Origin of the sequence: Vibrio sp. ZOR0018 (assembly GCF_963865925.1) — a bacterium.
GTDB classification, from domain to species: Bacteria; Pseudomonadota; Gammaproteobacteria; order Enterobacterales; family Vibrionaceae; genus Vibrio; species Vibrio anguillarum.
In genome coordinates, this window is record NZ_CAWMCN010000103.1 from 1 (window position 1) to 57,671 (window position 57,671).

Annotated in this window: 56 protein-coding genes and 1 pseudogene (1 of these 57 running past the window's edge); 23 read left to right on the top strand and 34 right to left on the bottom strand. The window is 44.1% G+C overall.

From position 1 onward, the window contains the following. Positions 1-141 precede the first annotated feature (141 nt). Positions 142-1,248 (bottom strand): M20/M25/M40 family metallo-hydrolase, encoded by a 1,107-nt coding sequence (locus tag AACR75_RS07225; protein ID WP_026027995.1) that lies wholly within the window; start codon positions 1,246-1,248, stop codon positions 142-144. A 558-nt stretch (positions 1,249-1,806) separates the two neighbouring features. Here AACR75_RS07225 and hppD point away from each other — a divergent pair. Genes hppD through maiA form a run of 4 tightly spaced genes read left to right on the top strand, consistent with a single transcriptional unit; the run spans position 1,807 to position 5,687 of the window. After that, positions 1,807-2,880 (top strand): 4-hydroxyphenylpyruvate dioxygenase, encoded by a 1,074-nt coding sequence (hppD, locus tag AACR75_RS07230; RefSeq protein ID WP_013856844.1) that lies wholly within the window; start codon positions 1,807-1,809, stop codon positions 2,878-2,880. After that, complete coding sequence (locus AACR75_RS07235) at positions 2,873-4,003, top strand: homogentisate 1,2-dioxygenase (RefSeq protein ID WP_017042493.1); 1,131 nt, start codon at positions 2,873-2,875, stop codon at positions 4,001-4,003. Before hppD ends, AACR75_RS07235 begins: the two co-directional genes overlap by 8 nt. Before the next feature lie 23 nt (positions 4,004-4,026). Continuing rightward, positions 4,027-5,040 (top strand): fumarylacetoacetate hydrolase family protein, encoded by a 1,014-nt coding sequence (locus tag AACR75_RS07240; RefSeq protein ID WP_047689410.1) that lies wholly within the window; start codon positions 4,027-4,029, stop codon positions 5,038-5,040. Then, positions 5,037-5,687 carry a maleylacetoacetate isomerase gene (maiA, locus tag AACR75_RS07245; protein WP_047689412.1) on the top strand — a complete coding sequence of 217 codons (651 nt, stop codon included), beginning with the start codon at positions 5,037-5,039 and terminating at the stop codon, positions 5,685-5,687. The genes AACR75_RS07240 and maiA overlap by 4 nt, the downstream gene beginning before the upstream one ends. Before the next feature lie 40 nt (positions 5,688-5,727). Here maiA and AACR75_RS07250 read toward each other — a convergent pair whose 3' ends face one another. The 3 genes from AACR75_RS07250 to AACR75_RS07260 form a co-directional block, all read right to left on the bottom strand. Continuing rightward, positions 5,728-7,239: a M28 family metallopeptidase gene (locus AACR75_RS07250; RefSeq protein WP_047689415.1), complete on the bottom strand. Its 1,512-nt coding sequence runs from the start codon at positions 7,237-7,239 to the stop codon at positions 5,728-5,730. A gap of 189 nt (positions 7,240-7,428) precedes the next feature. Next, positions 7,429-8,262 (bottom strand): CPBP family intramembrane glutamic endopeptidase, encoded by an 834-nt coding sequence (locus AACR75_RS07255; protein ID WP_047689417.1) that lies wholly within the window; start codon positions 8,260-8,262, stop codon positions 7,429-7,431. A gap of 118 nt (positions 8,263-8,380) precedes the next feature. Continuing rightward, entirely contained in the window at positions 8,381-9,088 is a 708-nt protein-coding gene (locus AACR75_RS07260) for a glycerophosphoryl diester phosphodiesterase (protein ID WP_013856850.1), read from the bottom strand. Between the two features lie 165 nt (positions 9,089-9,253). On the opposite strand from AACR75_RS07260, the gene AACR75_RS07265 reads away from it, so the two are divergent. The 9 genes from AACR75_RS07265 (at position 9,254) to AACR75_RS07305 (ending at position 17,096) form a co-directional block, all read left to right on the top strand. After that, complete coding sequence (locus AACR75_RS07265) at positions 9,254-10,030, top strand: MBL fold metallo-hydrolase (RefSeq protein WP_047689420.1); 777 nt, start codon at positions 9,254-9,256, stop codon at positions 10,028-10,030. A 155-nt stretch (positions 10,031-10,185) separates the two neighbouring features. Then, positions 10,186-10,959, top strand: coding sequence for a DUF3450 domain-containing protein (locus tag AACR75_RS07270; RefSeq protein WP_047689422.1), 774 nt, complete (start codon positions 10,186-10,188; stop codon positions 10,957-10,959). Continuing rightward, positions 10,956-12,296: a MotA/TolQ/ExbB proton channel family protein gene (locus tag AACR75_RS07275; RefSeq protein WP_047689424.1), complete on the top strand. Its 1,341-nt coding sequence runs from the start codon at positions 10,956-10,958 to the stop codon at positions 12,294-12,296. The genes AACR75_RS07270 and AACR75_RS07275 overlap by 4 nt, the downstream gene beginning before the upstream one ends. Beyond that, positions 12,296-12,844 carry a MotA/TolQ/ExbB proton channel family protein gene (locus AACR75_RS07280; RefSeq protein ID WP_013856854.1) on the top strand — a complete coding sequence of 183 codons (549 nt, stop codon included), beginning with the start codon at positions 12,296-12,298 and terminating at the stop codon, positions 12,842-12,844. The genes AACR75_RS07275 and AACR75_RS07280 overlap by 1 nt, the downstream gene beginning before the upstream one ends. After that, entirely contained in the window at positions 12,841-13,245 is a 405-nt protein-coding gene (locus AACR75_RS07285; protein ID WP_013856855.1) for an ExbD/TolR family protein, read from the top strand. The genes AACR75_RS07280 and AACR75_RS07285 overlap by 4 nt, the downstream gene beginning before the upstream one ends. Continuing rightward, positions 13,245-13,865 (top strand): energy transducer TonB, encoded by a 621-nt coding sequence (locus tag AACR75_RS07290; RefSeq protein WP_047689427.1) that lies wholly within the window; start codon positions 13,245-13,247, stop codon positions 13,863-13,865. The genes AACR75_RS07285 and AACR75_RS07290 overlap by 1 nt, the downstream gene beginning before the upstream one ends. Then, positions 13,862-15,046 (top strand): tetratricopeptide repeat protein, encoded by a 1,185-nt coding sequence (locus AACR75_RS07295; RefSeq protein WP_047689429.1) that lies wholly within the window; start codon positions 13,862-13,864, stop codon positions 15,044-15,046. Before AACR75_RS07290 ends, AACR75_RS07295 begins: the two co-directional genes overlap by 4 nt. A gap of 157 nt (positions 15,047-15,203) precedes the next feature. Next, a complete protein-coding gene (locus AACR75_RS07300; protein WP_047689431.1) occupies positions 15,204-16,067 on the top strand; it encodes a patatin family protein in 864 nt (287 codons plus the stop codon). A gap of 180 nt (positions 16,068-16,247) precedes the next feature. Beyond that, a complete protein-coding gene (locus AACR75_RS07305; protein ID WP_047689512.1) occupies positions 16,248-17,096 on the top strand; it encodes a DNA ligase in 849 nt (282 codons plus the stop codon). A 78-nt stretch (positions 17,097-17,174) separates the two neighbouring features. On the opposite strand, the gene AACR75_RS07310 is transcribed toward AACR75_RS07305, so the two are convergent. The 3 genes from AACR75_RS07310 to AACR75_RS07320 all read right to left on the bottom strand — a co-directional run bounded on the left by AACR75_RS07310 (position 17,175) and on the right by AACR75_RS07320 (position 20,026). Beyond that, positions 17,175-18,545 (bottom strand): MATE family efflux transporter, encoded by a 1,371-nt coding sequence (locus tag AACR75_RS07310; RefSeq protein ID WP_026027236.1) that lies wholly within the window; start codon positions 18,543-18,545, stop codon positions 17,175-17,177. A 253-nt stretch (positions 18,546-18,798) separates the two neighbouring features. Further along, positions 18,799-19,002, bottom strand: a complete 204-nt coding sequence (locus tag AACR75_RS07315; protein WP_010320526.1) for a CPXCG motif-containing cysteine-rich protein — start codon at positions 19,000-19,002, stop codon at positions 18,799-18,801. A gap of 157 nt (positions 19,003-19,159) precedes the next feature. After that, positions 19,160-20,026, bottom strand: a complete 867-nt coding sequence (locus AACR75_RS07320) for a fructosamine kinase family protein (protein ID WP_017042505.1) — start codon at positions 20,024-20,026, stop codon at positions 19,160-19,162. A 404-nt stretch (positions 20,027-20,430) separates the two neighbouring features. Between AACR75_RS07320 and AACR75_RS07325 the strand changes: the two genes are divergently transcribed. Continuing rightward, positions 20,431-20,772: a DUF3802 family protein gene (locus AACR75_RS07325; protein WP_026027237.1), complete on the top strand. Its 342-nt coding sequence runs from the start codon at positions 20,431-20,433 to the stop codon at positions 20,770-20,772. Positions 20,773-20,783: 11 nt separating this feature from the next. On the opposite strand, the gene AACR75_RS07330 is transcribed toward AACR75_RS07325, so the two are convergent. Next, positions 20,784-21,296, bottom strand: a complete 513-nt coding sequence (locus AACR75_RS07330) for a C40 family peptidase (RefSeq protein WP_017042506.1) — start codon at positions 21,294-21,296, stop codon at positions 20,784-20,786. 58 nt (positions 21,297-21,354) lie between these two features. Between AACR75_RS07330 and AACR75_RS07335 the strand changes: the two genes are divergently transcribed. After that, positions 21,355-23,430: a methyl-accepting chemotaxis protein gene (locus AACR75_RS07335; RefSeq protein ID WP_047689433.1), complete on the top strand. Its 2,076-nt coding sequence runs from the start codon at positions 21,355-21,357 to the stop codon at positions 23,428-23,430. Between the two features lie 37 nt (positions 23,431-23,467). Here the strand turns inward: AACR75_RS07335 and AACR75_RS07340 are convergent, their stop codons facing one another. Then, positions 23,468-24,259, bottom strand: coding sequence for a sterol desaturase family protein (locus AACR75_RS07340; protein WP_047689436.1), 792 nt, complete (start codon positions 24,257-24,259; stop codon positions 23,468-23,470). Between the two features lie 92 nt (positions 24,260-24,351). On the opposite strand from AACR75_RS07340, the gene AACR75_RS07345 reads away from it, so the two are divergent. Continuing rightward, positions 24,352-25,083 carry a tRNA-uridine aminocarboxypropyltransferase gene (locus AACR75_RS07345; protein ID WP_017042509.1) on the top strand — a complete coding sequence of 244 codons (732 nt, stop codon included), beginning with the start codon at positions 24,352-24,354 and terminating at the stop codon, positions 25,081-25,083. Positions 25,084-25,239: 156 nt separating this feature from the next. Next, on the top strand, positions 25,240-26,151 hold the full coding sequence (gene nagK / locus AACR75_RS07350; protein WP_047689439.1) for an N-acetylglucosamine kinase: 912 nt from the start codon (positions 25,240-25,242) through the stop codon (positions 26,149-26,151). 79 nt (positions 26,152-26,230) lie between these two features. Here nagK and AACR75_RS07355 read toward each other — a convergent pair whose 3' ends face one another. From AACR75_RS07355 to AACR75_RS07395, 9 genes and pseudogenes are all read right to left on the bottom strand, one after another. Continuing rightward, the gene (locus AACR75_RS07355) at positions 26,231-26,506 is read right to left on the bottom strand and encodes a DUF2960 domain-containing protein (RefSeq protein ID WP_026027239.1); all 276 of its coding nucleotides are present in this window, start codon (positions 26,504-26,506) and stop codon (positions 26,231-26,233) included. Between the two features lie 198 nt (positions 26,507-26,704). Further along, a pseudogene (gene mobB / locus AACR75_RS07360) lies at positions 26,705-27,217 on the bottom strand (molybdopterin-guanine dinucleotide biosynthesis protein B); the annotation flags it as partial. Next, complete coding sequence (gene mobA / locus AACR75_RS07365) at positions 27,214-27,801, bottom strand: molybdenum cofactor guanylyltransferase MobA (RefSeq protein WP_047689442.1); 588 nt, start codon at positions 27,799-27,801, stop codon at positions 27,214-27,216. The pseudogene mobB and the gene mobA, both read right to left, overlap by 4 nt. A 268-nt stretch (positions 27,802-28,069) precedes the next feature. After that, positions 28,070-29,125: a ferric ABC transporter ATP-binding protein gene (fbpC, locus tag AACR75_RS07370; RefSeq protein ID WP_013856872.1), complete on the bottom strand. Its 1,056-nt coding sequence runs from the start codon at positions 29,123-29,125 to the stop codon at positions 28,070-28,072. A gap of 17 nt (positions 29,126-29,142) precedes the next feature. After that, positions 29,143-31,239, bottom strand: coding sequence for an ABC transporter permease (locus tag AACR75_RS07375; RefSeq protein ID WP_029189838.1), 2,097 nt, complete (start codon positions 31,237-31,239; stop codon positions 29,143-29,145). Positions 31,240-31,348: 109 nt separating this feature from the next. After that, on the bottom strand, positions 31,349-32,383 hold the full coding sequence (locus tag AACR75_RS07380) for an ABC transporter substrate-binding protein (RefSeq protein WP_047689444.1): 1,035 nt from the start codon (positions 32,381-32,383) through the stop codon (positions 31,349-31,351). A 126-nt stretch (positions 32,384-32,509) separates the two neighbouring features. After that, entirely contained in the window at positions 32,510-33,841 is a 1,332-nt protein-coding gene (gene uhpC / locus AACR75_RS07385) for an MFS transporter family glucose-6-phosphate receptor UhpC (RefSeq protein WP_013856875.1), read from the bottom strand. 87 nt (positions 33,842-33,928) lie between these two features. Further along, positions 33,929-35,548 carry an MASE1 domain-containing sensor histidine kinase gene (locus AACR75_RS07390; RefSeq protein WP_017050507.1) on the bottom strand — a complete coding sequence of 540 codons (1,620 nt, stop codon included), beginning with the start codon at positions 35,546-35,548 and terminating at the stop codon, positions 33,929-33,931. A gap of 8 nt (positions 35,549-35,556) precedes the next feature. Beyond that, positions 35,557-36,192, bottom strand: coding sequence for a response regulator (locus tag AACR75_RS07395; RefSeq protein WP_013856877.1), 636 nt, complete (start codon positions 36,190-36,192; stop codon positions 35,557-35,559). Positions 36,193-36,428: 236 nt separating this feature from the next. On the opposite strand from AACR75_RS07395, the gene AACR75_RS07400 reads away from it, so the two are divergent. The 3 genes from AACR75_RS07400 to cobB all read left to right on the top strand — a co-directional run bounded on the left by AACR75_RS07400 (position 36,429) and on the right by cobB (position 40,479). Continuing rightward, on the top strand, positions 36,429-38,018 hold the full coding sequence (locus AACR75_RS07400) for an ABC-F family ATPase (RefSeq protein ID WP_017042874.1): 1,590 nt from the start codon (positions 36,429-36,431) through the stop codon (positions 38,016-38,018). Positions 38,019-38,351: 333 nt separating this feature from the next. Then, on the top strand, positions 38,352-39,572 hold the full coding sequence (locus tag AACR75_RS07405) for an ammonium transporter (protein ID WP_047689447.1): 1,221 nt from the start codon (positions 38,352-38,354) through the stop codon (positions 39,570-39,572). Positions 39,573-39,741: 169 nt separating this feature from the next. After that, positions 39,742-40,479, top strand: coding sequence for a Sir2 family NAD+-dependent deacetylase (cobB, locus tag AACR75_RS07410; RefSeq protein WP_013856880.1), 738 nt, complete (start codon positions 39,742-39,744; stop codon positions 40,477-40,479). Between the two features lie 31 nt (positions 40,480-40,510). On the opposite strand, the gene AACR75_RS07415 is transcribed toward cobB, so the two are convergent. From AACR75_RS07415 to potA, 5 genes are all read right to left on the bottom strand, one after another. Next, on the bottom strand, positions 40,511-41,548 hold the full coding sequence (locus AACR75_RS07415) for an extracellular solute-binding protein (RefSeq protein ID WP_047689449.1): 1,038 nt from the start codon (positions 41,546-41,548) through the stop codon (positions 40,511-40,513). A 125-nt stretch (positions 41,549-41,673) separates the two neighbouring features. Then, entirely contained in the window at positions 41,674-42,708 is a 1,035-nt protein-coding gene (locus tag AACR75_RS07420) for an extracellular solute-binding protein (RefSeq protein WP_026027330.1), read from the bottom strand. A gap of 106 nt (positions 42,709-42,814) precedes the next feature. Next, positions 42,815-43,585 (bottom strand): spermidine/putrescine ABC transporter permease PotC, encoded by a 771-nt coding sequence (potC, locus tag AACR75_RS07425; RefSeq protein WP_013856883.1) that lies wholly within the window; start codon positions 43,583-43,585, stop codon positions 42,815-42,817. Then, the gene (gene potB, locus AACR75_RS07430; RefSeq protein WP_026027331.1) at positions 43,585-44,442 is read right to left on the bottom strand and encodes a spermidine/putrescine ABC transporter permease PotB; all 858 of its coding nucleotides are present in this window, start codon (positions 44,440-44,442) and stop codon (positions 43,585-43,587) included. The genes potC and potB overlap by 1 nt, the downstream gene beginning before the upstream one ends. Next, positions 44,426-45,562, bottom strand: coding sequence for a spermidine/putrescine ABC transporter ATP-binding protein PotA (gene potA, locus AACR75_RS07435; RefSeq protein ID WP_010320264.1), 1,137 nt, complete (start codon positions 45,560-45,562; stop codon positions 44,426-44,428). The genes potB and potA overlap by 17 nt, the downstream gene beginning before the upstream one ends. A gap of 319 nt (positions 45,563-45,881) precedes the next feature. Here potA and AACR75_RS07440 point away from each other — a divergent pair, with 319 nt between their 5' ends. Genes AACR75_RS07440 through AACR75_RS07450 form a run of 3 tightly spaced genes read left to right on the top strand, consistent with a single transcriptional unit; the run spans position 45,882 to position 48,137 of the window. Further along, positions 45,882-46,673 (top strand): membrane protein, encoded by a 792-nt coding sequence (locus tag AACR75_RS07440; protein WP_026028002.1) that lies wholly within the window; start codon positions 45,882-45,884, stop codon positions 46,671-46,673. Next, positions 46,666-47,472, top strand: a complete 807-nt coding sequence (locus AACR75_RS07445) for a glucosaminidase domain-containing protein (protein WP_013856887.1) — start codon at positions 46,666-46,668, stop codon at positions 47,470-47,472. Before AACR75_RS07440 ends, AACR75_RS07445 begins: the two co-directional genes overlap by 8 nt. A 2-nt stretch (positions 47,473-47,474) precedes the next feature. Then, positions 47,475-48,137 carry a DUF2987 domain-containing protein gene (locus AACR75_RS07450; RefSeq protein WP_047689451.1) on the top strand — a complete coding sequence of 221 codons (663 nt, stop codon included), beginning with the start codon at positions 47,475-47,477 and terminating at the stop codon, positions 48,135-48,137. Between the two features lie 66 nt (positions 48,138-48,203). Here AACR75_RS07450 and ttcA read toward each other — a convergent pair whose 3' ends face one another. The 11 genes from ttcA to ccoN form a co-directional block, all read right to left on the bottom strand. Further along, positions 48,204-49,136 (bottom strand): tRNA 2-thiocytidine(32) synthetase TtcA, encoded by a 933-nt coding sequence (ttcA, locus tag AACR75_RS07455; RefSeq protein WP_047689453.1) that lies wholly within the window; start codon positions 49,134-49,136, stop codon positions 48,204-48,206. A 142-nt stretch (positions 49,137-49,278) separates the two neighbouring features. Beyond that, on the bottom strand, positions 49,279-50,226 hold the full coding sequence (gene uspE / locus AACR75_RS07460) for a universal stress protein UspE (protein WP_047689455.1): 948 nt from the start codon (positions 50,224-50,226) through the stop codon (positions 49,279-49,281). A 127-nt stretch (positions 50,227-50,353) separates the two neighbouring features. Further along, positions 50,354-51,106, bottom strand: coding sequence for an FNR family transcription factor (locus AACR75_RS07465; protein WP_010320258.1), 753 nt, complete (start codon positions 51,104-51,106; stop codon positions 50,354-50,356). Positions 51,107-51,194: 88 nt separating this feature from the next. After that, positions 51,195-51,875, bottom strand: coding sequence for a sulfite exporter TauE/SafE family protein (locus AACR75_RS07470; protein WP_047689458.1), 681 nt, complete (start codon positions 51,873-51,875; stop codon positions 51,195-51,197). After that, positions 51,872-52,042: a cbb3-type cytochrome oxidase assembly protein CcoS gene (gene ccoS, locus AACR75_RS07475; protein WP_013856892.1), complete on the bottom strand. Its 171-nt coding sequence runs from the start codon at positions 52,040-52,042 to the stop codon at positions 51,872-51,874. The genes AACR75_RS07470 and ccoS overlap by 4 nt, the downstream gene beginning before the upstream one ends. Beyond that, positions 52,043-54,415, bottom strand: coding sequence for a heavy metal translocating P-type ATPase (locus tag AACR75_RS07480; protein WP_017047644.1), 2,373 nt, complete (start codon positions 54,413-54,415; stop codon positions 52,043-52,045). It lies immediately after the preceding gene. 3 nt (positions 54,416-54,418) lie between these two features. After that, positions 54,419-54,898 carry a FixH family protein gene (locus AACR75_RS07485; protein ID WP_047689460.1) on the bottom strand — a complete coding sequence of 160 codons (480 nt, stop codon included), beginning with the start codon at positions 54,896-54,898 and terminating at the stop codon, positions 54,419-54,421. Between the two features lie 85 nt (positions 54,899-54,983). Beyond that, positions 54,984-55,961 carry a cytochrome-c oxidase, cbb3-type subunit III gene (gene ccoP, locus AACR75_RS07490; protein WP_013856895.1) on the bottom strand — a complete coding sequence of 326 codons (978 nt, stop codon included), beginning with the start codon at positions 55,959-55,961 and terminating at the stop codon, positions 54,984-54,986. After that, the gene (locus tag AACR75_RS07495) at positions 55,958-56,134 is read right to left on the bottom strand and encodes a CcoQ/FixQ family Cbb3-type cytochrome c oxidase assembly chaperone (RefSeq protein WP_010320252.1); all 177 of its coding nucleotides are present in this window, start codon (positions 56,132-56,134) and stop codon (positions 55,958-55,960) included. Before AACR75_RS07495 ends, ccoP begins: the two co-directional genes overlap by 4 nt. Before the next feature lie 9 nt (positions 56,135-56,143). After that, entirely contained in the window at positions 56,144-56,758 is a 615-nt protein-coding gene (gene ccoO / locus AACR75_RS07500; protein ID WP_013856896.1) for a cytochrome-c oxidase, cbb3-type subunit II, read from the bottom strand. Between the two features lie 12 nt (positions 56,759-56,770). Then, a protein-coding gene (ccoN, locus tag AACR75_RS07505; RefSeq protein ID WP_026028003.1) for a cytochrome-c oxidase, cbb3-type subunit I crosses the window boundary here: on the bottom strand, positions 56,771-57,671 show its 3' portion. Its footprint extends 527 nt past the window's final position; 901 of the gene's 1,428 nt are visible here — the last part of the coding sequence; its start codon lies off the right edge, out of view — the gene reads right to left on this strand; its stop codon occupies positions 56,771-56,773.

A 57,671-nucleotide genomic window follows, 5' to 3' on the forward strand; every position in this document is an offset into this window, starting at 1 on the left:
AGTGCTTTCTTATCCATATTGTCCATCCTTAGCCTTTAAGGCTTAAGTTTAGACAGTTACACAGAATTCAGGACACTCTCCAATCCCACCAATGTTTCTTTAACAGGCCTCGCGAAAATGAGGCCTGTTTTATCGTAAGGCTTATTCGGTCAAATACGTTGTTAGGAATTCTGCAATCTTCACCATATCACTGATCGCAATATACTCTTCGGTGGTGTGAACTTTCGCCATGCCCGTTGACAAATTGACGGTCACTAATCCTTTTTCGTTAAAGTTGTTTGCATCACTGCCTCCACCAGTACGTTTGGTTTTTGGTGCAATCCCAACCGATTCAAAGCTCTTTTTGATCGCAACGATATGCGGATGCTCTTCATCCAATACAAAGGCGTTGTAAGCACGAGTAGATTCAATCTTAACCTGCGCGCCATGCTTGTGCGCCGCGGCCTGAAATGTTGACACCATATGTTCAACTTGTAGGCTCAACTTATCATCATTCAATGAGCGGGCTTCAGCGACAATTCTAAGATCAGGCATGACGATATTCGTTGCGCCACCTCCATGAACAAGGCCGATATTCGCCGTGGTTTCCTCATCAATACGCAGCAATTTCATTTGGGTAATCGCATCGGCTGCGACGGCGATAGCGCTAATACCTTCTTCAGGAGCAAGGCCTGCGTGTGCGGGTTTGCCTTTGATATTAACGATGATTTTTTGCTGCCCTGGGGCGGCTTTAACGATGGTTCCTATTGGACCACCAGTGTCGAGTACAATCGCCTTAGCCGATTGAATATGAGACATATCAAAGTGTTTGGAGCCTTGTAGCCCGCCTTCTTCATGGACGGTGAATGCAATTTCAATGGTTTTATGAGGTTGTTTTTGCGCTTTAATCGTTCGGATCGCCTCCATAATGGCCGCAATACCCGATTTGTCATCGCCGCCTAAAATTGTTTCACCGTTAGAGCGAATGACGCCATTTTCAATGACGGGTGTGATACCAATCCCCGGTTTGACGGTATCCATGTGACAGCTCAGTACGACACTGTCATCGAGTTGTCCTGCTAGGCGAGCATAAAGGTTAAAGCCATTGGAAACATGTTCAGGTACGGGCAGTTTTTGGACTGAAAAACCAAGCTCACCCAATTGTTCAGACAGCGTTTCTGCAATCTGTTTTTCGTTACCCGATTCGCTGTCAATTTGAATTAGTTGTAGAAAGTGCTCAACCAAGCGCTGTTCATTTATCATGGTCATTTTGTTATCTCGTAGGAAACAGAAGCCATACCATATCGCGTGTGGATGACGCGATGTTCTGCGATAAATCAAAGAAGCACGACAAAACAACCGAATTTTTCGCTTACATATAGCCAATGACTATTGTTTTTAACTTAATGATTCACCTGTGTTGGTCTAATGTTTTGTCCGTGTAGCTCGGCATATAAAAATCATGTGCGCCTAACACCTCGTCGATTGTGTGTTTTTTGCCGGAGGCAGTGTCGGCTTTTAATAAATGTAGCTAAAATGTTACGCCGTGCTATTCGCTTTACTGAGCAACTGGTTATGATTGACTTGTGATTAACGTGGCCAATTAAGGAAAAGTGCTTAGTATTCAGTCAAATAAAAACAAATCATCTCTGTGAAATTCGCTAATTTACTATCCTACTGCTCATTAATAGATTTGTGTAACATTTTAATTACATTGACACTATTTGTTCTCCGCTAAACCGTTTTTCGTTATAGGGTTCATTTTTGCTGAAAATTACGCCATGTTCGCAATACTCAACACAAGCGTTAACAAAAAAGGAGCGCGAGATGACCTCAACATTTAACCCATTGGGAACAGACGGTTTTGAATTTGTGGAGTACACCGCGGCTGATCCCGCTGGAATCGCGCAGTTAAAAGAGCTGTTTACTTCTCTTGGCTTTGCTGAGATAGCCAAGCACCGCTCAAAAGAGGCGTGGTTATATCGTCAAGGGGATATCAATTTTATCGTTAACTCTCAACCCCATAGCCAAGCTGCAGCGTTTGCCAAAGTGCATGGACCTTCAGTGTGTGGGATGGCGTTTCGCGTTCATGATGCATCTGTCGCCATGCAGCATGTGCAGGCAAATGGCGGGCGAGAATACAAAACACAAATTGGCCCAATGGAACTGAGCATTCCTGCGATTTATGGAATTGGCGATAGCTTGCTTTATTTTGTCGATCGTTATGGTAGCCAGAGCATTTATGATGTGGATTTCAAGTTCTATGCCGATGCTAATCAACGAATGACCGACGCCAATGTTGGCTTGTTCGAAATTGACCACTTAACGCATAACGTCAAACAAGGCCACATGGACATTTGGTCTGGCTTTTATGAGCGGATTGGTAACTTCCGTGAAATTCGCTATTTTGATATTGAAGGGAAGCTAACTGGGTTAGTTAGCCGCGCAATGACAGCGCCTTGCGGCAAAATTCGCATCCCAATCAATGAATCGTCTGACGATAAATCACAAATAGAAGAGTTTATTCGTGAATACAATGGTGAGGGGATCCAACACATCGCTTTATCCACTGATGATATCTACCAGACGGTACGTACTCTGCGCGAACGAGGGATGGATTTCATGCCAACACCGGATACTTACTACGAAAAAGTCAGTGATCGAGTTGAAGGGCATCAAGAAGATGTTGATCAGTTAAAAGCGCTGCGGATCCTGATTGATGGTGCACCGATGAAAGATGGAATTTTGCTGCAAATATTTACTCAAACCGTCATTGGCCCAGTCTTTTTTGAGATCATTCAACGCAAAGGCAATGAAGGGTTCGGGGAAGGTAATTTCAAAGCGTTATTTGAGTCGATTGAAGAAGATCAAATTCGACGAGGAGTACTCAGCGATGCATAAATGGATCACATTTCCTCATCGAGAAGGGGTATGTTCAAACCAAGCTCATGCCGACTTCCCGCAAGAGGCCATCTATGAAAGAGAAGCAGGACGCAGTGGCTTTTTTGGCCCTGCGGCCCATTTCCATCACCAACATGCACCGACAGGGTGGAGTGAATGGCAAGGTGAGTTAAGGCCGAGAGCCTTTAATTTTAATTTGATCGAGCAAGCCAAACAAAGTTCACCGTGGAGCGTGCCGCACCTATTGCATAATGCACAATGTAAAGTACGAGTATGGAAGCTGGCTCAAGCGATGGATCATTTAGTGCGTAACGCCGATGGTGATGAGTTACTTTTTATTCATCAAGGAAGCGCTGATTTTTATTGCGATTACGGACACTTGAGCGTTTCACAAGGGGATTATGTGTTGATCCCGCGCTCAACCAATTGGCGGCTGGAGCCAAGTGAGCCGATGTTCATTCTAATGATAGAGAATACGGATGCGGCGTATGCTTTGCCAGAAAAAGGGCTAGTAGGGAACCACGCCATATTCGATCCTGCGGTTTTGCAAGTCCCGTCGATTAATCCAGAGTTTAAAGCGCAGTATTCAGAAAAGACCACCCAAGTTCATTTAAAACGTCATGAGAAAATCAGCGTCATTACTTATCCATTTAACCCATTGGATGCAGTAGGTTGGCACGGTGATCTTTCTGTGGTGAAACTCAACTGGCGAGACATTCGGCCGTTGATGTCGCATCGCTATCATTTGCCGCCCTCCGCTCACACAACCTTTGTTGGCCAAGGTTTTGTGGTCTGCACCTTTGTGCCTCGGCCGATTGAGAGTGACCCCGGCGCTTTAAAGGTTCCGTTTTATCATAACAATGATGATTACGATGAAGTGCTCTTCTACCATGCGGGTGATTTCTTTAGCCGCGATAATATTGAAGCTGGCATGGTCACTTTTCATCCTGCCGGGTTTACCCATGGCCCACATCCGAAAGCGTTCCAAGCTGGGCAAGAGCATAAGAAAAAATTTACCGATGAAGTGGCAGTGATGATTGATACGCGGCATGCATTACACTTTAGTGAGGCGGCGCAGCAGGTTGAAAATCAACAGTACGTCTACAGTTGGAAGAGCGAATAAACGAATAAGAATAAGGAAGTGACATGAAGTTAGCTACGCTAAAAAACGGCACAAGAGATGGTTTATTGGTAGTGGTCAGCCATGACTTATCAAAATGCGTTGCTGTGCCTGAGATTGCCGAGCATTTACAGCAAGCCTTAGACCGTTGGCAGGAAACCGCACCGATGCTCAGCGAAATTTACACGGCGCTTAATGAAGGAGAATTGCTGCAAGAGATGCAGTTTGATCAAACCTTGTGTCATTCGCCGCTGCCTAGAGCGTATCAATGGGCCGACGGTTCTGCTTACGTCAACCATGTCGAGTTAGTACGAAAAGCACGAGGTGCGGAGATCCCTGAAAGCTTCTGGAGTGATCCGTTAATGTATCAAGGTGGTTCGGATGCTTTTCTTGGACCGCGTGATGATATTCAAATGCAAGATGAAGCATGGGGAATTGATTTTGAAGCCGAAGTGGCCGTGATCACCGATGATGTCAGAATGGGTGCAACCCCAAGTGAAGCGGCGCAAGCGATTCGATTGGTGATGTTGGTTAACGATGTGTCGCTGCGTGGTTTGATCCCTCAAGAGCTTGCTAAAGGATTTGGGTTTTTTCAATCCAAACCGTCTTCAGCATTCTCTCCTGTCGCTGTGACACTCGATGAACTAGGCTGCCATTGGGACGGTGGAAAACTCAACCTGCCATTGCTATCAACCTATAACAATAAACCATTTGGTTGCCCCAATGCTGGCGTGGACATGACGTTTGAATTCCCACAGTTAATTGCTCACGCAGCAAAAACGCGGCCCTTGTGCGCGGGCACTATTATTGGTTCTGGTACAGTTTCCAATAAACAGGGAACCGATTTTGGCAGTGCGATTGCTGAAGGGGGAGTCGGTTATTCATGTATTGCAGAAGTGCGGATGATTGAAACCATTCGGGACGGTAAACCAAGTACCGAATTTATGAAATTTGGTGACAGGATAATGTTAGAAATGCGTGATGATAAAGGGAACAGCTTGTTTGGTTTAATCGATCAACGCGTGGTGAAAGGGTCATGAGTGGCCTCAAGTTATATGGGTATTGGCGCTCTTCAGCCGCTTACCGAGTACGCATCGCACTTCACCTCAAGGCGCTCGATTACCAGTCGATTGCTATCCATTTAGTTAAGGAGGGCGGAGTGCAACATTCAGCCGAGTTTAGCGCTCTCAACCCGAGTGAGTTAATTCCGGTACTAGAAGATAACGGGCATTGCATTACTCAGTCGTTAACCATCATCGAATATTTGGATGACCAGTATCCCCAAGTCCGTTTGGTTCCGTTATCAGGTAAAGAGAAATATCAGGTTAAAGCACTGGCGCAAGACATTGCTATTGATATTCATCCACTGAACAATCTACGAGTTTTACAATATTTAACGCGTGAACTGGACGTAGATGAAAGTCAAAAAGGAGACTGGTATCGGCATTGGATAGCCACGGGGTTTTATGCCTTGGAAAAGAAATTGGCGACAGTATCAGGGGAGTACTGTGTTGGTGATCAACTGAGCTTAGTGGATGTTTGTTTAGTACCACAAGTGTATAACGCGGAGCGCTTTAATCTTGATATGGCGCAGTTTCCGATCATTAAACGAATCACTGCTGAGCTTCGTGCTCATCCGGCGTTTATTGCCGCTGCACCAGAAAACCAGCCCGATGCTGAGAGTTAATCGAAAAGCCAGCCTTGCGGCTGGCTTTTCTTTGCGCTGTTTATTGAGCATTCGCCACTAAACTTGCATTGCTGTAATTGTTGTATCCATGCAGCAAAATAGAATAGCGGCCCGGTTGAGCATTGGAGAACTGACACGTTTCATTATTGCCACTGCGATAAGGACGGCAGTCGTATTGCTGTAGATCGGCATCAGTTTGATACTTAACGTATAAATCGGCATCGCCGCTTCCCCCTGACAATACAATACTCAAGTTGCCCGCTTCCTGCAGTTCGAATTGATACCAGGTTTTGCTATTTCTGCTGGCCGATAAACCGTTCACAGGTACGCCATTTTTCAGTTGATTGCTCGGTGTAGGCGGTGTTGAGGCGTTACCCATTTCAACCACATAAGCCAATCCAAGTTTAGTAAATTTCACCGCATGAAATCCTGTTGGGTCGGAATTTTGCAGAGTGTCTTGCGGGCTATGAATATTAGGGTTGTAATCATTAAATTTGGATTCAAAAGGCATTGCAGCTGGGTAACCAACCGCATGCCAAGAGGCATGATCAGAGCAGGCATAGCCACAGGTATCAAATCCATAGGTTAGTGACGGTAAATATTCATCCAATAGTTGTGTCAAATACTGGGTAAAATTACTGTCGGTGTAATCGGTTATGAAGACAATATCTTCGCGTGAACCTTGGTAGTTAGTCATGTCTAACTGCATCACAGACATTACTTTTTTACCTTCGGCTTTAAAACGATTGGCTAAGTCTTGTGAACCTCGAAGGCCCACTTCTTCGGCGGCGTAAGCCATAAAAGCGATGCTGCGTTTAGGACGAAAATTTTGCTCAGACAACAAACGAATGATTTCTGTCACGCCCGCGATGCCTGATGCATCGTCATCCGCACCCGGCGCAATACTGCTTTCGTTGGTTCGAGAGCCAAGTGTCGAGTCTAAATGCCCGCCAATCACCACCCATTCGTCAGGTTTTTCAGAGCCCGTGATTGTAAGCATCACCGATTTCTGGTTGTAGCCTGAATGTGTGATTTGTTCCACTTTGCTTGCGGGCAGTGACGCAGAGAGTGAGCGCCAATGAGCAGCAATCCAATTCGATGCTTGAGCACCAGTCGAGGTAGTATAAAAGCGATTTTTAAACTGAGTTAAGGTGGTGATGGTACTGGTGATTTGTTGCGCTGATACTGATGGCAACCAAGCATTAACGGTGGTTTGCTGAGTTATTTCTGGTGCACTGAAAGCGTTTAGATTCAGCGGCATTGCGCTGACACTCATCGCACTTTGTGCAGAAGGGTGGACCATATAACCACCACATCGCTGATGATTTTCGTGCATTTCATGTGAAAGCGTCGCTAACTCGCTTACTGGTACTTGCCCAACCCATACTGATGTTTGATTGATAAGATTTTCAGGTAATAGGCTTTGGGCTCCAGAGCGAAGCGCCGTTTGCGTCGCGTCACCACCAATGGAAATCCACACCTTTTCTTCTGCATAAGCGGTACTGAAACAGCCTGCTAGCGCAATCGCCAATAACGTTTGTTTCTGGTTCATTCTCTCCTCCCTGGAGTATTATTATCAACATGACGTTGACCATAAACCCTAGGCCAAAAATAGGAATAATGAGAACAATTCGTTTTATACTCAGTTGTTCATAACGGTTGTCACTAAACTATCAATAAGGTATTTCATCGACTGATAAAAAGAAAAAAGCCAGCGAAAACTTCAGCTGGCTTAGAGGTTTTAACGCTGTACCCATACTGGATAAGTGAAGAAAATAAGGTGGGAAAAATTAAAGAGAAAGTGGAAGAGTACAGCCGTCCATAAACGCCCGCTTAGATGATAGATCGCGCCGTAGCCAATACCAGCTAATGTGGCAAATAGCACCAAAGTCACGCCGCCAGAAAAATGCGCAAGACCAAATAGGGTACTAGCGAGCGCAATACCGAGCCATAGACCGAATTTTTCACTAACGGCTTTTTGTAAATAGCCCCGGAAAAATGCTTCTTCCACCACACAGGTTAAAAGCAAATTATTGAGAGCAAAGAGCCACCACCAAGTCGGTAAAGATAACTCGGGCTTAATCGCGCCAAGCGCCCATGCGACAAAAAGCAAAGCAAAAAGAGGAATCGACACTTTACCGATCGCGGCCCAACGAATGGTTTGATGGTTGCCAAGGAGTGGCGGCCAAGCGAGTAGCAAAGCAAAAAATACCATAGGTTTATCTAGGTTCAAGTAGAGACGAAAGGGGGCACTATTTGCACCAGCAAGCACATTATCCAGCACTTTAGGATTATTAAAACCAGGAATAGCATGCAGCAGCAGTGCAATTGCCCATAATAGCAACGCACCATGAGCAAACCATTTCCAGCGGCCTTTCAGTTGTGGAATGTAATAAGCACCACATAATCCAATGGTGACATACAGCAGGGCCATTAACGATAATCGGTCTGTGAACCATCCGCCCACTAACGACAGTGCTAGCAAGGCGAATGCTGGACGTAACTGCTTTTGAAAACTGAAGATAATGGCAAAAAGCAGCGGGATCCAAATCCATAACGATGAGTCAAGTATCATAGAGAGTACCTTAGGAAATCATCCATATTATTTAGTGATGACAGAGTGGAAGAGTGGCGCATTATGAAGAATCATTCTCAATAAAGAGATTCTACCAGTCAGCTAAACGTTTGCAGGCTTACAAAAAGCACTGTGGATCGTCACTAAAAATGGCGTCAACCGAGTTGAGATGTTTGAACTTTTTTGGATTATTCACCGTGTAGCACCAAATTTGGTAACCCGCTTGATGTAACTCGGCAATGTGTTTTGCACTGATCCATTGATAATTAAGGTTACAGCCAAAGGCGTCAATTTCGGCTAACACTTGCTTATCTTTACGCGTTAATCGCTCGCTCAACACCGCCAATTTATAACCCGGACAATGCTGATAAAGCTCGCGCATGATAGCGTGGCTAAAACTGGAGAGAACAATCTGTTCATTCGGTAATCCACATTGATCCAGTTGCGCTTTAAGTTGAGCAGCGACTTGAGCAACATCGTGTTTATCCACTTTGACTTCAATGTTTAAACCAAGGCTGTGCTGCTTTGCGAGTGTCAGCAACGTCTCTAATGTCATGATGGGTTCGCCTGCAAATTGAGGATCAAACCAAGCGCCAAAATCGAACTGTTGTAATTGCTCAAGCGTATAAGAATCAATGCGCCCTTTACCATTACTGCAACGATCAATGGTGTGATCGTGGCAAACAACCAATATGTGATCTTGAGTCGGTTGCACATCCACTTCAACCCACTTTAGGCCTAAATCAATAGCGGCTTGCACACTCACTTGCGTATTTTCAGGGTAATGGCCGGCCACTCCGCGGTGGCCAATAATCATAGGCTTCATAGCGTTATCTCTACACAATTAAAACCGGCTCAGCATAGCGCGCGCCTTCTATTTTGTCTTCAAATTGATGGAAATGAGAGACGACGCGCTTTGGACATCACTTTCGCTAATGCTATGCTTATCCAACATCAGGCAGGAGGTCTGATCTGTCAAGTAGGGATAACGGTGAAGCTACATACGATCAAAGGCTATATTCAGAATATGTATCTGGCTGAATATCCAGAACGATTATTACTGCTAGACGGTGCAAGTCGAGCAGACATTCCTACGTTGCAGCACTTCATTGAGAATGAACTGAACCGTCCTTTTTCTCATCTGCATACCGTTGTGGTAACTCACATGCATCCAGATCACGCTGGGGCAGCTCATCAATTGCGTGCATTAACGGGTTGTAAAATTGTCTCTGCCAATAAAGATCATGATTGGTATCGTGGTTTGGACGGATTTTGTATGCATCTAGCCGATCTTGCGCTTGCGCGTTGGATGGCGAATCGCCTAGGCCGCCCGCGGCAGAATTTATGGTATCCACGTGTCTTAAAGCCTGACATTAAGCTCAACGATGGCGACACTATTCCTCATTTTAACGAATGGCAAATCTTAGAAACTCCAGGGCATACCGACCGAGATTTGTCTGTCTACCATGCACAGCAAGGCATTGTGTATGTTGCCGATTTAATGGTTGAAGTGAAAAAGCAGTTGATTGCCCCTTTTCCTATTTTCCATCCCAATCAATATCGCCAGTCACTTGAACGGATCTTCAAGCTCAACCCAGAAACACTGCTTCTTGCACACGGCAAAGAGGGGCGTTTGAGCGAAAAAACCTACCAACACCTGCTAAATACCGCACCTATACGGCCCATCACACATTGGCGAGTGGTCAAAATAAAAGTCAAAAGTTTAATGAAGTCTGTTTGGCAATTTGGGGTCAGTAAAGGTAAATAAAGGGTAGGTGGCTTTAAAACTCATCAACAAAGAGTGTTCGCCGCATACTGTGGTTGTTTGCACCGGAAAAAATCGTTAGAATGCGATCCTTGATGATAATGAGAGCTTTTATCAACAAGATGATAACACTTCGTTGAAGGTAATGAATAACGTCTATGAATCTTTTAAAAATCAGCTTGTCCTTGGTGGCGACTACCAGTTTGTTCGCAGTAAATGCTTCTACACTCAGTGACGCGAATGCCATCCAAAATAAAACCAATTCGGCTTCAGTCGCCAGCCAACAGAACATCAATCACAGTTCTCAATCAGCGTTGCTGATGCAAGCTGATATCGATCAGTTAAAAGAAGAAGTGAAAAATATCACTATTTATCGTAATCACTTGGCATCGCTGGTGGAAAACCAGAATCAGGAAGCGCAAAGTCTATCGTCACAAATTGATGAGATAAAACTGACTCGCCAAGGCATCGTTCCTTTGATGTATCAGATGATCGACGGGCTACGTACCCTAATCGAAAACGACAAACCATTAAAGCGCGAAACGCGTTTAGAGCGTTTAGAAAAGCTGGAATCGATGATGGTGCGATCGGATGTCAGCGATGCTGAAAAATACCGCCGTATTCTTGAAGCGTACCAAATCGAAATTGATTACGGGACTAAACTGGGTGTTTATCAAGGCGCAGTGGTGCTCAATGAAAACAAAACCATTGAAGCTGACATTTTATACGTTGGCCGTTTATCGCTGGTGGCTCGTAGCTTAAATGGCAAACAGTATTGGAGCTGGAGCCAAAACTCGCACCAATGGACCGATGTCGATAGTGGGCTATATGCCGATTTAGATACCGCTTTCAAAATGGCCAACAATTTAATCACACCAAACTTAATGACGATACCTGTTTCACTTGAGTTAGTAGAGGAGCAAAACAAATGAAGATGGTTTTCTCTCTCTCATCACTCTGTTTAACACTATTGGCTTTCAACAGCTTTGCTTCTACGGAATTAGTCAGCAACGCCAAAGTGGAAAACAAACAGCAGCAGCAGCACAATATCGAACGCGAAGCGGGTTTTAAACAAACCGAACAGCAGCTACGCCGCGCCAAAGCAGAGCTAGAAGCTCAGCGCCAAGATTTACAAGCGCAAGCGGATAAGCTAAGCACGCAATTCAGTAATAATGAAAACCGACTAGCACGTTTAGAAGAGCAGCTTCGCTTAGAAACAGGAAGCCTTGGAGAGCTGTTTGGTGTGGTACGCCAAAATGCCAAAGCATTAAGCAGTGAATTGGAATCTTCCATCACTGCGGTTGATCGCCATCAGTATACATCGCGGGTACAAGAAATTGTCGCCGCAAAATCTCTACCCTCGATGCCGCAGCTGACGGGGTTATGGCACAGCTATGTTGAACAGATCATCGCCAGTGGTGAGCTAAGCCGCGTTCAGATCGCATTTATCAATGGTGACGGTGTCACGCAAAATGTGGCCGCCTATCGTATTGGAACCTTTGGTTTGGTGACAGAGCAAGGTTATGTCAAATGGAACGGGGATAAACAAGCCGCCACCGCTTATTTGAAACAACCGGACAATGGACCGATTTTCTCTGGCCTAAATACGGGGGAAATCGAAAGCTTAGTGGTCGATCCTTCGCGTGGCATCATGCTTGAACAGCTAGCCCTTACACCAACATTAGCCGAACGGCTACAAATGGGTGGTGCGGTTGGTAACATCATTTTGGTACTGCTTGGTATTGGTTTAATCATCGCTTTCTATCGCGGCTTCGCATTGGTGATGACTCACCACAAGATCAAAGCGCAGCTTAAAGATGTACAGAAAATTGGTAATAACCCATTGGGGCGTGTACTCAGCGTCTATAACAAAGAGCAAAATCGCAGCGTAGAAGCGTTGGAGCTGCGCTTGCTGGAAGCGGTGGTCGATGAACAAGCGCATTTGGAAAAAGGCTTATCGATGCTGAAGTTATTAGCTGCGATTGCGCCGATGCTTGGGCTATTGGGTACGGTGACCGGCATGATTGAAACCTTCCAAGTGATCACACAATTTGGTAACGGTGATCCAAAAGTAATGGCGGGCGGCATTTCAATGGCCTTGGTGACTACCGTTCTGGGTTTAGTCTCTGCGATTCCACTATTATTAGCTCATAATATCTTAAGCTCTCAAGCCGAAAATATTCGCTCTATTTTAGAAAAACAGGGGATTGGCCTCGTTGCTGCGCAAGCAGAGCAAGAATGCCAAGCTTCAATGAGGAATGCGGCGTAATGAACAGCGTATTGCCAAGCGCACTGCTCAGCAATGACTGGCTAACAACCTTGCAGCAGTTTATGCAGCAAGGGGGGATCGTCTTATGGTGGCTAGCTGGGGTGGTGGCGCTTTATTGGTTGTTGATCATCGAACGCGTACTGTTTGTGGTATTGAGCTTTCCTAAATATCGAAAAGGGTGGTTAGAGCAATGGCATCAACGCGCGGAACACCATTCATGGTATGCCCATGCCATTCGCGAGGGTTGGCTTGGTGAAGCACAGCAGATGCTGCGCCACAACCTTAACATGATAAAACTGCTCGTCACACTTTGCCCAATGTTAGGGCTGCTCGGCACAGTCACCGGAATGATCTCTGTGTTTGATGTGATGGCAAATCAAGGCAGTAGCGATCCTAAATTGATGGCATCTGGCATTTCATTGGCCACATTACCGACAATGGCCGGAATGGTCGCGGCCCTTGCGGGCATGTTTGTGCATGCTCGTCTTGCAAAAAAGTGTCATCTACTTGAATTAAAATTAGAAAAATCGTTAAGGAGTTTGCGATGAGATTAGGCAGACGCCAACCAAGAAATGATGAGGCGCAGATAGACTTAACATCGATGCTCGACATCGTCTTTATCATGCTGATTTTTTTCATTGTCACCAGCTCATTTGTTCGTGAATCAGGTGTTGAGGTTAACCGTCCTCAAGCTTCTCACGCGGTGAGTCAGAAAGATGCGGGTATTTTTGTCGCTATCAATGCATCCAATGATATTTACATCGACAAACGCTTGATTGATGTTGAACGTGTAGAGGCCACCCTAGAACATCTGTTGCTCGAACAACCAGATGCGGCGTTAGTGATTCAAGCGGATGAACATGCTTATAACGGTACGGTTGTTAAAGTGATGGATGCGGCCAAAGGAGCCGGAGTGAAAAATATCGCATTGGCGGCGGAGAAACGTTAATGGGACGTTTACTGCTTGCTTTGCCAATTGCAGGAGTGATTTCGCTGGCGCTGTTCAGTTTTATGGCGTGGATGGTGGATAACGGTAACCAACGCGCTGTAAAACCAACTCAAGCACTGCGATTTAATATGGTGATGATGGAACAAGAACACGATTTACAGCGTCGCCAACGTAGCGTTCCAGAACCTTTAAAGTTGCCTGAGCCGCCACCGCAAGTACAAGTGACACAGTCACAAACTACCGCTACGGCCGCTACATCACTCACTAGTTTACCTGCTTTGGGTTTGGATACCGCGCTTAATGGGGTGGCGATTAGCGCACCAACTTTTGGTGATTTCGGTTCAAACCAGCAAGCAATGCCGTTATATCGTGTCGAGCCTGTTTATCCAAGCCGAGCTCTAAAGCGAGGTGTAGAAGGTTTCGTTACATTAAGCTTTACCATTGATACAACAGGAAAAGCCGTCGACATCAATGTCGTCGATGCCAATCCCAAACGTATGTTTGAGCGTGAAGCGATGCAAGCGCTGAAAAAATGGAAGTATCAACCTCAGATTGTCGACGGTAAAGCCATTGAGCAGCCGGGACAAACCGTGACTGTGGAGTTTAAAATTGCCAAATGATGAAACGTATATTGATTGGCTTATCACTTGTTATCGGCTCGCTCTCTTTAAATGCGAGCGAATTAAGTGCGACAACAGTCCTGAAAGTGCAAAAAGCACAACAATTTGCATTAGAAGAGAACCTCACTCAAGCCATTGAGGTACTGAGCAGTGTTGAAACGTCACGTCTTTACGATAAAGCATTTGTTGCCCGGATGCTTGGTGTGTTTTATTGGCAAAGTGGTCAGCCCAAAGCGGCTATCAAACAGATCAAGTACGCTGTAGAGAGTGGAGAGCTGCAAGATGAGCAGGCATGGACCACCGAACGTATGTTGGCTGATCTGTATGTCAATGAACAACAATTTGAAAAGGCGTTACCGCACTACTACCAATTATTGAAATCCGTTCCGCCTTCACAGAAAGTAGACGATCTGTGGTTGCGTATCGCACAAACCCACTACCAAATTGCACAATGGAAAAAAGTGCTGCATGCGTTGGATAAATACCAAACCGTGACACCACTTAATACTAAAAACCCACTGTCACTTAAATTAGGTGCGCAGCTTCAGCTAGAACAATGGAAAGCGGCCATTCCAACTTTAGAAAAACTGATCATGCTGGAGCCTGACCAAGCCAGTTGGTGGCGACAGTTAGTCGGTTTACATCTGCGTTTAGATCAGCGTCGTCAAGCATTAAACAGTTTAGCGTTAGCCAAATTACAAGGTGTGGAATTAACCGATAAGGATAAACACTTGCTCGCGCAGTTGTATGCGCAAAACGGCATTCCAGAACGTGCGGCGCAAGTTCTGCAAACATTATCTGATGCTGATCAAGACTTAACTTTACTGAAAGAGCAAGCCACTTACTGGCAGCAAGCCAAAGAATGGCAATCAGCGATCAGAACGTGGACAAAAGCAGCTGAACAGGATGAGCAATATTATTGGCAAGTGGCGCTGCTGTACAACCAGCAAGGGCAATTTAAAGAAGCGTTACAGGCGTTGGATAAAGTCACCACGCGCGAGAAAAAAGCCGATGTCGCGTTAGCGCGAGTTCATGCGCTGTACAAACTCAATCAACTCGATAATGCTCTATACCAAGCCAAGCAAGCTGAAAACCTAAACCCATCAAGCCATGCCAAAGGATGGATCAAATTCCTTTCTCGTTTACAAAAAGTTCAGCAAGCGCAAACTGCTAATATCTGATCATAGCGCCTCATCTGCCCGATGATGAGGCGTCTGACCTTTTACGATTTTTGAATCGTCATTATCAAGACTGACATTGGTTCGGTTTTGCCTATCTTAGTGATAAAGAGAACCTATTATTGTCTTTCTGATTTTTTCCGTACCATAACGTTTAATGATGAAGTACAGAGAGAGAATCATGATGAAAGCGTTAGTGGTTGAAGGTGGTGCGATGCGCGGCATTTTTGCCAGTGGAGTCTTGGATAGTTTTTTACAACATCAGCACAACCCATTTGATTTTGTATTAGGTGTTTCAGCTGGAGCTTCAAACTTAATCGGCTACCTTGCGAAGCAACCGAGACGCAGTTATCACGTTGTAACTCAGCTTGCCACCGACCGTCTTTTTTTTAACCCAATTCGCTTTATTAAGGGGGGAAATCTCGTCGATGTGCGTTGGCTAATCGATGAGTCCAACCGACGTTATCCGATTGATGAAGACAAACTGTTTAACTCAGTCCCTTTCTTTGCCGTTGCAACCAATATCGAAACGGGTAAAGCCGATTATTATCGAGTGACTCAAGAAAACTTGAGCACGGCCATTGAGGCCACATCCGCTCTACCGATAGTTTATAAGCACACGCCTTGTTTCCATGGTGGTTGCTACACTGATGGAGGGGTTGCTGATTCGATCCCTGTTAAAGAAGCGTATCGCCGTGGAGCACGAGATATTACGGTTGTTTTATCACATCCACTTAGCTATATCATGTCGCCCCCTAAAAGTAAGTGGATGATGAAAAAACTCTTTTCACGCCATCCAAATATGGCTAAATCAATGCTATTTCGTGCGAAACATTACAACCAATCACTTGAATTTATTCGCAATCCACCTCCTGATGCCATCATTCGAGTAATCGCGCCACCTGAAGGGTTTCCCGTTAAGAGATTGACGATGAAGTTACCGTTGCTCAACATAGGCTATGACATGGGCTTAAAAGCCGGGCAAAATCATTTGGAGTGGCTTGAATACACACGTGCAGCCTAAAAACGCTTAGGTTTAAAAGGCTGATAAAACACTATCTACATGTCGTAACTGTCTATGTAATAAGCTGTTTTTTAGAGATGATTGAGTATGAATTTCATCGCAATTTATCTTGTTTATGGTTTTCATATGAGTGGCACGTGTTAAGTATGTACCACATTTTGATTGATCGAGCCTGATGGCATGCAACTGAAACTATCGCTACTCTCCATCGCTTTATTGAACACAATTCCTGTCACTGCAACGGAAAACTTTCAGATGTTTATTCCGGTCACAGCAGCCAACAGTTACCAACATGGAATTGATGTTGCTGAGTACTGGAAAAGTGAAAAACTGGATGGAATTCGCGCCATCTGGAATGGACAATATCTTCATACGCGTAATGGTAATAAGATCAATGCGCCTGCTTGGTTTACTGCACCATTACCTAATAAGGCATTAGAAGGAGAGCTCTGGGCTGGACGAGGTCAGTTTCATCACGTTCAACAAACGGTATTGGATACCATACCAACCGATGAAGCGTGGCAAAGCATCCGCTTTATGCTGTTTGATATGCCCGAAGCGATCGGTGACTACCAAAAGCGATACCGCAATCTCATCCACTTATCCTCACTCATGAATGCTCCGCACATTACCTATATTGAACATTCACCAATTCACTCAGAAAAAGAGCTGCTTGGGTATTTAGACAACGTAAGTGATGGGCAGGGTGAAGGGGTGATGCTGCGAAAAATTAATGCCCATTACCAAGCCGGCCGCAGTAACGATTTACTTAAGCTTAAAAAACACCAAGATGCTGAAGCTACGGTCATTGGTTATAAACTGGGTTCTGGCAAGTATCAAGGTATGATGGGATCAGTGCTAGTGCGCTTAGAAAACGGTGTTGAGTTCTATATCGGCAGCGGTTTTTCTGATGAGATCAGAAATAATCCGCCAAAGATCGGATCCATTATTACTTTTCGTTTTAATGATCTCACTGCAGAAGGAAAACCAAGATTTGCACGCTTTATGAGAGAAAGGCCAGCAATATAAATAAGGCCAGACAATGTCTGACCTTATTATTTCATCGCAACGCCTTTTCGCCACGTTGAAATTCGGAGAATCAAGCTGTTATTTCGATGCAAAATCAAGTTGCACGCTATCGGCTTGTTGATGCATCCAGTGTAAGCGGATACCCAGCATCAAAGCAGCAGAAGATAAGCCAACGATAAATCCTATCCAGAACCCACTTGCACCCATAGGTTCGACAATGAAATCTGTCATTGCTAATACATAGCCGGTTGGCAAGCCAATCATCCAATAAGCGATAAAGGTACGATTAAAAATAGCCGTCATGTCTTTATAACCACGTAGCGCTCCTGCTGCAACGACTTGAATCGCATCCATACATTGATAAATAGCCGCAAAAATAAGCAACTGCATCGCCATGGCTACAACGGCTTGGTTTTCCGTATAAAGCAAAGCCACATATTCACGAAATAGAACCGTTAACGTCGCCGTGATAATTGCAGTAGATAAACCGACTAACAAGCCAACCTGTGAAGCGATGGTTGCCCCTTCAATATTTTTTTCGCCCAGCTTATGGCCAACACGGATGCTCACTGCCGCGCCGATACTCATCGGTAACATAAAAATTAATGATGAGAAATTCAAAGCGACTTGGTGAGCCGCCACCACCAATGAACCGAGTGGAGCGACCAACAATGCGACCACAGCAAATAGAGTAACTTCAAAAAATATCGCTGCCGCCACAGGAAAACCAAGCTTGAATAAGCGAATTTGCGCTTTCAATTGTGGTTTATGGAATTCACCAAAGATATTAATGTGCGCCATGCGTTTAGAAGTGACGACATAAAACAGCAGCATAAAAAACATCAACCAATAGACAATTGCCGTCGCCACACCACAACCCACACCGCCTAGCTCTGGTGCGCCAAATTTTCCGTATACGAAAATCCAGTTAAGTGGAATGTTAACTAATAAGCCCGCGAAACCAATCACCATGGCGGGTTTCGTCAGTGAGATACCATCCGTGAAACTGCGCAATGCTTGAAATAGTAAATAAGAAGGTACGGCAAACATCACGGCGTACATGTACCCGTTAGTTTTTTCAGCCATCAACGGCTCAATATCCATCCACCCCAAAATCCATTGAGTTTGAAAAAGAACACCAATAATGGGAATAGAGACAAACAACGCTAGCGCTGCGCCTTGCTGTATTTCAAAAGGAATTTTCTTTTGCCGCCCTGATCCGTTGAGTTGCGCTACAACAGGAACCAACGCCATTAACAACCCAACACCAAACAGAATCGAAGGTAGCCAGATACTCGCCGCGATCGATACCGCAGCCATATCAATCGCACTCACACCACCTGCCATGACGGTATCTACAAAGCCCATTCCAGTTTGAGCAATAGAGGCAATCAACACAGGTGTTGCCAATTTGATTAAATTTGAAGCTTCTTGTTTATAACGATGCACAAATATCTCCAGAGGAAGGACAAGCAAAAATCGCGACCAATAATCAACTTATCGCGTAGGCATGGATGATAAAGAAATGTCACACTAAGCTCCATGAAAAACTGATGAAATTACCTAATGTTTATTGGGAAGGTTGCTCGTCGCGCTGTATGTGGTGAAATCTATTTTAGACAAAGCTTGATTAGGCTAGATAGGAGGGCTTGGCGTGTTGCACGTAACCATTAAGAAGAGCGCTTGCCAAGCGCTCACTTTTTTAAAAGATTTGTTCATCATCGGCATCAACAAACAACTCTATTTTGTCTAAACGTTCATCGACCATCATATTGAGATGAATCGCATGGCAACAGGCGGGGCAATCGTCATAAAACTCTTGGCTACCATTTGATGCATCTAGGGTTATCCTAATGGAATGACCGCAGTGAGGGCAGTTGACCATTCTTTCCGTATAATTTTTCATATCTCTTTCCTTACATCCTTGGAGATATCTTAATACTAAGTCGCTAAGTTCCTTTAAGCGGCAAATTAAGTTCAAACTTTGAATTGGCCCATAAAACAACAAAAGAGCCATTTATTAAGGCTCATTTGTTGTCTATACAGCTCGGTTATTTACACCGTTAAAAGGAGAGGATTTTCTTGATCAAACTTTCCGCTTCGACCAGATAGTGGCCACCAAATTGATTGTAGTGATTGAGGACATGATAGAGGTTATAAATATTTTTACGTTCCACATAGTCCAAACTCAAAGGTAAGATGCTCTCATAGCCTTGGTAAAACTCAGGTTGAAAACCTTCAAATAATTCTGTCATTGCGATATCGCATTCACGATCACCCCAATAACAGGCAGGATCGTAGCAAATTGGACCAAATACAGAGTTTGCCACATTCCCATGCCACAAATCTCCATGCAGCAGAGATGGGCGAGGGCTATGGTTAGCTAAGCGAGATTGGACAACATCGACCAACTCGCTGATATTGAACAACTCAATTCCTTTTTCACGCAACAATTGCAATTGCCAGCCGATACGTTGTTCTGCAAAAAAGCGACCCCATTTTTTGTCCCACGGATTTGGCTGCAAAGTGGAACCAATATAATTGTCTGCATCAAACCCATACTCTTTTTGTTCTCCCCATTGATGCAGTTTGGCCAGTTGTACACCGAACTCATAGCTGTTCGTCGCGTTATCTAGGGGTTTGGTTGGTAGATAGTTTAGAACAATGAACGCATGATTTTTACTGGTTCCAATCATCACTAGCTCGGGAACCTGTACTGTTGACGTTTCACGAAGCGAACGTAGGTTTTCACCCTCAATCTCAAACTTAGCTAAGAAGTCTCGTGTGTTCACTTTAACAAAATAGCGTTGCTCGCCATCGCTGATCATGTAGCAATCACTAATGTCACCACCGCTGACTTTTTCTTTTTCAACAGGGTTAAATTCAAACATGAGCGTATCGGATAACTGCTGAATGAGAGTTTGCCACATAACGACCTCTGCCTTGATTTACTTAATAATTCGTAGTTTAGGTCATGGTTACGAATATTTCAGAAGTGCGTGACACATAATTTAGCCACTTTCCTTTTGAGGGAGCACCAATGCTCATAAATGTGATTAAGTGCAAGAATTTGCAGATGCGAATACAGAAATAGTATTAAAAATAACGCTATATTTTTCATAAGTTGATCTTGCTTAGGTGCTAGTAACCCAATTTATAGGATGGCGTATCCTACTTTGGGGAAAATAAATGCTCGTGAAATAGATGCTTATCAAGAAATCGCGGGAAATTTGAACGTCTAAACTATCAAATCTGTGAAAATGGGCTGACATGGCTTAGTATTATTGAAGGTACAGTGATTACTAGCAATTTAGCGGTAAAGCGGAGAATTAAAGTGGTTGTAGAAACCGATGGTTATTTGGCTCTGATAGAGCATCTCTCTTTTAATATGGATGTGTTCACATCAGGCGGAGATATTGGCGCTGAAAGTGTAGAAGATGTTGTGACCGACATGGTTTCAAGCAACATCATGGCTATTTTTGAACAAAACCCTGAGCTACATTCCAGTGTTCGATTCCAGTTGCTCAAAGAAGCCGATTCTGTAGTGGAAGATCTTGGTGAAGTATTGGCGGGTGTTTGGAGTAAACCTGCGACCAATGAACAGATCCTTTTTCTTGATGAATACATCGCCTTAGTGAAGAATCTGTTCGATACTGCCGTTGCGAAGTACGACTAATTGAAGTATGACTAATCAGAGTTAGGCGGGCTTATAATCCGCCTAAATTGCCAGAATTTAGAAGCCCAATAGGGGTTATCGATTCTTGAGATCATCACACCTTTAGACGTAGAGGCGTGCATGAATTTTTTGTCTCCTAGATAGACTCCAACATGATTGCTCGTCCTTGATGTTCTAAAAAAGACCAAATCCCCGCGCTGCGCATTTTGATAATTTACCTCAAACCCCGTTTGACTCTGTGAGCGTGTGGTTCGTGGTAGAGGGATCTGCCATACATCTTTAAACGCTATTTGCACAAATGCTGAGCAGTCGACTCCGTTCAACGTTTCACCACCTAATCGGTACGGCACTCCTTGCCAGCGCTGAAAAACCGTGCCTAATCCATCGTCTTTATCTTGGACAATTGACAGAATCTCTTCTTGAGTAACATAAGTAGGGCCAGAATTGGACGAAATAGGCGATCCTACGCAACCCGTTAGCACACTAGTTATTGATAATGCGAAGAGTATTGGACTTTTAATCATTTATCATCCCAATGAAATGTAACTGAAACATTTTTGAAATATTGCATTCCTACTATGGTTGAGCCTTAACACATTCTCTAATCACTTAGTTGCATTTATCATGAATTCCTCAATAAATAATCGACATTCACCGTCGTTGATTCAAACCATCAGTGCCATTTTCATCACGATGACGTTACTGGTGGTCCTTTTATCCATCACCAGTTTAAAAAGCATCGATAAGGTAGGGCTACAGTTTTCTGGATTGTCTGAACAAACACTACCTTTGGCATTAAATAATGCAAGGTTGACGCAAAATATATTAGAACAAGTACAATCTCTCGGCGATGGCATCCGCACAACGGAATCGGCAGAATTAGAAGCGGTAAACCAGCAATTAAGCCAGTTAAACCAGCAGACGGACCAACTTACTGACCAGCTTTTCTCCATCGCTACTCGTATCGGTAACGCGATTACTCAAGATCATCAATTGTCGTTACGCAGCAAAAGTGCGGCATTTCAGCAGCTCACCTATTCTATTTTATCAACGCAGGCCTCTTTGCTTAAACAGCAGAATGCTATCGATAACGCCGCCACTGCGTTTCGTTACGGATTAAGCTCCATTGGACCGGAAATGAACCGGATCAGTTCATTTCTCGCATTAGATAACCCGGAATCGATGGATGCGGCTAACCGCTTTATTGCCAGTGCAAGTTCGATGGAAAGTACCTTCTTACTGTTAATGATGCAAAACGATCCTGAACAGGCCAAAGTGCAATTTAAGGAAATCCGTAATCGCATGGCGGGAATTGAGCTAGCCTTTGATGATTTTAAAGAGTGGCATCCTGATGTTATGGAGTTTGCGAGCCTGACGGCACCTTATGAAATGGTTAAAGCGGGTTTTGTTGAGCATGGCATTTTAGCACTGATCTTAAATAAAATTGAGCAAGCACAGCAGCAGCGACAAGAAATGGCACAAGCGGCTCAGCTAGCCAAAGACACGGTAGCACTGCTAAATACGATTTCTGCCACCGCAAGTGAGTTGATCAAACACAGTGAGAACGTGGTTCATGACGCAATGCTAATGGTTAAGCAAGTACAATATACTGGCGGCATTATTCTGGTCGCTTTGGTTTTACTTGCATGGCTAGGGTTACGCCACTGGCTAAAGCTGGGGCTGAATAACTTATTGGTCAAGCTTGCATTATTAACTCAACACGATTTTTCTCAACCCGCTCGTTTGATTGGCCCGAGTGAATTTAAAGAAGTTGCTCTACAACTAAACCAAGTTATTGAATCAACAAAATATTCAATTTCTACCGTAACGCACAATTGTGAAATGCTCTACCAAAATGCCGAAACCAGTCACGATGCAGCCGATAAATCCAACCGCAGTTTAGCCGCACAAAATGATTCGTTGGTTAACATGGTTTCCACCGTGAGTGAGTTGGAATCGGCGATTCGGAATATCGCGCTTGTGACCAGTGAATCTTATGAAGAATCAGTGGCTGCCAGCCAGTTTTCTACGCAAGGGGTGAAAGTGGTAGAACAAAACCGTGTTCGCTTGGAATCTCTTGAAAATACACTGCATTTAAACGATGAAGCAATGCACGAGCTTGACCAGCGCGTGAAGAAAATTCGCGAGATGGTGGATATGATCAGCGGTATTGCTGACAGCACCAACTTACTGGCGTTGAACGCCGCGATTGAAGCAGCAAGAGCTGGCGAACAAGGGCGTGGTTTTGCGGTTGTAGCCGATGAAGTACGCAAATTGGCCAGCGATACATCACAGCAAACCACCAATATCCGGGACATGATGAATGAACTCACCAATGCAACGCAGCGCTCTCGTCAAGCAGTATCGGATTCGCGCCAAGAGATGAGTAATGCGCTGCAATCGAGTCAAGAAGTCAAAACAACATTTGAGCAGATAGAAAAAGCAGTGGAACAGATTCGTGCTCGAGTTGAGCAGATAAGCGTTGCAACAGAAGAGCAAGAGCGAGCGACGGCCGATGTAAGTCAATCTATCAGCCAAGTTTCATCGCAAGGCGAGCAAACCAAATTACAGCTTGAAGCCATGGTCGAAAGTTCAGAGCAGGTGGCTGAAGTTGCGGGTGAACAGCAGGCTATGTTGCATAAATATACGCTCAACTAGCTTATCCAGTGCGAATTTCTGTATTTTCATGACGTTGTCACTTTTTTCTAAATGGTTGGGTAAGCATTTTATCCAACCACTGCTCACGCTTCTCTCGAAAGAGTGGTAGGCCGATAATGACCTGCTTATGGCCCAATTCTGGCTGCGCACGATAAGTACGAAATAGCCGATCCCAACATGACAAGAAAAAACCAAAATTGGAGTGAGTTTCTCGCACAATGACTGAATGATGCACCCGATGCATGTCAGGTGTCACCACCAACCAGCGAAGCCAACGGTCCATTTTCAACGGTAATTTTGCGTTACTGTGGTTAAACATCGCGCTCGCATTGAGCACAACCTCAAATATCAATACCGCGAATGGGCTGACACCCAACATGATCACGCAAGTGATTTTGATCCACAAAGAGAGAATCATTTCGAATGGGTGAAACCGTGAGCCAGTGGTCACATCAATATCTTGATCAGCGTGGTGCATGCGATGTAAACGCCATAACCAAGGAGAGAAGTGAAAAAGCACATGCTGGGCGTAAATCACGCCATCAAGAATAATAACTGACAGCGCAATTTCAGCCACTTGTGGTAAATCCACCCAATTAAAAAGGCCAATAGAGTCTTGCTGCGCCCAATAAGCCGCTTCAATGGCTAACACTGGCATCAATAGCGATAAGCACACGCTATTTAAACCAACCAAACCTAAATTATTCAGCCAGCGAGTGGCTTTACTTTGGGTGAGTGTTTTACGTGGGCAAGACCATTCCCACAGCGCACAAAGCATAAATACAGCGAAAAATATGCTCAAACGGATCAATTCAGGGTTCAGGTTCATACTTAATGGCTCATCTTCAATGGTCTTGTGCTAGGAATCTGCTTGTACTGTAAGTACAATCGGCAGCACTTTCCAGCTTGCCGCCCTGATTTATGAGAATCCACGCATTTAACCATTTGTTCCAACATCGCTTAGCGTTATCGACCAAACCTTTTCAAGCTCGTGGTGCGAAAGTTGAACGTTGCGCCTATTGTCAGGTCGCCACGCAATACTGCTTATGTGGTCATCAACCGGATATGGATACGGATATCGCAGTATTACTGCTGGTTTCTGAAAATGAAGTATTTAAACCCAGTAATACTGGTCGACTAATTGCCGATGTGATTAAAGAAACTTACGTTTATCAGTGGAATCGCACCGAACCTCACGCGGAAATGTTAGCACTGTTGAATAACCCCGCCTATCAACCAGTCGTCATTTTTCCCGAAGAGTATGTGGATGAAAAGCCTCGAGTAATGCAAAGCCCTCCCAGCGCGCACGATAAACGCAAACCACTGTTGATATTGCTTGATGGAAGCTGGCGCGAGGCAAGACGAATGTTTCGCAAATCACCTTATTTAGATGCGCTTCCGGTGATGTCTATCGCACCTAAAAGCGTATCGCAATATATGATGCGTAAATCTGATAATGAGCAGCATTTATCAACGGCTGAAGTGGCGTCGTTGGTATTGGCTGAAGTGGGTGAGCATCAAGCCTCTCTGCTATTAAGCCAATGGTTTGAAGTGTTTCGAGAAAGTTACTTGCTGAGCAAAACCCGCCTAAAGCATGATTTGAGCAGGCCAGTCTTGAAACGTTTCATCGACCAGCAGCAAAGCGAGACGTGACTCTAAAGTTGATCGATTCGGTGATGAGTAATTGCTCAATCGAACCTATAGACCAGATAAATTGGTACTCGGTCACGGATTGTAGGCTGAGCTCTGTGGATAATGCCCAAAGTTTTATTTTTAGCTCATTGATGAGCAAATTTTAGGAGAGATTGCATGTACTACGGCTTTGATGTCGGTGGCACTAAAATTGAGTTTGGTGCGTTTAATGAGAAGTTAGAACGCGTAGCAACGGAGCGCGTTCCTACCCCAACAAACGACTACAATCTGCTAGTTGAAACCATTGCGCAGTTGGTGAGTAAATATGACGCGCAATTGGGTGTGGAAGGCAAAATAGGCCTTGGCCTACCGGGTATGGAAGACGCTAATGATGCTACGGTATTAACCGTCAACGTTCCTGCTGCAAAAGGCAAACCATTGCGTGCTGATTTAGAAGCAAAAATTGGCCGCAGCGTGAAGATTGAAAATGATGCAAACTGCTTTGCGCTTTCTGAAGCATGGGACGATGAGCTGAAAAATGAGCCTTCGGTTATGGGCCTAATTCTCGGCACAGGTTTTGGTGGCGGCCTTATCTATGAAGGGAAAGTGTTCTCTGGCCGTAACCACGTCGCAGGGGAGTTTGGTCATATGCGTCTGCCTCTTGATGCATGGTTACATCTTGGCGATAACGCGCCGATGCTCGGCTGTGGTTGTGGCAAACAAGGATGCTTAGACAGTTATCTCTCTGGCCGCGGTTTTGAGCTATTGTACGAGCACTATTATAGCGAGCACAAAAAAGCGATTGATATCATTCACGCCAATGAAGCAGGCGAAGCGAAAGCCGTTGAGCATGTTGAGCGCTTTATGGAACTACTTGCCATCTGTTTTGCCAACATTTTCACAGCCAATGACCCACACGTTGTTGCACTCGGTGGCGGTTTATCAAACTTTGAATTGATCTACCATGAGATGCCTAAACGCGTACCGAAATACCTGCTTTCTGTCGCGAAATGTCCGAAGATCATCAAAGCAAAACATGGTGATTCAGGCGGCGTACGTGGTGCGGCTTTCCTTAATATCAAATCATAAAATCAAACAAAAAGGGCCTATAATCAAACGGGCCCTTTTTTATATCAGTCAAAAGTTAACTCTTTAACCTAAGTTCTGTTTATTTGGTGTTAGCGCCTTTTTTACCCACACCTACGTTTTCTTTTTGTTGCAGTGTTAGCTTGCTAAAACCTAACTTTTTAAAGTGGTTATCGCGGTAATTGCGTACCGCTTTTGCGTCAGAAATCATTTCCAGCTGCTGTTCCATTTTTAAAAAATCAGTAATATCAATACCTTCCGCTTCGGCTACTGCTTCTTGAATGTTGTGATGTTTTTCGTAAGAAAAAGTCAGCGTTTTATCTTCATTTTTGTAAGTGTACAAAATGGTGCGAGCCATGATCATCTCTCTAAAATCGTCATTCCCAATTTCGGGAAAATAAACAAAGGCTGATCGCTTACTATCAACCGATTGAAAATGGGGGCGTTGGTAGCGCTTAAACATGACTAACCAACATGTAATGGGCTAGATTTTGCCTTTAAGTGGGATAATTGTCACGCTTTCACCACCGAAATAGCGCAGGATATTTCATTTACAACGCTGTACATATTCAATCACAAACGCCGCTATTGCATCGAGATCATTGATGTTCATCTGTGGTAAAGCACTTTTCACAACTTCATCCGCGGCGATAGCGATGATATTTTCATCATTTGGATATAGCCAAGGTTTACCCACTTCAGCACGGTGCAATTCAATTTTTGGAAAGGCGAGGTTTTTACACCCTTCAACTAAAATTACGTCGAGTTTATCGCAATCAAAGCGAGACAAAAGATATTCGAAATCGGGTTCGGCTTCTGGCGTCTCAGTCATCATGGCATGACGATAGCGCGATGCAACTAACATCTGGCTTGCCCCCGCTTTACGCAGCCGATGGCTATCTTTACCTGGTTTATCAATATCAAAATCGTGGTGCGCGTGCTTAAGTACGCCTAATGTTAGGCCTGCTGCCCTTAACTTGGGCAACAAGGCTTCAAGCAGGGTTGTTTTTCCTGTGCCAGAGTAGGCCGCAAAGCCAAGCAAAGGGCATGAAGGCGCTTGATATTTCATGATGTCAAAGTTCCAAATTGTGCCAGATCTTGAGGCGTGTTGAGGTTCAAAAAGCAGTTTGGCGAGTCGCTAAAGTCAACGTAATCTGTGTGGCATTCTTGATAAAGACGGGTGATTTTTCTCTCGCCACGTTCTAAAAATGCAGTCAGTGTTGGCAGCACACGTTGGTGAATAAGGGTGAATACGGGTTGAGCGAAGTGACCATCATGGGCGACTAAAATATCATGCGAGTCTTGAACAGCATGGCAAAAACGCGCAACAAGATCGTCATTGATCAACGGGCAATCGCAAGGGACAAATCCAACCCAATCGGTTTGTGCATGGGTTAACCCTGCCTGAATTCCAGCGAGTGGACCGGGATAATCAGCCATGGTATCGGAAATGACAGGCGCAAACTGACGATACTGTGCATGGTTACGATTAGCGTTAATCGTAAGGCTAGTAGATTGCGGCTTAAGCTTATTCATGACATGTTGAATCAAAGGTTGGCCATTGAGTTCAATCAGCCCTTTGTCTTGTCCACCCATACGGCTGGCTTGCCCACCCGCTAAAATAACCCAACTTGTTTGTGTGGGAAGTAACATGAAATGTCTCTTAATTGTGCGATGAGAAGAGCGCCGTACAGACAAGTTAAACTCATTGATTGAGCATAACTCGCCCATTTTTAGTGGCGACAAACCAAGGTAAGGATGATAACGCAACTCATGCCTTGGTGCTAACTGGCTGATGATTATAACCAATCTCACTTGTGCGGGTGGATCTTTTTCATTGCTCTCGTTAAGTTGTTCATTGCTCTCACTAAGACACAAACGCCTCCATTAGTTTGGAGGCGTTTGGTCAAGTTAGGCAGTATTATGCATCTTCAGGTAGTAGGAATAACCCCACGGGGTTGATCGTCAGATAAGCGTGATCAGCGTAACTGGGGTCAAATTGTGACGAGTTGAGTTGCAGTAACAGCTCTTTGTTGTGCCATTTAACCAACACTTCATACATCGACCCCATGTAAGCAATACTGGTAATTTGACACTGTTGGCAGGCATCACCGTCCGCGCAGAGCAAAATAGCTTCTGGTCGAACACCAATTTGATAATTTCCCGCAGGCAAAGCCGTGACACTGTCATCATTAGCGGGGATCTTATAGCCATTGATGATCAAATATTCACCATCATATTGACCCTCAAAAATATTGGCTTCGCCCATGAAGTTGGCCATGAACATCGAGGTTGGGTGCTTATACAGTTGAGTTGGTGACCCCTGCTGCATGATGTCGCCATCTTTCATCACAATCACAGTATCAGAAACGGCAAAGGCCTCAGCCTGATCGTGCGTCACATACAAAGAGGTGATATTAAAACGTTGTTGCAACTCTCGAATAGTTTCACGCATGCTGCGTCTTAAATTGGCGTCCAAGTTACTGAGCGGCTCATCGAATAGCAATACCTTAGGCTTAAGCACCAACGCGCGAGCGAGCGCTACTCGCTGTTGCTGACCTCCTGAAATTTGGTCAACGTAACGTTCTCCAAAGCCTTCTAAATCGACTAATTTCAAGGCTTCATCCACTCGCTGTTTCACTTCATCTTTACTCAAGCCAATCATTCTTAGGCCATAACCTACGTTGTCATGTAAGGAAAGGTGAGGAAACAGAGCATAAGATTGAAACACCATGCAGATGTCACGTTGCTGGATGGAGGTGCTCGTGACATCTTCACCATCAATAAAAATTTGGCCACTGGTTGGTTTTTCGAGCCCTGCGACCAAACGCAGCACGGTCGTTTTTCCACATCCTGAAGGGCCGAGCAGTGTTACAAGGCTGCCTTTTTTGATTTCTAAATCCAAATTACCAATGACGGTTTTATCGCCAAAACGCTTGCAGACATTCTTTAAAACAACAAAGTTTTCATTTTCCATGGTGATATCTCCAATGGTTATTCTTGGTTATTGGCTTTAGAACGAGAAACACGTGCCTCGCCAACGATAAAATCAAAAATTAAAATAATAGCCAACATCACAACAATCAAAATCGAGCCATATGCGATCGCAACGCCATACTCACCATCTTCTACACGATTCAGGATGTAAGACGTTGCCACCCGTGTTTCTGGTGTCACCAAGAAAATAATGGCGCTGACGGTCGTCATTGCTCGAACAAAGCTGTAAATCAGTGTTGAGAGAATTGCTGGTCGTAATAACGGTAACAGAATATGAGTAATGGTTTTAAAGGAGTTAGCCCGCAAACTGAGTGACGCTTCATCGAGCGATTTATCAAGCTGGCCTAGCCCTGCAATACCTGCGCGAATGCCTACTGGCACGTTACGCATCACCATGGAAATCACAACAATGGCCGCGGTACCGGTGAGGTAAATAGGCGCATCATTAAATGCAAGAATGTAAGATACCCCCGCAACCGTGCCCGGAACGGCGAAGCAAAGCATGGTTGCAAACTCAATCACTTTCTTACCGTAAAATTGCTGACGGACAACGATATACGCAATCAACAGACCAAAGAAGGCGGTCAATGGCGCTGCAACGCCAGCATAAATCATCGTCGTGATGAGTGATGGCCAAGCACCTTCACTCATTCCCATGCCAAACAGATGAATATAATTTTTAAGCGTTAAACTGTAATCTACACCCCAGTTCACGGTGAAGCTGCCGAAGATGATGCTGCCATAAAGCAAGATGTTAAATGCCATCCAAAAATAGAGCAGTGCCGAAACCGTATGTTTAAGTAAGGTAGGCAGCGCTTGCACATCGCCACGATATGATTTGCCGGAAATGGTGACGTATGAACGCTTTCCTATCCACAGATATTGGACAACAAAGATCGCCAACGAAAATAGCAACAAGACGGCCCCAAGTGTGCTGGCGGAAGCGTAATCTAATTGAGCTCCTGCGATGTAGAAGTAAATCTGAGTGGCTAACACATCGAAACTGCCCCCAAGTACAAGCGGGTTACTGAAGTCGGCCAGTGATTGGACAAAGATGATTAAGAAACTGTTGGCCAAAGCAGGTTTGAGCAATGGCATGACAATTTTAAAAAAAGTTTGATAACGATTGGCTCGAAGTGTGTAGGACGCCTCTTCCAGTGATGGATGTAGGGATTTCATCGCGCCATCTAAAATCATGAATGACATAGGAGCAAAGGCGAGCACTTGTGCCATCCAAATGCCTGTAAAACCATACAGCCAGTTTGTCTGTTGTAACCCAAACCAATCCACCATGAGTTCGGTGATATAACCGGAGCGCCCAAGCATTAAAGTCACCCCAAGCCCAACGACAAAAGGGGGAGTCACAATGGGAAGAATAGAAAAAATTCGCGCAATGAAAGCGGAGCGAGTGGCAATGCGTGTGGTATAGATAGCAAAGATCAAACCAAAGAAAGTGGCACCTATACCCACAGATACGCCAAGCAGTACGGAGTTCCAAACAATTTGTATGATCTGCGCTCGGCTCAAAATTTCAATGAATTGCCACGCAACAAAGTTCCCCATTTCATCTTGGAACATCGGTATAAAGATGGCAATACTCGGAAAGATAATAAAAATCGTGATCAAGAGAACAATCGAGATCAGAGCACCAATCACGAAGCTGTCACCGCCCAAAAACTCAAGACGAGCCAATGCCAATGTCATGACAGCACTTAAGGCAATAAATAGTGCAATGGTTGAATAACCTAAACCTTGCTGGGTATACCAAGAGCTGACCAACACGAAAAACATGCATGCCGCTGAATAACCGATATCAAAATAGTGACGGTGTTTGGCGTACTTATTACCTGCATAGCAAGGGCGAATGAGAAGTACACCCGGAAGCGCAAACCATAACCAAGAAATATTGGCACGGCTCCAACCCATAGCGGCATAAAACTCTTGCGATGTTGAATCAAACACTCCGTAATCAAGTGCAAAAGATGGCAACAGCACAAACGCACACAATAACGTCAGGATCCAATAAAAAATCGGGTCCCTATGCGAGGTTTTTAGCGGCCGATGTGGTGCAGTGCCTGCTGTAAATTCATTCATTTTTCTGTACCAAAGTTATTTGTAGCCACACGGTGATAAGCCTGGTATTGGCTTTATAAAAAGGGCAGTAGGCACTGCCCATCGAGGCTAAGACAAGGGAATGCGTTGGCTATTCGCCCATTTTTACAACATTAACCCACTTATTAATCAATCGCTTACGTTCATCAGAGGATCCATAGGTATCCATGTCATAATCGATCAAGGTTAACTTTTTAGGGTCGAGGGCGTTGGGGGATTGTTCCGCTTGAGTGTTAGTTAAAATTTGGAAAGATTGACCTTCTTTCCATGCCAGCTCTTGTCCTTCTTTTGACATGACCCAGTCAACAAACCGTTTCGCGTTATCAAGGTTACGCGACCCTTTGATAATGCTCACACCACCAATTTCATAACCTGTACCTTCACAAGGTGAAATCAGCTCCAGCGGTGCTCCTTTCGATTGTTCGAGTGAGTAGTCATGCAAAAAACCAATACCAATCGCAATTTCACCACGCGCTGAGTTACGTGAAGGGGTAACACCTGATTTGGTGTATTGAGAGACGTTTTTGTCGAGTGCTTTGAAATAATCAAAGGCTTTATCTTCATCCCAAAGTTGAATGAAGGTGGCTAATGCGGTGTAGGCAGTCCCCGAACTTTGTGGGTCAGAGATTTGAATCTCTCCTTTGTATTCAGGTTTGGTTAAATCATTCCAGCAGCGCGGGATCGGTAATCCTTTTTCAGCCAAACGTTGAGTGTTCACCCCAAAACCTAAAATACCCATATAAACGGCAGAAGAGTAGTTCCCTTTGCGTTTCGCTGGATCTTTAAATCCATCCATAATGAATTCAAGCTGCGGGGATTTGTAAGCGTGTAAGAGATCCATTTCACCCGCCTGTGATTGAGGATCCAACGTGCCGCCATACCAAACATCCGCGCGTGGGTTCTTCTTCTCTGCTTCGATTTTGGCCAGCGTGCTGCCAGAGCCATTGCGAACAAAAGAGGTTTTTACGTCATATTTATCAGAAAAGGCTTTAGTCGCTGTCTCGCACATGGCGTTAGTGGCACTGCAATAAACCACGAGTCGGCCTTCAGCAAATGCTTGAGGCGCGGCAAGCGAAGCACCGAGAATGCAGGTAGCAAGTACACTGCGAGGTAATCTATCTTTCATGTCTGTTTCCTCTTGTTATTTTCATTACTTAACGTAGACGTAGGGCAGCGTTAAGTTTCATCACATTCCTGTGATTTCGTTTTTGCTGCATGACACAGCGAAATCAGAAAACAACGTGGGGAAAGGTTATGACATAGTGACGGCATTCCCTGCACGCTGTTGCGCTTTTAAAAAGGGCAAAATCAGTAATCCAATCAGTGCGGCTGAGAGGGTAATGACACTGAAAAATCCTTCCCAACTAAATTGTTCAATAATGACAGCCAATGGGTAACTGGCTAACGCTGCACCAAGATAGCCAAATAAGCCGACAAAACCGGTCGCGGTTCCAGCCGCATCCTTGTGCGAACATTCAGCGGCGGCCATTCCTATCATCATTTGCGGACCAAAAATAAAAAATCCGATGGAAAAGAAGCAGCCCGACAACACCACAAAGTTGTCAATCGGTGTTAGCCATAACGCGGCCACTGAAATGAAAATGCCTAGCGCAAAAATCAAGTTCATCGGCGCTCGATTGCCTTTAAAAAATTTGTCCGAGCCCCAACCACCAAATAGCGATCCTAAAAATCCTCCGACTTCAAACATCGATACGGCAGCGTTGGCCGAAAAAAGCTCATAACCATGCCGTTCAGTGAGGTATAAATTACCCCAATCATTTAGCGCGATACGCACCACATACACCAGTAGATAGGAGCTACATAACAGCCAAATGTACTTATTCCCTAGCACGTAACGACTTAAAATTTGGCGAAATGGCAGCCCTTTACCTTCAGACTCATGGCGCTTTTCTAATTCATCGTTACGCCACTCACCCACTGGGGGTAACCCTAATGTTGTTGGCTTATCTTGCATGCGAAAGCAAAGCACTAAACCAACGATGATCGCCAAGCAACCCGGTGCAATAAATCCGTACCGCCAACCAAAAGTCACAGCGATAAAACCAATACTGATCGGAATGAGCGCGCCACTTAAATTGTGGCAAGTGTTCCAGATAGACCACCAAAACCCACGTTCAGATCGGGAATACCAAGTAGTGAGCAATTTAGCGCACGGCGGCCATCCCCAACCTTGGAAAAAAGCGTTCAATGTCCAAAGCACGGTAAATGCGGCTAGGGAAGAGCTCAAACCAAACAGCACATTAATCACGCCTGTTGCAACCAGCCCCAAACCCATGAAGTAACTCGGTTTTGATTGGTCGCTGACCATGCCAGAAACAAACTTTGACAAACCGTAAGTCATGTAAAAGAGCGTACCAAGCAGACCCACATCGGAATGTTCAAGCCCGAGATCAGTGAGCATCGCAGGCATGGCAAAATTGAGACTTTTGCGTGTGAAATAAAACACCCCATAGCCGACGTACATCGATAACATTAAATGCAAGCGCCAGTAACGATAGGTTGCATCAATGTCCTGTGGTTCTATAGGTGCTGATGTCGGTTTTGAAATCAGAAAACCCAGCATGCTATGTTTCTCCCTAGTGCTAAGAGATGGTATCGGAGTGATTCACCAAATGAATGAGACAAAGTTATAAGTGACTAGGAAATTTTCCTAGTTTGTTGATATTGTGAGCGGTTTTGTGGGCAAGTTAACAGTTATGCGCGTCCCAAGCGGTATTTGGCTACGCTGCGATTCAATTAAAAATGTGCCACCCAGTGCGCTGACGCGTTCTTCGATGCCGAGTAAGCCTTGGCCTTTGCTGCGCCAATCGGAAGCTAAACCAATGCCATTATCACGCAGCTCGACACTGAACATGTCACCGGGAACAAGACTTAATTGCACGGCTGATGCTTGTGCATGTTTGCACACGTTATTAAGCAGCTCTTGAATAATTCGATACAGTGTAACGGCCGTAATGTCATCTAAACGCTCTGCAAAAATTCCGAAATTCAGACGAAAATCGACGTGTCGTTCCGCAAATTTCATTTCACTTGCAAGCTGCCGAATTGCGCTCTCAAGCCCCAATTCATCAAGCGCATGAGGGCGAAGCTCGGTTAATAATTGACGTGTCGATGAGTGAATTCGTAGCGCGAGCGTGTTGATCGTCTCAGCGATGTTGGTTTGTTTTTCATTTTGTGCCAAGCGACTAGCGAGCATGGATTGGATCTGTATCGCGGTGATATTTTGGCCAATTTCATCATGCAGTTCGCGTGCAACTGATTTTCGGATTTGCTCTTCAACCTTGACTAATTGCCGAGCCAGTTGCTGTTTGTTCGCGAGTTCGATTGCTAGCTTTTGGTTAATTTTAGCTAAGCGTTGCGCCAAGAAATATTGACGGCTAATCGCGATACCAAGCCCTAAACCAACAAAAGCTTGCGTCGCTATAAAACTTTGTAGTTCAATATCGGATTCAAATGAACCTGTCATTTGCCGTGCCGTAGCAAGCAAAATACTGTTCATTAGACTAGCCAATACGCCGCCTTGCCAACCGTATTTATAAGCCATAAAAATATTGGGAAGCAGGAAAATGAGCAGGGCGATCGGTTTGAGCTGCTCTAGCAAGGTTAACTCCGCGATCAATCCGCCACTAAAAAAAAGCAAACACCACAGCAACGCAGAGGGGCGAAGTGTTACGTCCTGATGAATAAGATCGGGTGACAGTGGTCTCCAGATCTGCTGATGTAGGTAATCGTACAGGAGAAATAAGAACGGAGTGAGCAGTATACCGCCGGTCAGAGCTGAAACGGTCGCTTGTGCCACGTAATGCAGTTCGAGGTTGAGTGGTTTGACCAACAGCAAAACCGAGCTCCCACATAAGATGCCGTAAACGACCGTCAACCCGGTAAGCGCCAACAGTTTTTTCCAATAAACGTGCAGTGATGTCCAGAGAGATTGAAAGGCAATCGCCAGCCAATAAGCGATCAATGCAAACAGCAGTAATAGATATTCATGAGCAGCGATAGCCAATACATGCCCGAGCAACGCCACTATAGCCATTTCGCATAAAGTGATCCCAAGCCAAAAACGACGCGGTGCAAGAGCGAGTGTGGCCAGCTTTAAGCCTGTGGGCAAAAACAGACCAGCCAGCAATAAATCAGGAGTTAAGTAGCGGCTGATGTTCCATAAACAAAACCAACCAATTGAATACAAAACGCATGCAAATGCATAGCTAAAGCCAGAGGAGAGAGACAACCGAGGTAAAGCTTCAGAAAATCGATGATGAAAATGCATAGTCGCTTCTATAACGTCTCGTTAACCAACAGTTGGTGAGTAATAGCAAAGCGGATGAGATCCACATTGTTGGTAAGCCCCAGTTTGCTTAAAATATTTGCCCGATGCACGTGAATCGTTTTGTGGCTAATTGATAAATCGTAACCAATTTCTTTGACGTCTTTGCCTAAAATCAGGTGATCAAACACCTCTCTTTCGCGTTTAGTTAACCCTTCAAGGACAGATGGCGTACCTGAAGCATTGCTTAGGTTAATTAAGGCATCGGCACACAAATAGCGATCACCATTAGCCACGGTACGAATGGCGCTCACTAACTCTCCAGGCCCACAACGTTTTGATAAATAACCACAAGCGCCAGCTTCTAGCGCTTTACTGACAAAGGACGCTGAATCATAAATAGAGAGAATGATGGCTTTAAAGTCCGGCTGAGCGCGGCGCAGTTTCTCTAACAACACAAGCCCACTTTCGTCGGGCATTGAAATGTCGATAACTGCCACATCGATAGAAGCGTTCACCAGCGCACGAAATGCTTCGCGCGCGCTACCATACTCACTGTGGACATGAATGTCTGGTTCAACCGATAACAGTTGTGCAAAACCAGAGCGAACCATGAGGTGGTCATCCACCAAAGCAACTGAAATCATACGGGTATCCTATAGGTTTGCAGTGATAGTCGCAGATGTATCAATAAGTATCAAAAACCAGCGCAGGGGATGTGATTGCTCTCTCGAAACTTATGATCAGTGGCAGGTAGGCATTAAATGAGCGAGTTACTCGCACTACGAGGGCAGTGAAACAAAAACATCGCTTGCAGTTCGAGCCTTGAACAAGTAACGTTGCGCAGTTTTTTATACAATTCACATTTATTAAGGTACTGGTTTTGATCTCCACCGCGAATATCACTCAACAATTTGGCGCAAAGCCTCTGTTTGAAAACATTTCCGTTAAGTTTGGCGAAGGTAATCGCTATGGCCTGATTGGCGCTAACGGTTGTGGTAAGTCAACATTTATGAAGATTCTAAGCGGAGAGCTTGAACCTTCGAGTGGTAACGTTAGCTATGATCCTAACGAACGTGTGGCGAAACTGAATCAGGATCAATTCGCTTACGAAGAGTTCACGGTTATCGACACGGTAATCATGGGCCACAAAGAGTTGTGGAAAGTTAAACAAGAACGTGACCGTATCTATTCTCTGCCTGAAATGACCGAAGAAGATGGCATGAAGGTTGCGGATCTCGAAACTGAATTCGCGGAAATGGACGGCTACATGGCCGAGTCTAAAGCCGGTGAATTGTTGCTTGCGGTAGGCATTCCTCTTGAACAGCACTTTGGTTTGATGAGCGAAGTGGCACCAGGTTGGAAACTGCGTGTGCTATTGGCGCAAGTTTTGTTTGCTGAACCACACATCATGCTGCTTGACGAACCAACCAACAACTTGGATATGGATACCATTCGCTGGCTAGAAGATACGCTAAACCAACGTAACTGCACCATGATCATCATCTCGCACGACCGTCACTTCTTAAACAGCGTATGTACACATATGGCTGACTTGGATTACGGTGAACTGCGTCTGTACGCGGGTAACTACGACGAGTATATGACAGCGGCATCGCAAGCGCGTGCTCGTCTGCTCTCTGATAATGCCAAGAAGAAAGCACAGATTGCTGAACTGCAAACTTTCGTTGCACGCTTTTCTGCGAACGCATCTAAAGCGAAGCAAGCGACGTCACGAGCTAAGCAGATTGACAAGATCCAATTGGACGAAGTTAAAGCGTCTAGCCGCCAAAACCCTTTCATTCGTTTTGAACAATCGAAAGAGTTGTTCCGCAACGCGTTAGAAGTTGAAAACCTTAGCCAAGGTTTTGAAAACGATCTATTCAGTAACTTCAACGCCATTTTTGAAGTAGGCGAACGCGTAGCGATCATTGGTGAAAACGGCGTCGGTAAAACAACACTGCTTAACACCTTAGCGGGTGTACTTGAGCCTCGTAGCGGCAGCTACAAATGGTCTGAAAACGCGAACATTGGTTACTACGCTCAAGATCACGCGCACGATTTTGCCGAAGATATGAACCTGTTTGACTGGATGAGCCAATGGCGTCAAGAAGGGGATGACGAGCAAGTGATCCGCAGCTTCTTAGGGCGCATGTTGTTTGGCCAAGATGACATCAAGAAATCCGTTAAGGTCATCTCTGGTGGTGAACAAGGTCGTATGTTGCTTGGTAAACTAATGATGCATAAGCCAAACATGCTGTTGATGGATGAGCCAACCAACCACATGGACATGGAATCGATCGAATCACTCAACACGGCTTTGGAGAACTACAAAGGGACTCTGTTCTTCGTATCTCACGACCGCGTATTTGTGGACTCACTGGCAACGCGCATCATTGAAATCCGTGATAACAAACTGACCGATTTCAAAGGCACTTATGCTGAATTCTTGAAATCTCGTGGCGTAAACTAATCCACAGTTTACTCTTAAGAAAAGGCTTCCTGCGGGAGGCTTTTTTAATGCCTACACAAAAAATAGAGTGCATTAAAATGGAGCGCACGTTCCAATTTGGTGCGCTTCTTATGAATGCGTTTATTCTTCCATCATGCAACAACTCCCTTGATATTTATATAATTCACTCTATTTCAATAAGTTATTTGATATTGAAAAGTTATTGATTCATTTGTTTATTTTGGAATGTATTTTGCTTTAAGGCTGTTCAATACCAACAACTCACTATATTGGTGAGAAAGTAATCAAGTAGCACAGGATTGGTGCGCAACATTTCAATGGAGAATCACTAAGATGACTCAAACCGTAAGTCAGGTTCAAGGTGCCGTACAAGCCCTGACTCAAAGTTCTGATACGCTATTTTTGCTGCTCGGTGCAATCATGGTGTTTTTAATGCACGCCGGATTTGCCTTTCTTGAGGTGGGGACTGTGCGTAAAAAGAACCAAGTGAACGCGCTGGTAAAAATTCTTGCCGATTTCGGTATTTCTACAATCGCCTATTTTTTTATCGGTTACTGGATAGCCTACGGCGCTCATTTCTTTACTGATGCACAAACCCTTGCCCAAGGGAACGGCTATCATCTAGTTAAGTTCTTTTTTCTATTGACGTTTGCCGCCGCTATTCCTGCTATCGTTTCTGGAGGCATTGCCGAGCGCGCTCGGTTTTACCCGATTCTCATTGCTACTTTTTTCACCGTCGGGTTTGTTTATCCGCTGTTTGAGGGAATGATTTGGAATGGCAATTATGGCGTGCAAAGCTGGTTTGAAGCTCAATTCGGTGCTGCTTTTCACGATTTCGCTGGCTCTGTGGTCGTGCATGCAGTCGGCGGATGGATTGCACTTATCGCTGTCATGTTTCTAGGAATGCGTAAGGGAAGAGTACGTGCAGGAAAGCACACCAACTTTGCTCCATCCAACATTCCGTTCCTAGCACTGGGCGCGTGGATCCTTTGTGTGGGCTGGTTTGGTTTTAACGTCATGTCAGCGCAAACATTAAATGGAATTAGTGGATTAGTCGCGATGAACTCTTTAATGGCCATGACTGGTGGTATTTTAGCAGCGTTAATTGTCGGAAAAAATGACCCTGGCTTTATCCACAATGGTCCTCTAGCGGGATTAGTCGCGGTGTGTGCAGGATCGGACTTGATGCACCCACTGGGTGCCTTAGTGACGGGAGTGGTAGCGGGTGCTTTATTTGTTTGGTTGTTCACTCAACTACAAAACCGAACGAGAATAGACGATGTATTAGGTGTATGGCCATTACATGGTGTTTGTGGTGCATGGGGTGGGATTGCCGCGGGTATTTTTGGCCAATCATCACTCGGCGGCCTAGGTGGTGTCAGCCTCGCCGTTCAACTACTAGGAACCTTATTGGGTATTTCAGTGGCAGTATTGGGCGCCGCAATCGTTTATGGCTCTCTCAATGTATTGACTGGATTGCGTTTATCTGAAGAAGACGAATTTAACGGCGCGGATTTGGCTATTCATAAAATCTCCGCCATTAACGAAGATTGATTACATATAGACCGAAGTCGCGGGGTATTTCGGTCTATTTCATAGCTCGGTTTATGTCACAGAAAATAAGCAATCAATGGCCATTTTATACTATGGTCTAACCCTCAAAACTACTGTTGTTATTGCATCGGTGCTAAGCTAGCAAAAAAGCGTGCAATAAGGACATAGTATGAATTTCCCTTACAAGAATATCGTGATCCTCACGGGGGCAGGCATTTCAGCGGAATCAGGCATCAAAACATTTCGTGCTCAAGATGGGTTATGGGAAAACCATAAAATAGAGGATGTCGCGACCCCTGAAGGTTTCGCACGTGATCCCGATCTCGTACAGGATTTCTATAATCAGCGTCGTCGAAAACTCCAATCTGAATCAATACAACCTAATGCCGCCCACATCGCGCTTGGTAAATTAGAGCAAGAGCTAGAGGGAAACGTAACGATTATTACGCAGAATATTGATAACCTTCATGAGCGGGGTGGTAGCAAACAGGTGATTCATATGCACGGTGAGCTGCTTAAAGCACGCTGCAGCGTTTCTAACCAAGTAATAGAGCATAAAGACGACATTCTGAGCGGAGAGCTTTGTCATTGCTGTCAAATACCAGCTCAAATGCGACCTCATATTGTTTGGTTTGGCGAAATGCCACTGCGCATGGGCGATATTTATTCAGCACTCGAGACGGCTGATCTTTTTATCTCTATCGGTACATCGGGCGTTGTTTATCCTGCTGCAGGCTTTGTTCATGATGCCAGAATGCATGGCGCGCACACCATTGAGATCAACTTAGAACCGAGTGCCGTTGAAAGTGAGTTTGAGGAAAAACGCTACGGTAAAGCCAGTATTGAAGTTCCGCGGTTAGTGGAAGAGATATTAGGGTTAGAAATGCCAAAAAAGAAACACGCCTAGAGTAGGCGTGTTATCTAAACATTGAATATGATCAATTATTTACTTTGAGCTTCTGGAAGTATTCGTCGTACAACACATTCGCTTCTCCCACCTCATCTTGCCAAAACCCGCTGTCCATAACAGATTGTGGAGGGAAGATATTAGGATCATTGGCGAAAGATTTGGGTAACAGTGAATAGGTTGTTTTAACGGGAGTTGGGTAACCAATTTCTAATGCGATTTTTGCTGCATTCTCAGGGCGCAATAAGAAATCAATCATCTTATGAGCCGCATCAACGTTTTTGGCTCCGGCCGGAATGGATATGCTATCCATCCAGAAAATCGCGCCTTTTTCTGGCCAAATAATGTCAATTGAAGCGCCTTCTTGGCGGGCCATATACGCCGAGCCATTCCATAACATACCTAAAGAAACTTCACCCGCTAAAAAAGGGTTTGCGGGAAAGTCGGAGTTGAACACTAACACGTTTGGAATCAGTTTTTTAAGCTCTTCATAGGCCGCTTTAATTTCGTCAGGATCCGTCGTATTAGGTGAGTAACCAAGCTTACTCAGTGCAATATGGAACACCTCACGAGCATCGTCCATCATCATCAACTGACCTTCCCATTTGGCATCCCATAAGTCGCCCCAGTTTTTGATCAGTGATTTATCAAGCATATCGGTATTAATACCAATCCCCGTTGCGCCCCAGATATAAGGGATAGAAAATTTGTTGTTTGGGTCGAACGATTTATTGAGATAGTTAGAATCAAGATCAGCAAAATGAGAAAGCTTAGCGTGGTCAATCTCCTGCAACATGCCTTCTTTACGCATTTTAGAAACAAAGTAGGTGGATGGCACGACAAGATCGTAGCCGGAACCTTGAGTCTTTAACTTGGCATACATGCTTTCATTAGACTCATAGGTTGAGTAAATGACTTTAATTCCTGTCTCTTTGGTGAAATCTTCGAGAACGTCGTGGGGGATATATTCAGACCAGTTGTAAAAATAAAGCTCTTGATCTGCAGCCATTGCAGGCGTAGTGAATAGAGTTGCTGCGCAAATAGCGCCAGCATACAGTGTGCTTTTCATTACGTTTCCATTTTAGTCGGTGCCAAAGCTTAACTAGGCAAGGGTGCGTGATACGAAAGTGCAAAGTATACCAGTTTTAACGAAAATAGGCAGCTAGTGCTGCCTATTTCATACTTTTTGCGGAATTATTGACCCGCTTTTAACTTCATAAAGTAATCTTCATATTGCACAGTTTTTTCACCAACGGCAGATTGCCATTCAACACGATCTAAATCATCTTGAGATGGGAAAAGAGCAGGGCTGTCTTTAAATTTCTCATTAGACGCTTTCACGCCAGTTAAATAACCCGTGTCGCGAGAAATTTGTTCTGCAATTTCTGGACGTAGCAAGAAGTCGATCATCATATGTGCGGCTTCTACGTTTTTGGCACCAGAACTGATAGCAAAGTTGTCAACCCAACCGATACCGCCTTCTTTAGGGAAAACAAGCTTAATTGGCAAGCCTTCTTTTTGCGCAGCTGCAGCAGAGCCATTCCACAGCATACCTAAGCCAACTTCACCAGAGAGGTAAGGAGCGGCAGGGTTATCTGAGTTAAATACCAATACATTAGGCATTAGTTTTTGCAGCTCAGCGTAGGCCTCATCAATTTGCTTTTCATCCGTAGTGTTACCTGAGTAACCTAACTTACGAAGGGCAATGTGGAATACCTCACGAGTATCATCCATCAACATTAACTGGCCTTTCAACTCTGGGTTCCATAGGTCACCCCAGCTTTGGAAATCATTGGGATCATACATATCGGTATTAACCGCAAGCCCAGTGATAGCAACCACGTGTGGAATTGAATAATCATTATTTGGATCGTAAGGTTTATTCAAATAGTTGTTATCAAGGTTTTTAAAGTTGCTTAATTTAGACTTATCAATCTTTTGTAACATACCTTCATCGCGCATTTTAGAAACGAAGTAGGTGGATGGAACAACAAGATCATAACCTTGGTTGTGAGTTTTTAGCTTTGCATACAGGGTTTCATTCGATTCATAAGTTGAATAAATGACCTTGATGCCGGTCTCTTTCGTAAACTGCTCTAGAAGACCACTGTTAATGTACGGCCCCCAGTTCATGAATACTAGTTCCTTGTTTTCATCCGCTGTTACTGCTCCAGAGAACAAAGAAAGCGCACATGCACTACCAGCTAATAGAGTAGCCCATTTTTTCATTGACGTTAGCTCCAAACCAAACGTTGCCTATTTTTAGGCGTTAGATAGAAAAACAGAATGACGATTTGTCATTCTGTTTCGCGTAATGTATTACAAGATATCGATTCTACTTCACTTTTTCCCTTGCTAACAACTGTGATGTGATTACTAGAGCCAATGAGACAACTAACATCACGGTCGCCAGAGCGTTAACTTCTGGGGAAATGCCAACTTTAACCATAGAATAAATCTTCAATGGTAAAATTTCGTAAGTAGGGCCGGTTACAAACGAGCTAATGATCACATCATCTAATGACAGTGTGAAACTCAGCAACCAACCAGCCGCAACTGCCGGTTTCGCTAATGGCAAAATGATTTTGGTCAAAATCACCCATTCGCCAGCACCGAGATCTTTGGCAGCTTCGAGCATCTTTACATCAAATCCGTTGAGGCGACTGTAAACAGTCACAACAACGAAAGGTAAGCAGAATGTAATGTGTGCAATCAACAAAGTAAGAAAACCTAGCTGAGCACCTAACACTAAGAATAGCGCAAGTAGCGAAATTGCCATGACAATATCTGGGGACATCATCACAACAAACAACATACCATTAACTGCACGTTTACCTTTAAATTGATAACGAAAAAGGGCTACAGCAGTTAAACTGCCAATCAGCGTCGCTGCTGTGGCTGAAAAAACCGCTACATTCAGCGAGTGCCATGCGGCCTGAACTAAGCTGTCGTTTGCAACTAAAGCGTGGTACCACTTGGTAGTGAAACCGCCCCATTTAATACCAAATTTGTTGTCATTAAATGAGTTTACAATCAGCACTATGATCGGTAGGTATAGAAATACATACACTAAACTCATAAAGCTAAATCTAACTGTTTTGCCCATTAGTCTAGCTCCACTTTCTTATTCAATAACTTACCAGCACGATAGTATGCATAAAGCATTACAGCCATCGCCAGAGTCAAGGCAATGCTGGTCGCGGCGCCAAATGGCCAATCACGAGCATTCAATACTTGGCTCTTAATCACGTTACCAATCAGTAGGTTTTTCGCGCCACCGAGTAAGTCAGCAATATAGAACATACCTAATGCTGGCAGTAACACCAATAAGCAGCCCCCGATGATACCCGGCATGGTCAATGGCAACACTACCTTCAGCAAAGTTTGAAGCTTATTTGCCCCTAGATCTCTCGCGGCTTCAATGTAGGTATCGTCCAATTTTTCAATAGCAGAATAGAGCGGAAGAATCATAAAAGGCAGCAAGATGTAAACCAAGCCAATCATTACCGCTGTCTCGGTGTACATAATACGCAGTGGTTTGTCTATGATGTCTAAAGCCATTAAAGCTTGGTTTAGGATGCCTTGCGTACCCAGCACTATTTTTAATCCGTAGGTACGGATAAGAGAGTTCGTCCAAAAAGGAACAATCACCAAAAACAGCATAATTGGACGCCATTTTTGTGGCATTTTTGCGACAATGTAGGCAAATGGATAACCAATAACCAAGCAGAGAAGGGTAGCCACAATTGCCATATAGAAAGAGTGCATGAGCACTTTGGCGTAAAGTGGATCCAATAAGCGTGTATAGTTATCAAGCGTGAAGGTCATTTCAATTAAGTTGGCTTCATCGCGAGTCAAAAAGCTAGTACCAATGATCATAACGTTAGGGATTAGCACAAACAGCACTAACCACCCAACAATCAATGTGATAATAGCATTTTGAAGATTAAGCTTCTTGCTCATCATCGAGTACTACCTCCCAGCTTTCAACCCAAGTGATAGCGACTTTCTGGCCGAGAGAATGGTCCACATCAGGATCATCTTCGTTAAAGAATTCGCTAACCGTCACGCGCATGCCTGATTCTTCCAATTCGACTACAGATTCTAGAGTCATGCCTTTGTAGGTACGTTCTGTCACGTGCCCAACAATGCCTTTTTCTTCTGACTCTTTAATCTCTTCGATGCGAAGATCTTCAGGACGCAGCAAAACTTGTAGTTTGTGTCCGGGTTGTACATTTTGATCGTGGTAAACCACCGCTTCAACACCTTCGATATGTGCACGAATACGCTTATCATCAATTCGTTCAATCGTTTCAGCATTAAATACGTTGATCTCACCGATGAAGCGAGCAACAAATAGGTTTTTAGGGTCTTCGTAAATTTCACGTGGAGAGCCATCTTGCTCAATTTTCCCTTCACGCATAACAATAATGCGATCCGACATTGATAAGGCTTCTTCTTGATCGTGCGTAACGAAGATAAAGGTGATCCCAAGCTGACGTTGAAGCTGCTTAAGCTCCATTTGCATCTGCTTACGCAGTTTATAGTCAAGCGCGGATAAAGATTCGTCTAGCAACAGAACCTTAGGTTTATTAACAACGGCACGCGCGATAGCGATACGTTGTTGTTGACCACCAGAAAGTTGACTTGGTTTACGCTGGGCCATCGCGTCGAGGCGTACCATCCGCAGTGCTTCCATCACACGGGGTTCAATGTCCGCCGTTGGCACTTTTTGCATACGCAAACCAAACGCGACATTTTCAAATACTGTCATATGTGGGAAAAGTGCATAGCTTTGAAAGACGGTGTTAACGTGTCTCTGTTCAGCAGGAACTTTTGTAACATCTTGATTATCAAGAGTAATTGAACCTTGATCTGCGGTTTCAAAACCTGCAATCATTCTTAGTACTGTTGTTTTACCACAGCCAGAAGGACCAAGTATCGTTAAGAATTCGCCATGATTAACATCAAGGTTTAGGTTGCCAATGATTTCCTTACCATCGAAACTTTTACTGATACCAGAAAGACGAACTACTGGTTTTCCTACTGATTTTTTTACGTTCAACGTCTGTTTTTCTCCCACCTTGGTCTATAGGGATGCCTATCTTACGACCTGTCGCTATACACAATTGAGGCGCGCATCATAATCACCAAAAGAGTGAATTCAAAGCGTTTTCTTATATTGATACAGAAAAAGTTTTGTAGGTAGCAGTAAAGATTGATTACCATACAGAACTAACTAACTGTTCAATGCTTTCAAGTGGTTAATTATCAACCAAACACATAATAATGCAAGATCAGATTAGGCTTCTGATTTTGGACTAGAGTGTATTGCAGTATAATGACAATAACTTTGTGACCCAAATACAGGCAACTTGCTTTTCCGTTGCCTAGGACATTTTATGAATAATGATATTGAAAAAGATTTCAATTTAGGTGGTAGTGTAGAGCATGCGCTCAAGGGAGATTACGAGCTAAAAGTCAACGCCGTGCTCAAAGAGGCATGGGATTGTACGATCAAGCAATTTATCTCCTTTTCTCCTTCCATCGTGATTCTTTTATTTGTGCAGCTTGCGATCTTCTATATTGCTTTAAAATTGCAACTGGGTGATCCATCACTAATCTTGGATGCGTTAGAAACACCAGAAGCTTTCACAGGCAATATTGTACAAGCTATTTTTGTGGCTAATTTTAGCTATGAGGTCGTTAGTGCACCTATTTATGCTGGCGTGAGCTTAATGGCGATGAGTCATGTCGCTGGGTTAAGAACACAGCCAAGACACATAGGTAAGGGATTACAGTTCACCATCCCAGTGATTTTAGCAACGCTATTCAGCTTATTACTGCAAGGTGTAGCAGGAATGATTTTCCCATTGCTATCAATGTATTTGAGTATTGCGTTTAGCCAATCCATCTTATTGATCTGCGAAAAACGGGTTCCACCTATGCAATCACTGCTATTATCCTTACGCGCAGTCAATAAAAAAATCGTTCCTATTGCCGTGATTTATTCCGTGATCATGCTGATGTTCGTTGCCGCCGCGCTCTTTTATGGGATAGGTTTCATTTTTGTATTACCTTTCTTCTTCCATGCTAAAGGGATTATTTATCGCAATATGTTTGGCATCAAACTAAAGATCATAGCGACTAATCAATCCGACAATAATCCAAATTCTCAGGTGTTCAATGCGTAAAATAATCTTACTTACCGCCATCTCGCTCGTGGTTGTGAGCTGCAGCGTTTATTACGTCAAGCAAACCTCAACTGAGACGACTTACAAAAGCGACATTCCATCTTTGCAAGGTGCTAGAGCTGTTGGAAAAGCGCCTGACTTCTCAGCCATCGATGATGTGAATGAGAAAAAGCATGCTTTTTTTTCTTTCTTAAAACCAGGGATAGCTTGGGAAAATTTACGTGTTTTGCGAGAGCGTGAAATATTAGAGAGGATTGCACAACATCATCTAAGCAATCAGATAGCCAAAAGTGACTATAGTGAGGCGCAAAAACTCTCTAAGCGATATGAAGTACCGATTCCTGCAGAAGGCATCACTAGCGCATGGCTAGAAAACATGCTGCATCGAGTTGACGTTTTACCCGAAGCGTTAGTCTTGACCCAGGCAGCGAATGAATCGGCTTGGGGAACCTCTCGCTTTGCAACTGAAGGAAACAACTATTTCGGTCAATGGTGTTACAGTGTAGGGTGTGGGTTGGTACCTTTGCAACGAGTGGAAGGTATGACTCACGAAGTGGCGAGTTTTGGTTCTGTTCAAGAGTCAATCCACGGTTACTTCATGAATGTTAACCGCAACTCCGCTTATCATGATTTACGAGAGATTCGTTTTCGATTAAGAAAAAATAATGCCGATTTATTGAGTGCTGACAGTGCCATGGAGATGACCAATGGCTTACTGAAATACTCAGAGCGCGGAGAAGCTTATGTGCAAGATCTTCAATCTATGATGCGTCACAATCAGCCTTTCTGGACAGAATAATAATGAAAAAAAGAACGCTTACCTTATTACTGACAACGTTATGCTTTGCTAACGCATTTCCCGTTAACGCTCAAGAGTATATGTTTACATACTCCAAGTTGTTTTCAGCAATGAAAAATAACGTGAAAGAAGAGTACCCCAATGTCAAAGTCGCTTATTATTTCCTTAATGCCAATACCAAGCAGCTCTGCCCAATAGAGAAGGCTTGGATGGAAAAAGAAAAGCACTATGAAGCGTTGAAAGTCAGTAGCAACCACGAACTACTACTTCCTTTAGACGATCATTTACGGCAAGCGAATCCGTTAGTGTTTGTCGATACTCCTCAAGATATGCGTTGTGATTTTTCGACTGTTGTTATGGCAAAAGAACAGTTCAAAGGAGAAATATCTTACCAGCAGGTCGCCATCTTATTACCTCAGATGCAAAAATTACTGGAAGAGCTCGGCGGGATGTTTGCGAGTTGGTTCACACCCGATGTTTCTGGTGTCACACTCGAATTTGCCAATAATTTGAATTCGGTCATTCAGTTGAGTAACGGCGAAACCATTAACATAGAAAATGGCAAAGCCCAAGTGGATCTCAGTCAACTGGGTGAAGGTGGATCGATGCAGTTACCACAAGAAACGGTTCGCGTGTTACCTTATCTTCCCAAAGCGAAACATTAGACATGTTGGGCTAATATCAATAGGGCTGCATTCGCAGCCCTTACTCGTTTTATCTTTATAGGAATATCAAAGATTGGTGACATCCAACTTCAAACTAGGATCAAACTCCATCACGCTATCCTCATCTTCGAGCGCTAGGATTGGCATCTCTTCTTTATCAAAACCAATGTCGCCGCCATTAATAACGCCTGAATCACGGTTAATCGACTTAAAGTCAAACAACTTGAAATCAGCCAAATGGCTAGGCACTACATTTTGCATTGCACTAAACATGGTCTCGATGCGCCCAGGGAACTGTTTATCCCAGCCATTTAGCATTTGCTTAATGTTTTGACGTTGCATGTTTGGCTGAGAGCCACATAGATTACATGGAATAATCGGATACTCTCGCATGTTCGCATATTTGATAATGTCTTTTTCACGACAGTAGGCTAGAGGGCGAATTACCACATGTTCACCGTTATCAGACACAAGTTTAGGTGGCATTCCTTTGATCTTTCCACCATAAAACATGTTCAAAAATAGCGTTTCTAGAATGTCGTCACGGTGATGGCCTAACGCAATTTTCGTCGCACCGAGTTCTTTGGCTGTACGGTACAAAATGCCACGGCGTAAGCGTGAACAAAGTGAGCAGGTGGTTTTCCCTTCAGGGATCTTATCTTGAACAATAGAATACGTGTCTTCTTCAACAATTTTATATTCAACGCCTAGCTGCCCTAAATACTGCGGCAGAATGTGTTCAGGAAATCCGGGCTGTTTTTGATCAAGATTCACGGCAATAAGCTCAAAGCTAACAGGGGCACTTTTCTGAAGGCTCATTAGAATATCCAGCATGGTAAAGCTATCTTTACCGCCAGAAAGACATACCATAATACGGTCGCCATCTTCAATCATATTAAAGTCAGCAATGGCTTGACCCGTATTACGACGGATACGCTTCTGAAGTTTATTGAAATTATATTGTTGAGCTTTGGTGCGCTCTTGAATTTGCTCAGTCATCAGTGTCTGGTCTTTAATCTTTAAAACAAAATAGAGTGCGTATGATACGGATAAATAGCGCAGATGCCAGATCTAACAAGTAAGGAAGATAAAAAATCCCCCTCGTCTATGACAAGGGGGATCGATGATAGATCGGGCCATTTTAAATAGAGGTTTTAGGATCTAAAAGGCTCACGTAGCCATGCGGCTTTAATGCTAAAACATCACAGTTAATTTTATCAATGACTTGTTCTGCCGTGTTGCCAATAAATACCGCAGATAACCCTGTACGCCCCGTCGTACCAAGAATAACCATCGCCGCATTGAGCTTTTCAGCAGCTTGAGGAATGACGTCTTCAGGCAAGCCTTGCTCTACAAGTGTTTGCGATTCATCTATACCATGCTTTTGTCGCAATGCTTTCATTGCCATCAAGTGGTGACCACGAACAGCATCAGTGTAGGTCATTGGATCAAACTCGGGCAACTCAATGGTAATATTCGCAGGCGTAATAGGGTATGAATTCACCAGATAAGGTGTCGCACCTAAACGAGTGGTGAGGCTTTTTAGTTGTTCAACCATGCAATCATTTAAATCAATATGAGCCGGATTTTCTGACCCCACATGTACCGAAGCGATTATATTCGCATTCTGTGGCCAATCTGAATTTTTAACCAATAGCACTGGAGTTGGGCATTTACGTAATAAGTGCCAATCTGTCGGTGTAAAAATAACGGATTCCAGGACATCATGCTTGCGCGTCCCTTTGATCAGAATGTCATGTTCTCCGTAAAATATCTCAGCAATAATCGCTTCATAAGGGCGGTTATGCCACACCACTTTTACTTCAAATTGGATCGAACTATCAATATACGGTTCAGCTACTTTCCTCATCCATTGCTCGCGCTGATGGATAACACCACGTCGCATAGCATCACGTTCATCAACAGAGAGCATCGACGTCATGTCATAAGAGAAATCATAAATAGATAGAAAAAATGTAATGTGGCTAGAAGACGTGCTTTGCTGCGCTAACTGTATGGCTCTGGCAAGGGCGGGTTGTTCATCGTGGTTGATGTCAGCAACTACCAGAATCTTGCTATAAATACTCATATCGACTCCTTAATTATGGAGGAGGGCGTTAGAGTTACTTTAGCTCATAACCAGCGAGAATTTTAGAAAAAAAGAGAGTTTTTAACAGAAGTATGACGTAGCTCATTTAAGAGCTACCTCATTGAAGTTACTTAGTTTCTTTAGATACGCCTGCCAGTTCCATCAGTTGGTCATGGTCAAGGATTGTGATGTATTTGCCTTTAACGCTAAGGATTTCAGACTTCTGAAAACGGCCGAGTAGACGACTGATCGTTTCAACAGTGAGACCAAGGTAGTTACCGATATCACCACGAGTCATTGTCAGACGAAACTCTCTAGGGCTAAAGCCGCGCTGAGAGAAACGAGTCGACAAGTTATAAAGAAAAGCCGCTAATCTTTCCTCCGCATTCTTTTTAGATAGCAGAAGAATCATCTCTTGGTCGCCCTTAATTTCATTACTCATCAAACGCATAATTTGCTGACGTAACTTAGGCATTTTACCCGAAAGATCATCAAGAATTTCGTAGGGTATTTCGCATACCATTGATGTTTCTAGAGCCTGAGCAAAGCTAGGATGAGAATCATCAGTGATCGCGTCAAAACCAACTAAATCACCCGCTAAGTGAAACGCAGTGATTTGTTCATCACCTTGCTCAGTAATGGTATAACTTTTAATTGTACCTGAGCGAATAGCGTAGAGAGACTTAAGGTCGTCACCAGCTTTAAATAGCTCTTGGCCCTTTTGGATAGGTTTTTTACGCTCAATAATTTGATCAAGTTGATCAAGTTCAGATTCATTGAGAGTAAAAGGAATACAAAGCTGGCTAATGCTGCAATCTTGACAGTGAATTGCACAACCACCAGATTGAATGCGCTTTGCCGCTGGCTTATCAGAAATCATAACAACCTTTCACTTTTTGATGTACATCAATATTTTAGCACCCATTACCCCTAAAGGATAGCGAAAAAAGATGCCATAAATCAGACAGCTACCACGTAGATGATAAAATACTCACTGCTCCATAACCCGTGTATAGACCATAGAGTATGATAAAAATCGCAGCAAAATGACGAAATATGAATGATTGTTGAATGTTCTTCAAACGGGTCGCGCCATAACCAACAAGAAGCATCGCAGGTAAGGTTCCCAGACCAAAAGAGGCCATAACCAGTGCCCCTGACAGTGTACTACCGGACACCACAGACCAAGTCAGTACCGAGTAAACTAGCCCACAAGGTAACCACCCCCAGATAAACCCAAAAGGGAGAGCGAACCACGTTTTCCTAAGCGGGAGCAATGATTGCCCAAAAGGCGAAATAAAACTCCAGATTTTTTGCCCAACCTTCTCCAGCTTTAACAGACCAAACCACCAACGGCCAACATACAATCCAAGTACAATCATTAGGACTGCCGCAATGAGCCGCAACCAAATCAACGCATGATTAAGTGTAGAAAATTCGGATAGCGAGGCGGCGAGGCCTCCTAATAAACCGCCAAACAGCATATAGCTGGCAATACGCCCAAGGTTGTAAAAAACAAGCAGTATTGGGAGTCGATCACTGCGTTTTTCACCTAAGGTCAAAAGAGAAGCAATTCCGCCACACATTCCCATACAGTGGCCAGCTCCAAGTAAACCGATAAAGAAAGCACCAATCCAATCTGCGGTCATTTTTTCTCTTCTTTTGATGAGGTAAGTTCATCTTCATCAAACAAAATATTGTGTCCTTGGCGTTCTAAATCTTCAAACTGTTCGCTCTTTACTGCCCATAAAAAGATGATGACGGCGATCGTAACCAAAACGATCGCTATGGGGATCAATATATAAAGACTTTCCATCTACTTATCCCTCTTTTTGAGTAGTCGAAGAGAATTAGATACCACAATAATCGAACTCGCCGACATGCCCACAACGGCAATGTAAGGAGCAACCAGCCCCGCAACGGCGAGTGGCAAAACAATAATATTGTATCCAAGTGACCACGCTAAATTTTCCCGAATGATTTTGCGAGCTTTTAACGCTAAGCTTCTGGCTTCCAATAATCTGTCGAGTTTATCACCAAGTAAAACCATATCAGCGGATGCTTTTGCGACATCGGTTCCACCACCCATAGCGACTGATAAGTGCGCACCAGCAAGCGTTGGCGCATCATTAATGCCATCGCCAATCATCATGGTGATAGCATCATCTGGTAACGACTTTAAGTAACTCAGTTTATCTTCTGGTTTGGCATTCGATACGACAATATCGATGTCCATTTCGGCGGCCACACTTTGTGCATTAAGTTGAGAGTCACCCGTTAATAGCGTGATCTTAATTCCTTCCTGATGGAAACGATCGATAAATTGTTTCGCTTCACTACGGATAGGATCGCGGTACGTGAAGGTCGCAATGTGTTGCCCGTTGAGCGACAGATAAATACGATTTGCTCGATCATCACTGATGTCGTTCAAAACAAATTCGGCGCTGCCGATACGAACATCGCCGCCTAAATATTTACCTTGAATACCAGACCCAATCATATTCTGCACATGCTCAACTCGAAACTCGTCATTACGATATTGCGCAAACGCTCTGGCAATGGGGTGATTGGCATGATGCTCCAAAGCAGCGGCTAGCGCCAAACAATGGTTTTCGTCTATATCACCATGCAACTCAACATCACTAATTTCGATATCACCACGGGTCAACGTTCCCGTTTTATCAATAATCAAATGGTTAACTTTGCAAAGTGTTTCAAAGACATGGTTTTTTCTCAATAAAATACCAAAGTCACCCATTCGTGATGTAGCGCAAGTGATGGCTGTGGGGGTGGCAAGAGAAAGCGCGCACGGGCAGGTTGCCACCAAGACCGCTAACATGATCCAAAATGCATCTTCAGGTTTTGTCTGGTGCCAATAAAACCAAGTGGCTGCTGCAATAATCAAAATTACAGCCACAAAATATCTCGCGACAATATCAGCAATTTCTGCAATCTTAGGCTTAGACATTTGAGCTTCATCTTGCAGTCTAACAATATTGGAAATAACGGAATCCGCTTTAGATGCAGTGACTTCCAACTCGAAAGACTCATCGCCATTTAATGTACCAGCAAAAACAGCATCACCGACTGTTTTGACAACTGGTACTGATTCACCGGTCAACATTGATTCATTAATATGAATACGCCCATTCAATACTCGACCATCAGCAGGGACGTGTTCTCCAGGCAACACGCGAATTCGATCACCAAGAGCTAGAGTTTTTACAGGCACTTGACGGCCATCCAACGTAGTTGCAACCGCAGGGATCAATTTCAGTAAATTGCCGCTAGCCGCCGCGGCTTTTCTACGCGCCCGCATCTCTAAAAATCGTCCAACCAGTAAGAAAAAGGTAAACATTGAAATGGATTCAAAAAAGACTTCGCCTTGTTCAGTCACTGTCGCTATCAGACTAGCAACATACGCAAAGATAAGAGCGATAGAAACAGGGACATCCATACCTAATGTTCTGCCTCTAATGCTTCGCCAAGCATTGAGGTAAAAGGGAAGGGCAGAGTATAAAAGTACGGGGGTTGCAAAGATCAAGCTAACCCAACGAAAATAATTGCGAAACTCAGAATCAAGATCACCGAAGACCTCAAGATAGAGCGCCACAGCAAGCATCATCACTTGCATGGTGGCTAGACCTGCAATACCCAAGCGATAAAGATATTGCTTCATTGATTGATGGTAGGCTGCCTCATGTGCGTCTGCTTCAAAAGGGGCAGCCTTATAACCTAATTTATGAATAGTGGAGAGTAATTCACTGAGTCGTGTTTGTGTCTTATCCCAACTGAGTAAAGCACGGTTGGTAGTGGTATTGACCCTTATCGAAATTACCCCATTTTTATGAGAGAGTTGTTTTTCAATTAACCAAGCACAAGCCGCACAGGAAACACCTTCTAACGATAACGTTACTTCGGACGTTTCGTTGTCGTTACGAACGAACTCTGCTTGTACATCATCATTATCATAATGAATGAGTGCTTTGAGCTGCTCTGGCACAAGCTCCACTTTATCTGCAGTGGTCGTTCGGTATTGGTAATAAGATACTAGGCCACTCTCTACAATGGTTTTAGCCACGGTTTCACAACCGGGACAACACATATCTCTGCTTTCACCTAGAATATCAACTTTATAATCCGTGTTGGCTGGTACATCTTCACCACAGTGGTAACACGCTTTGCACATAGTTTAATTCATTAATTGAGTAGAAGTTGGCATTGGAAACGTTACTCGACCTTGGATTAACCACTCCTCATTGTGAGGAGTGAGTTCGATGAACCAAGGGCCTTGTAACGGGGCAGGCAGGGTAATGCGATATATACCTTGTGCATCCGATGCGACAAGTTGTGTGAAATCACGGTCTGGCAGTGTCCGATGAGCAAACATCATTTTAATCGCGGGGTAGTGTTCAAGATCACCTTTATTAAATTTGAAGATAATATCATTACCTTCAGAGTAGACTTCCGAGCTGAGCTTTAATGCTTTTGCTTCGTTAATTTTTGATAGGTCAATATTAATGCCTTTGCCTTTTTTGTAGTAATCCTCTGTCACCAATGACACTGAATTCTGAGAAAAGACGATAACCGTTGCAATCGTCCATATCACCACAGTTAACGGTAAGATGATCAGAAACCACGGCCAGAATTGTTTATACCAAGGAGTTACCATAAAAAGTTCTCAACAACAAAATAAAGAAGGCTTATTAAAAAGAGAAGAAAGACAGCCCTAATAAAGAGCTGCCTTTGTTGTGCAATTAGTTCTCTGTATTGCTTAAACTCCACACGTAAGCAGCAACCAGTTGAACTTTATCTTCACCGAGAATGTCATTCCAAGCAGGCATAACACCTGATCGTCCATGCATGACCGTTTGAGTAACATCGGCTCTTGAGTCACCAAATAACCAATCGTTATCAGTAAGATCAGGTGCTCCAAACGCAGGGTTACCTTTACCATCCGTACCATGACAAGCGGCGCAAACGACGAAGCGAGCTTTACCTGCTTCCGCTTCTCGAACGTTCACAGAACGCCCAGAAAGGCTTAGGGTATAACTCACCACTTCTTTCACACCTTGCTCACCGAGGACATCTTTCCAAGCTGGCATTTGTCCAATACGACCATGTCGGATAGTGGTCACAATCGCTTCTGGTTCACCACCATATAACCAAGCATTATCGGTTAGATTCGGAAAGCCTTTTTGACCACGAGCGTCAGAACCATGACACTGAGAGCAGTTTTGTAAGAATAAACGCTGACCAACCTTCAATGCATCAGAATCTGCTGCAATTTCAGGAATAGGGCGTAAATCCGAACCGCCGCCAGTATAAGCTAAGCGTTTAAATGCTTCACCAAAGTAGGTGTTTGCGTCATCTAACTCTTTTGCATACTGTACTAACACTTTATTGTTTTGCGCATTTGCAATCGAGGCTTTGGACTCATCAAGAGAGCGAATGGTTTGATCTGAACTTTGCCAACCAAGTACACCTTTAAAACTACCTAACCCAGGATAGAGGGTCAGATAGATAGCGGCAAAAATAAACGTACTAATAAAAAGATAGGTCCACCATTTAGGCAGAGGGTTGTTGAGCTCACGAATACCATCGTATTCATGGCCCATATCCGAGCCTTCTTCCACTCCCATTTTGTCTTTTAAACACCAAACGAGCAGAATCGCACAGCCCAGCAAAGTTCCCACCGTAATGATGATGACCCATAGACTCCAAAATGTCGTCATTGTTTAGTCACTCCTTGTTCCTTAGAGGATTTGGGCTGTTCATCGGCAAAAATGAGGTTAGCCGCTTCATCGAAACGAGCTTTACGGTTTTTGCCATAGGCCCACCACACTACGCCTATAAAACAGACGAACAGCACTATGGTCCAAATACTGTGAATAGTACCGATATCCATAACTACCCCTTACTTCATTGCGTGACCAAGAGATTGAAGATAAGAAATGATTGCATCCATTTCTGATTTCCCTTCGACATCTTTTGCTGCATTCGCGATTTGTTCATCGGTATACGGCACACCAAACTGATTACGGAATAATTCAAGTTTGCTTTGCGTAAGCTTGCCGTCCAACACATTTTTTGCTAGCCAAGGAAAACCGGGCATGTTTGATTCAGGAACCAGTTCGCGAGGATTAGTCAAGTGAACTCGATGCCATTCATCAGAATAACGACCACCAACACGAGCCAAATCAGGCCCAGTCCGCTTCGAACCCCACACAAATGGATGCTCCCAAACACTTTCACCAGCCACCGAATAATGACCATAACGCTCCGTTTCGGAACGGAATGGGCGAATCATTTGGCTATGGCAAACGTTACAACCTTCGCGAATATAGATATCACGGCCTTCAAGTTGCAGCGCAGTGTAGGGCTTAAGATTTTCAACAGGCTCAGTAGTTTGCTTTTGGAAAATCAATGGCGTGATTTCAACCAAGGCTCCCCAACTGATGGCAAAAATAATGAAAATAGCCAGTAAACCGACATTACGTTCGATGATTTCATGGCGATTATTAGAACTCATTCTTTCATCTCCTTATGCCGGTTGAGGAATAGCTTTTAAGCTATTATCTGGTGCAAAAACCGTTTTATACGTGTTGTAAGCCATCAGGAACATACCTGCTAAGAAGATAAATCCACCAATGAATCGAACGGTATAGAATGGGTAAGAGGCTTGGACAGACTCAACAAAACTGTACGTTAACGTACCGTCAGAGTTAACAGCACGCCACATCAAGCCCTGCATAACACCTGAAATCCACATCGCAACGATGTAGAGCACCGTACCAATAGTCGCTAACCAGAAGTGAGCATTGATCAAACTAACAGAGTACATACGCTCTTGGTTAAATAGGCGAGGGATTAAATGGTATACCGAACCAATCGACACCATCGCCACCCAACCTAGAGCTCCAGAATGCACGTGACCAATAGTCCAGTCGGTGTAGTGTGACAGTGCATTAACTGTCTTAATCGACATCATTGGTCCTTCAAACGTAGACATTCCGTAGAATGACAATGAAACGATGAGGAATCGTAAGATTGGGTCATAGCGCAGTTTATGCCAAGCACCAGATAACGTCATGATCCCGTTGATCATCCCGCCCCATGAAGGAGCAAACAACACCAACGACATCACCATGCCAAGTGACTGAGTCCAGTCAGGCAGAGCAGTGTAGTGTAAATGGTGCGGACCAGCCCAAATGTAAAGAGAGATCAAAGCCCAAAAGTGAACAATCGATAAACGGTATGAATAAACAGGGCGTTCAGCTTGTTTTGGTACAAAGTAATACATCATACCAAGGAAGCCGGCAGTAAGCAGGAAACCCACCGCATTATGACCGTACCACCACTGAACCATAGCATCCACCGCCCCAGCGTAAACTGAATACGATTTACCCATAGAAACAGGGATTGCCATGCTATTTACAATATGT

Coding starts and splice junctions, on each gene's coding strand:
- AACR75_RS07295 (WP_047689429.1), top strand. CDS start 13,862: ATGATGAAACGTATATTGATTGGCTTATCACTTGTTATCGGCTCGCTC.
- ccoP (WP_013856895.1), bottom strand. CDS start 55,961: ATGACGACATTTTGGAGTCTATGGGTCATCATCATTACGGTGGGAACT.
- maiA (WP_047689412.1), top strand. CDS start 5,037: ATGAGTGGCCTCAAGTTATATGGGTATTGGCGCTCTTCAGCCGCTTAC.
- ccoO (WP_013856896.1), bottom strand. CDS start 56,758: ATGAGTTCTAATAATCGCCATGAAATCATCGAACGTAATGTCGGTTTA.
- AACR75_RS07465 (WP_010320258.1), bottom strand. CDS start 51,106: ATGATTTCTGATAAGCCAGCGGCAAAGCGCATTCAATCTGGTGGTTGT.
- AACR75_RS07315 (WP_010320526.1), bottom strand. CDS start 19,002: ATGAAAAATTATACGGAAAGAATGGTCAACTGCCCTCACTGCGGTCAT.
- AACR75_RS07485 (WP_047689460.1), bottom strand. CDS start 54,898: ATGGTAACTCCTTGGTATAAACAATTCTGGCCGTGGTTTCTGATCATC.
- AACR75_RS07235 (WP_017042493.1), top strand. CDS start 2,873: ATGCATAAATGGATCACATTTCCTCATCGAGAAGGGGTATGTTCAAAC.
- uspE (WP_047689455.1), bottom strand. CDS start 50,226: ATGAGTATTTATAGCAAGATTCTGGTAGTTGCTGACATCAACCACGAT.
- AACR75_RS07405 (WP_047689447.1), top strand. CDS start 38,352: ATGACTCAAACCGTAAGTCAGGTTCAAGGTGCCGTACAAGCCCTGACT.
- AACR75_RS07330 (WP_017042506.1), bottom strand. CDS start 21,296: ATGATTAAAAGTCCAATACTCTTCGCATTATCAATAACTAGTGTGCTA.
- nagK (WP_047689439.1), top strand. CDS start 25,240: ATGTACTACGGCTTTGATGTCGGTGGCACTAAAATTGAGTTTGGTGCG.
- AACR75_RS07355 (WP_026027239.1), bottom strand. CDS start 26,506: ATGGCTCGCACCATTTTGTACACTTACAAAAATGAAGATAAAACGCTG.
- AACR75_RS07270 (WP_047689422.1), top strand. CDS start 10,186: ATGAATCTTTTAAAAATCAGCTTGTCCTTGGTGGCGACTACCAGTTTG.
- AACR75_RS07305 (WP_047689512.1), top strand. CDS start 16,248: ATGCAACTGAAACTATCGCTACTCTCCATCGCTTTATTGAACACAATT.
- AACR75_RS07250 (WP_047689415.1), bottom strand. CDS start 7,239: ATGAACCAGAAACAAACGTTATTGGCGATTGCGCTAGCAGGCTGTTTC.
- AACR75_RS07260 (WP_013856850.1), bottom strand. CDS start 9,088: ATGAAGCCTATGATTATTGGCCACCGCGGAGTGGCCGGCCATTACCCT.
- AACR75_RS07375 (WP_029189838.1), bottom strand. CDS start 31,239: ATGAATGAATTTACAGCAGGCACTGCACCACATCGGCCGCTAAAAACC.
- AACR75_RS07495 (WP_010320252.1), bottom strand. CDS start 56,134: ATGGATATCGGTACTATTCACAGTATTTGGACCATAGTGCTGTTCGTC.
- AACR75_RS07440 (WP_026028002.1), top strand. CDS start 45,882: ATGAATAATGATATTGAAAAAGATTTCAATTTAGGTGGTAGTGTAGAG.
- AACR75_RS07290 (WP_047689427.1), top strand. CDS start 13,245: ATGGGACGTTTACTGCTTGCTTTGCCAATTGCAGGAGTGATTTCGCTG.
- AACR75_RS07300 (WP_047689431.1), top strand. CDS start 15,204: ATGAAGTACAGAGAGAGAATCATGATGAAAGCGTTAGTGGTTGAAGGT.
- potB (WP_026027331.1), bottom strand. CDS start 44,442: ATGAGCAAGAAGCTTAATCTTCAAAATGCTATTATCACATTGATTGTT.
- AACR75_RS07395 (WP_013856877.1), bottom strand. CDS start 36,192: ATGATTTCAGTTGCTTTGGTGGATGACCACCTCATGGTTCGCTCTGGT.
- potC (WP_013856883.1), bottom strand. CDS start 43,585: ATGGGCAAAACAGTTAGATTTAGCTTTATGAGTTTAGTGTATGTATTT.
- mobA (WP_047689442.1), bottom strand. CDS start 27,801: ATGTTACTTCCCACACAAACAAGTTGGGTTATTTTAGCGGGTGGGCAA.
- cobB (WP_013856880.1), top strand. CDS start 39,742: ATGAATTTCCCTTACAAGAATATCGTGATCCTCACGGGGGCAGGCATT.
- AACR75_RS07255 (WP_047689417.1), bottom strand. CDS start 8,262: ATGATACTTGACTCATCGTTATGGATTTGGATCCCGCTGCTTTTTGCC.
- AACR75_RS07445 (WP_013856887.1), top strand. CDS start 46,666: ATGCGTAAAATAATCTTACTTACCGCCATCTCGCTCGTGGTTGTGAGC.
- AACR75_RS07470 (WP_047689458.1), bottom strand. CDS start 51,875: ATGACCGCAGATTGGATTGGTGCTTTCTTTATCGGTTTACTTGGAGCT.
- AACR75_RS07415 (WP_047689449.1), bottom strand. CDS start 41,548: ATGAAAAGCACACTGTATGCTGGCGCTATTTGCGCAGCAACTCTATTC.
- AACR75_RS07345 (WP_017042509.1), top strand. CDS start 24,352: ATGAGAATCCACGCATTTAACCATTTGTTCCAACATCGCTTAGCGTTA.
- AACR75_RS07450 (WP_047689451.1), top strand. CDS start 47,475: ATGAAAAAAAGAACGCTTACCTTATTACTGACAACGTTATGCTTTGCT.
- AACR75_RS07420 (WP_026027330.1), bottom strand. CDS start 42,708: ATGAAAAAATGGGCTACTCTATTAGCTGGTAGTGCATGTGCGCTTTCT.
- uhpC (WP_013856875.1), bottom strand. CDS start 33,841: ATGCTGGGTTTTCTGATTTCAAAACCGACATCAGCACCTATAGAACCA.
- AACR75_RS07340 (WP_047689436.1), bottom strand. CDS start 24,259: ATGAACCTGAACCCTGAATTGATCCGTTTGAGCATATTTTTCGCTGTA.
- ccoS (WP_013856892.1), bottom strand. CDS start 52,042: ATGGAAAGTCTTTATATATTGATCCCCATAGCGATCGTTTTGGTTACG.
- AACR75_RS07320 (WP_017042505.1), bottom strand. CDS start 20,026: ATGTGGCAAACTCTCATTCAGCAGTTATCCGATACGCTCATGTTTGAA.
- fbpC (WP_013856872.1), bottom strand. CDS start 29,125: ATGGAAAATGAAAACTTTGTTGTTTTAAAGAATGTCTGCAAGCGTTTT.
- AACR75_RS07240 (WP_047689410.1), top strand. CDS start 4,027: ATGAAGTTAGCTACGCTAAAAAACGGCACAAGAGATGGTTTATTGGTA.
- AACR75_RS07380 (WP_047689444.1), bottom strand. CDS start 32,383: ATGAAAGATAGATTACCTCGCAGTGTACTTGCTACCTGCATTCTCGGT.
- AACR75_RS07275 (WP_047689424.1), top strand. CDS start 10,956: ATGAAGATGGTTTTCTCTCTCTCATCACTCTGTTTAACACTATTGGCT.
- AACR75_RS07225 (WP_026027995.1), bottom strand. CDS start 1,248: ATGACCATGATAAATGAACAGCGCTTGGTTGAGCACTTTCTACAACTA.
- ttcA (WP_047689453.1), bottom strand. CDS start 49,136: ATGACTGAGCAAATTCAAGAGCGCACCAAAGCTCAACAATATAATTTC.
- hppD (WP_013856844.1), top strand. CDS start 1,807: ATGACCTCAACATTTAACCCATTGGGAACAGACGGTTTTGAATTTGTG.
- AACR75_RS07480 (WP_017047644.1), bottom strand. CDS start 54,415: ATGTGCAAAGCGTGTTACCACTGTGGTGAAGATGTACCAGCCAACACG.
- AACR75_RS07390 (WP_017050507.1), bottom strand. CDS start 35,548: ATGCATTTTCATCATCGATTTTCTGAAGCTTTACCTCGGTTGTCTCTC.
- AACR75_RS07285 (WP_013856855.1), top strand. CDS start 12,841: ATGAGATTAGGCAGACGCCAACCAAGAAATGATGAGGCGCAGATAGAC.
- AACR75_RS07280 (WP_013856854.1), top strand. CDS start 12,296: ATGAACAGCGTATTGCCAAGCGCACTGCTCAGCAATGACTGGCTAACA.